Raw genomic sequence first — 57671 nt, 5'->3', positions numbered from 1 at the left:
CAGCGGCGAGATTCTTAACTATGACATGTTGCAGCTCAAGACGGAGGAGGCTTCTGAGAAGAGCCGTACCCGTGGATTGACTTCTACAATGGTTCTTGGCGCTGAATATGCCTTACTGAATGATTGGCTGGTAGTGGGTGCCTTGTATACCGGTCGTTTTGCCAAACCGAAAACTTTGAATGAGCTGACTTTCTCTGCCTGCATCCGTCCGACGAATGCTTTCAATGTAGCTGCCAGCTATTCCGTACTTCAAGGAGCCGGTAAAACCTTCGGTCTGGCACTGAAACTGGGTTCCTTCTTTGCAGGAACAGATTATATGTTCTTTGGTAAGAATACGAAGAATGTCAATGCTTACTTGGGTGTTTCTATTCCTTTGGGAAAACAGAAAACTGCTGAAAATTAATAAATTGGATTTGGATATTATCGCGGATTATCTTTCTATAAAAGAGGATAATCTGCGATTTTGTTTTTACGAAAACGCAAAAAGCTTTATCTTTGCTGGTAAATACCTATAAACAGTACTCATGAGAATTGCAATAACGTTTTTCTTGTCTTTGGTTTTCAGTAGTTTGCTGCAAGCTTCACCCATACCTTTTTCTCCTATAGTGAGGAGCTATTCGGTGTCGGATTATAATGCCGGTATTCAGAATTGGGCCATTGCTCAGGACGAAAGAGGGGTGATGTATTTCGGTAATAACAGTGGGCTGCTGGAATTTGATGGAAGTGCTTGGCGGCTGTATGAATTACCGACAAAAGGAATTGTGCGTGCTATATATATCAGTGAAGATGGAAAAATTTATGTAGGCTCTTACGAAGAATTCGGTTATTTTGTTCATACTCCTTATAATACCCTTGAATATCACTCGCTAAAAGATGAGGTGAAGGACTTTACTTTTCATAACGACGAAATCTGGAACATTGTTTGCGTTCAAGGGGAAATTGTATTTCAATCGTTTGGTTCTCTCTTTTTTTATAATGGAAATTCTGTGGAAGGTATTCGGGTGAAGAGCCTTCCGCTGAACTTATTTCAGGTTGGAAATACTTTTTATTCTCAAAGAATAAATGGTGGACTTTGTGTCTTTTCCGACAGGAAAATGGAAGAACTTATTCCCAGAAAGGTATTTGGAAATAGCGATGTCTTGGCTGGGCTTCCTTATGATGATGCCGTTTTAATGCTTACTCGTAATCAGGGAGGTTTTCTCCTCTATCGAGATGGGAGGGTAGAAAAATGGAAAACCGAATGTGATGATATATTCAGGAAGCATACCATTAATCGTGCGGTGATAACCAAGGACAGTTGTTACGTTGTTGGCACAATATCCGATGGCATATATGCGTTGGATAAAAAGGGAAAGCTGATTTGGAAGGTCAATACGGATAATAAACTACAGAACAATACTGTTTTGAGATTATATTGTGATGATGACAACAATATATGGACAGCTTTGGATGAAGGTATTGCCTATATACACAACAATTCTTTAATCTATTATTATGAACCTCCATTTCGTAAAATAGGCATGGTATATGATGTTCTGGTAAGGGAAAATGAAGCTTATATTGCTTCTAATCAGGGACTTTATTGGCTTAAGGATGGAAAGACTGAATTAGTTCCGGGTTTGGAAGAACAAGCGTGGTTCGTCGATGAATGGGGAAAACAGATTTTTTGCGGGCATAACAAAGGAACTTTCCTTATATCGGGGTTGAAGTCAAAGTTGGTATCTGATGTAAAGGGAGGGATGTGTATGGAAAAGATTGAATCGAAGGAAGAATCTTTTTTATTGGAAGGAACTTATGCGCTTTTAAATCTATATACGGAAGATACTTCGGGAGCATATGGTTTTATCCGGTCTCTGCGTGGATTCAGTCATATGGTCCGTCACATAGAGGTGGACCATCAAGGGAATATCTGGGCGAAACACTTAAGGAATGGTTTGTATCGTTTTCGGATTGATCCGGATATGAAGCAGGTAAAGGATGTACGGAAGTATGAGGGCCTGGGAGAAGTGAAAGGTGGGAGTTTTACTTTGTTCAAAATCAATGGTCGGGTAGTTTTTTCTAATGGGGAATATTTCTATACTTACGAAGATATGACTGATTCGATTGTTCCCTATGAAACAATGAATGAACAATTGATGGAATTGAAGGGAATCAAGACAGTGAGTCGTGCGAACGGAGATTACTATTGGTTTGTGGGTGATAGGATAGTGTATTTAGTGAAGTGTGCGATAAATACTTTCAATATCGAACTCCGGATTCCATATTCTTTGTTTGACGGTCTGACGGTGGAAGAACGGGGAAGCGTGGCTTATGACGTGAGGAATGGCTGTTCCTATCTTTGCCTGAACAATGCCATTGCCCGTATTGAGACGGACAGTTCCTCGTTATATAAATCTCGGGTCAGACGCTCTTTATGGATTTCGGGAATGCGGGTCATTGATGAATTCAGTGGTAAGCGGAAAACATTGGTCGTGCAGCCGGGAGCCAAGGTGGAGCCTGAGTTTAATACGGTGAATTTTACATTGTGTTATCCGGTTTATAGTAATTATACTTATAAGGTAAGGTATCGGTTGGAAGGATATTCTGACCAATGGATGCCGGGTGGACGCTATTTGCAGAAGAAGTATTCTCGGCTCTCCTATGGAAGTTATGTTTTTCAGGCAGAGATATATGATACCGATAGAGTTTTGGCATCGGTAGAGCTTCCTTTTGAGATTTTGCGTCCGTGGTATTTGTCTTATTGGGCTGTGGGAAGTTATATCTTGGCAGGATTGTGTCTGTTGGCTTTATTGCAATATCTGGTCTACCGTTTCGTGAAGAAAAAGAAAGACCGTGTGATTGAACGGCAGCGCGTAGCCCATCAGGCAGAACTCGAGCGGCAAGAGAAGAAGATTGTTGAGTTGGAAAAGGAACAGCTTGAGGCCGATTTGCGTTTTAAAAGCAAGGAGTTGTCCAGTGTGGTAATGACAAATATCGCCCATCAGGAATTTCTGAGTTCCTTGAAAGAAGAGATACAGCGGCAAAAGTTGTTAGGACAGTATAGCCGTAAGAACTTGGATAAGCTGCTCACTTTAGTTAATAGCAATATAGTGTCCGATGAAGAGAATTGGACTATGTTTCAGGCTAATTTTGACCGTATACACGAGAATTTCTTCCGTAATCTGAAACTTCAATATACAGATTTAACTTCAGGAGATTTGCGCTTTTGCGCATTGCTTCGCTTGAATATGCCGACAAAGGAGATAGCGAAGTTGCTCAACATTTCCACGCGTGGGGTTGATGCTGCAAGATACCGGTTGCGCAAGAAATTCAATCTGCTTCCGGAAGAAAGTCTGACTGATTTTCTTATAAACTTTAAATAGCTGCTTTACAGTGAAATATTAATGGGGGAAGTACTAATATTGTACTTCCTCTTTTGTTTTTTAGTGATGGTTGTACTTTTGTTGTAGTACGGGATGTGGAGATTGTCGCATGCTTTTCTTTTATTTGCAGTAAAATAATATTTCTATCAATTAAAAGCATGAAAAACATGAAGCATTTACTTTTCAAGTTACAATTATTTTTAGTCTTGTTGGTGTTTACTGCCGTTAGTGCGTATGCACAGAAATCTCCGGTTGATATGGATCGTTTCATCGACGATTTAATGAAGAAGATGACCCTGGAAGAGAAAATAGGTCAGTTGAATCTGCCGGTTACCGGTGAGATTACGACCGGTCAGGCTAAAAGTAGTAATGTGGCCAAACGTATTCGTGCCGGTGAAGTGGGCGGGCTTTTCAATCTGAAAGGCGTGGAACGTATCCGCGATGTACAGAAGCAGGCGGTTGAAGAAAGTCGTTTGGGTATTCCTCTCTTATTTGGTATGGATGTTATTCATGGATATGAAACGGTGTTTCCCATTCCTTTAGGATTATCGTGTACATGGGATATGAAGGCGGTTGAAGAATCGGCGCGTATTGCAGCCATTGAGTCCAGCGCCGACGGTATTTGCTGGACATTCAGTCCGATGGTGGATATTTGCCGTGATGCCCGTTGGGGGCGTGTGTCCGAGGGCAACGGTGAAGACCCGTTTCTGGGAGCAGCCATTGCGCAAGCCATGGTACGTGGTTATCAGGGAAAGGATATGAGCCGTAATGATGAGATCATGGCTTGTGTAAAGCATTTTGCCTTGTATGGTGCCGGCGAGGCAGGACGTGACTATAATACAGTAGATATGAGTCATCAGCGCATGTTCAATGAATACATGTTGCCCTATCAGGCGGCGGTTGATGCCGGTGTGGGCAGTGCGATGGCTTCTTTCAATGAGGTCGATGGTATTCCAGCTACTGGAAACAAGTGGTTGATGACGGATGTATTGCGTAAGCAGTGGGGGTTTGACGGTTTTGTAGTGACAGATTATACCGGAATTACAGAAATGACCGACCATGGCATGGGCGATACGCAGACTGTTGCCGCGTTGGCGTTGAATGCTGGTGTCGATATGGATATGGTGAGCGATGCATTTGTAGGTACGCTCAAGAAGTCATTGACAGAAGGAAAAGTGACAGAAGAAGCTATTAATGCGGCTTGTCGCCGTATTTTGGAAGCTAAGTACAAGTTAGGCTTGTTCGATAATCCTTATAAATACTGTGATGTGAAGCGTGCCAAGAAGCAAATCTTTACCAAAGAGCATCGTGCCGTTGCGCGTAAGATTGCTTCGGAGAGCTTGGTGTTGCTGAAGAACGAGGGTAATGTGCTTCCGCTGGCCAAGAAGGGCACTATTGCTGTGGTAGGTCCGTTGGCAGACAGCCGCAGTAATATGCCGGGTACTTGGAGTGTGGCTGCCGTATTGAAGAATGCTACTTCTTTGGCTGAAGGTTTGAAGGCGGTAGCAGGCGGTAAAGCCGAAATACTGACTGCGAAAGGCTGTAATTTGATGAGTGATGCCGAATATGAGAAACGTGCCACTATGTTCGGACGTTCTTTACACCGTGACAATCGTTCGGACAAGGAGTTGCTGGACGAGGCTCTTGCCGTGGCTGCCAAATCGGATGTTATTGTGGCTGCGCTCGGTGAGTCTTCGGAAATGAGTGGAGAGAGCAGTTGCCGCACGAATCTTGAAATGACGGACACCCAACGCATACTGTTACAGGAATTATTGAAAACGGGAAAACCTGTGGTACTGGTGCTGTTTACCGGTCGTCCGCTGGTACTGAACTGGGAGCAGGCAAACGTGCCGGCCATTCTGAATGTATGGTTTGCGGGCAGTGAGGCAGGTTTTGCCATCGGCGATGTACTGTTTGGTGATGTGAACCCGAGCGGAAAGCTGACTACGACTTTCCCGAAGAGCGTGGGACAGATTCCTTTGTTCTACAACCACAAGAACACGGGTCGCCCTCTTGCCGACGGTGCATGGTTCCAGAAATTCCGCAGCAACTATATAGACATGGACAATGAACCGCTTTATCCCTTCGGTTTCGGCTTGAGCTATACAACATTCTCTTATAGCGACGTGGCTTTGGACAAGACTAGCATGACGGATAAGGGCGAACTGACTGCTACCGTGACTGTGACCAATACCGGCAAGAGAGACGGTGCCGAAGTGGTCCAGCTTTATATTCGTGACCTTGTGGGAAGTGTAACCCGTCCGGTGAAAGAGTTGAAAGGCTTTGAAAAGATTTTCCTGAAAGCCGGCGAATCTAAAAAAGTATCTTTCAAGATTACTCCCGAATTGCTGAAGTTCTACAACTACAATCTTGATTTTGTATGCGAGCCGGGTGACTTTGAGGTGATGATTGGCAGAAGTAGCCGGGATGTAAAGAAAGCAGCGTTCAAGTTACTCTAACTGATTCCCAAGGCGGCAATATGCAGCATTCGAGCCACTGCGTTGAAATGGCATTGTTGCTGCATATTGTCTGCATTTTCACTGCAAACTATATGCAGTATTCTTGCAGTATTTGCTTGACTTGTGTAAGATAATATGATCTATTGAAAAACATGAAGAAAATATTTTTATTAATATTGTGTCTGTCCACCATGTACCCGGTTGTCAATGCTGGGCGGGTGGTTCAGAGTTTTAATGACGGCTGGTATTATGCCGCATGTGATGACAATCGGTTGCAGGAAGTGCAACGCCATGAAGAAGGTTGGCAGCAGGTACATCTGCCGCATACCTGGAATGCGGATGCCTATTCTACCCGTAACTACCGCAGGGCTTCTTCCTGGTATAAGAAAGAGTTCCGTACGGATGCCGCGCAGATGCGGGATAAACAGCTTTACCTGAAATTTGATGGTGTCAATTCTCTGGCAGATGTGTACCTCAACGGCGAGCTGCTCACTACCCACAAAGGAGGTTACTCTGCCTTTACCGTAGACATTACGGATAAAGTAAGGACCGATGCCCCGAATCTGCTGATGGTGCACGTCAATAATCAGAACGACCGGATACCTCCTTTGTCCGGCGACTTCACCATCTTTGGCGGCATCTACCGCAATGTGTGGCTCATCAGTGCTGCAAAGCAGCACATCAGCCTTACCGACTATGCCTCTACGGGCATTTATGTCGATTTGCCTTCCGTGAGTGAGGATAGGGCAGAAATCAGTGTGCGTGGGACTTTGGTGAACCGTGATGTGCGGCGTGCGGTGTTGAAGTTGGACGTCGAGGTGCTGGATACAGATGGGAAGACCGTAGCCCAATCTTTGCGCAGCGTCCGGATAGATGCCGACGGGGCGTTCGCCTTCGAGGAACGGTTACAGTTGGAAAAGCCACAGTTGTGGTCGCCCGATTCCCCTTATCTGTACAGCGTGAAAGTTTCTTTGAAAGATGTGCGTGGCAAGGTGTTGAAAGATGAGACACGTGTCCCTTTGGGGGTCCGCTGGTTCAGCGTGGATGCGCAGGAAGGCTTCAAGTTGAATGGGGAACCCCTGAAACTTATGGGAGCTTGCCGTCATCAGGACCAGATGCCGATAGGCATAGCGCTTTCGGATGAGATGCACCGCAGGGATATGCAGTTGCTGAAAGACATGGGTGTGAACTTTGTCCGTCTGGCACATTACCCACAGGACGATGCCGTGTTGCGTGCTTGCGACGAACTCGGCATGCTGGTATGGGAGGAGATTCCGGTAGTAGATTTGATAGCTTTGGGTGACGAGTTCCGCGCGAATGCCACAAGCGCCTTGCGCGAAATGATTCGCCAGCATTACAACCATCCGTCCGTCATTATGTGGGGGTATATGAACGAGGCTGTTATCCAGCTGCAGTATCGGGTGAAGAAACAACGGCTCAACGGTTTCTACGAGAATACCTTGGCGCTTGCCCGGCATCTGGAGGAAACTCTGAAGAGGGAAGACCCCTACCGTCTGAGTACGATGGCCTACCACGGCAATCAGATTTACAATAAAATCGGTCTCAGCAATATCACCGACATTTCCGGTTGGAACCTTTATCAGGGCTGGTATGAGAACGACTTCAAGTCTTTCGACCGCTTTGTGGACGAAGAGCATCGTAAATACCCGCACCGTCCGTTAATAATCAGTGAGTTCGGTGCCGGTTCCGACCCGCGCTTGCAGTCGCTCGATCCGCAGATATTCGATTTCTCCATGCAATGGCAGCAGTTGTACCTCGAATACTATCTGCCCGCTATCATGAAGCGACCGTTCATAGTGGGCGCCACGGAGTGGAACTTCATTGATTTCAGTTCTGCCAGTCGCCAGGAGGCTACGCCGCATATCAATAATAAAGGACTGATGTACAATGACCGCCGTCCTAAAGATGTGTTCTATTATTTCCAGGCATTCCTGCGCAAGGATATTCCGGTGCTGCACATTGCTGTGGATGACTGGAAGCATCGGACTGTGGTTTCGGACGGTGAAGCGGTGGAACATCCGGTGAAAGTGTATTCCAATCTGGATAAGGTGGAGTTGTCTGTCAACGGCACGAAGCTCTCCGTGCAAGGCATCGAGAATTGCCATGCAGTGTGGCAAGTGCCTCTCGTTGCGGGGCGAAACACGCTTGTGGCTTCAGGTATCTGCCATGGGAAGAAGGTGGAGCAGGTTTCGGACATTTTTGTGAAGATGCAGCCTCGCCATATCGCGGCAGTCGGCTCCGGACAGCTGGAACTTGCAGTGAACGTGGGCAGCAACTGTTTCTTTACGGATGACAAGAGTGATCTTTGCTGGCTTCCCGACCAAGCTTATACTCCTGGAAGTTGGGGCTACATAGGTGGAGAGATTTTCCGCCGTTCTCCGGGACGTATCGGAACCACTGCCGAGGTGAAAGACACCCGTAATGTTCCTTTGCTCCAGACCAAACGCAAGGACATCAAGGCCTATCGCTTCGACTTGCCCGACGGCGACTATGAAGTGGAACTTCTTTTTGCTGACCTGAACGCACGTTCCGAGCGGGTGACTTACGATTTGGGAGCTGTCGCTACCCTAGACAATGCCGATTTCCGCGGCAGTGTCTTCAATGTTTCTGTCAACAACCGACCTTGGCTGAATCATTTCTCTCCGGCGATAGAAGTAGGCGGGAACCGTTGCATATCCAAGAAATTGCGTATTGCCGTAACCGGTGGAAACCTTACAGTGGACTTTGAGGCGGTGAAGGGAATGACGTTCTTGAATGGGATAAAGATATTCAGGATTCATTGACCTTCTATTTGCAAGGATGTTGTATTAACCGATAAATTGAGTGAAACATGAAACACAAACTTCTCACCGGGTCCCTCTCCTTCACAGTAGGGATGGGATTCAGCGCTTTGCCTGCCGTCGCGCAGCAATCTCCGGCTTCCACTGAGGTCAAGCCCAATGTAATCATTATCAACGTTGATGACTTGGGCTATGGCGACATTGGTTGTTACGGTGCCACCAAGGTCAAGACTCCCAATATAGACCGTCTGGCATCGCAGGGCCGTAGCTTTACGGACGCTCATTCATCCTCGGCTGTTTCCACGCCTTCACGTTATGGACTAATGACTGGTCAATATCCTTGCCGTGAGGATATTTGGGGGGCAATCTTCCTGAATCAGACTCTGCAAATTGATACGGCACGCACCACAATTGCGGATGTGATGAAACGTTCCGGCTATTCCACTGCCATCGTGGGGAAGTGGCATCTTGGATTCCGTACGGACGAAAAGATGGACTGGAACAAGGAACTGGCTCCCGGACCACTTGAATTGGGATTCGATTATTACTTCGGTGTGCCTATTCTCAACAGTCATCCACCTTTTGTTTATGTGGAGAACCATCATGTGGTGGGTTATGATCCCAACGACCCGTTTGTAAGAGGCAAGAGGGCAGAAACGGAGGAGTTCGATGAAAAATTCGGTATCAACTCTATTGGTGGAGCCACGGCTGCGCACCGTTTGTACAAAGACAGGGCTGTAGCCACTACTTTGAAAGACCGGGCCGTGCAGTGGATAAAGGAACATAAGGATTCACCTTTCTTCTTGTATTATGCTACCACCAACATCCATCATCCTTTTACACCGGCCGAACGCTTTGTAGGTACCAGTGAGGCAGGACCTTACGGTGATTCAATCCATGAATTGGACTGGGTGGTAGGCGAGATTATGCGTACCCTCGATGAGGAAGGGCTGGCGGGAAATACTCTGCTCATCTTCACCAGTGACAACGGAGGAATGCTGAATCATGGAGGGCAGAGAGCTTGGAAGGCAGGACACCATATCAACGGCAAGCTTCTTGGTTTCAAGTTCGGAGCTTGGGAAGGCGGGCATCGCATTCCTATGATTGTCCGCTGGCCGGGCAGGATTCCTGCGGGCAGCGTATCCAACCAGTTGATGTCCAATGTTGACATGCTTGCCACTTTGGCTGCCCTCACAGGATATGAATTGCAGGAGCAGGACGGGCCGGACAGTTTCAATATGCTTCCTGCCCTTATCGGAAATCCCGGGAAAATGATTCGGGACCATATTATTATCTGTCCTTCCCAAAAGAGCCATCTTTCCATTCGCAAAGGGAAGTGGGTCTATATTCCGGCGCAAAACAGCGGTGGATTTACCGGAAAGAATGTCGGTGACCATGACTTGGGCGGGGCATCCGCTTTCCAGCTCACCCATCAGGTGAACAGCGATATAGAAAATGCCCGGATAAAGCCGGATGCACCCTCTGTGCAGCTTTATAATTTGGAGGAAGACCCATACCAGACCACAAATGTGTATGAACAGCAGCCCAAAGTGGCACGCAGGCTGGCGCGGATACTGGAGGAGAAGATAAGGAAGTCGGATGCCACAAGAAAGTGACAACCGATAGATTGATGAAAAACATAATTTGAAAAATGAAGAATACCATGATGAAAAAGTTTTTTGTAGGTTTATTCTCCTTTTTGATGGGAGTAGGCAGCGCTTTTGCGCAGACCAATATGTCTAGTGAAATGTATGACCTTGCCAAGATGAAGGAAGGCTTGCGCAACCGCCGTGTCAGCAGTTATGACCGTACGGGCAACAACCGTGACCACCTGAAGGCCATCAAGCCGGGCGAAACGGCTGTCTTGGCCGACATCAAGGGGGCAGGCGTAATCAACCATATCTGGATAACGATGTCTCCGGGACCGCGCCAGCTTTCCCGTAACGACATCATCCTTCGGATGTACTGGGACGGCAGCGACGAGCCTTCTGTCGTGTCCCCCATCGGTCCCTTTTTCGGCCAGGGATGGAACGAACAGTATAACTATGCTTCTTTTGCCCTTTCTTCCGGTCCCAACGGTGGTACGGGTTTGTGCAGCTATTTCGCCATGCCTTTTGCCAAAGGTGCGCGCATTGAGATAGAGAATCAGACGGATGTCAACATCGGCGCCTTCTACTACTACATAGACTATGTGGAGATGAAGGAACTGCCCAAGGACATGGGACGTTTCCATGCGTGGTTTAACCGTGAGATTACCGAAGCGCTTCCCGAAGGGGAGACCGAGTGGGGTTCCGTGGGTAAGCAGACGGAGAATAAGGACGGAGCCGACAATTATGTGTTTGCCGATATCAAGGGAAAGGGCCATTTTGTGGGATTGAACTATTATGTACAGTGCCCTACCCCCATGTGGTATGGTGAAGGCGATGACATGTGGTTCATCGACGGTGAAAAACAGGCTTCCTTGATAGGCACCGGTACGGAAGACTTGTTCAACACCGCCTGGTGCCCGAAAGAGCCCTACCAGCATATCTACTTCGGCTATCCACGTGTGAATAATGATGTCGGATTCTTGGGGCGTACACATGTCTATCGGTTCTTTATTCAAGATCCCGTCTTCTTCGAGAAAGGGCTGAAAGCCACCATCGAGCATGGACACAACAATTGCCTGACGCTCGACCTGGCTACCGTTGCTTACTGGTATCAGGACAAGGCGACGGCTGTCCCGGCCATTCCCGACAAGGCGGGCCGTAAGCTGAAGCCGATGGTAAACAATGTGATGATACACAAATGGCGTCATGAATGGAGAAAGAACAAGGGGAACAAAGCGGACCTTTGGGGGGACGAATAAATAGTTGGAGGACATGAAATGAAAAAAATTAGTTTATTTCCATTATTGGCTGCTACTACGGTTTCTCAAATGATGTTTTCGTCTTGTAGTTCGGAGCAGGAGAAGGAGCAGCCGAATTTTGTATTGATTTTCTGTGATGATATGGGATATGGAGATTTGGGGTGCTATGGAAACCCTACCATACATACCCCGAACATTGACCGTATGGCCTCGGAAGGGATGAAGTTCACACAGTTTTATGTGGGCGCTTCTGTTTCTACGCCTAGCCGCAGTGCACTGATGACCGGCAGGTTACCGGTTCGTAATGGACTGTATGGCGATAAACGGGATGTTCTTTTCCCGGATTCCAAAGCAGGATTGGGACAAGATGAAGTGACTGTTGCCAAACTGTTGCAGCAGAATGGATACGCTACCGCTTGTGTAGGTAAATGGCATTTGGGGCATTTTTCTCCTTATTTGCCTACTGACCATGGTTTTGATGATTTTTTCGGAATACCTTATTCGAACGATATGCGCCCTGCCTCATTGATGCGGGGGGATTCTGTTCTTGAAATCAAGCCTGAGCAGGGAGAATTGACACGGCGTTATACCGAATATGCTGTAGACTATATCAAAAAGAATAAGAATCGTCCATTCTTCCTTTACTTGGCACATACTTTCCCCCATACGCCGTTGCATACGAACGAGCGTTTCGAAGGCAGGAGTAACCGGGGGCTGTATGGCGATGTGGTCGAGGAGCTGGACTGGAGTGTGGGTGAAGTATTGAAAGCCTTGAAGGAAAATGGTCTGGATGAAAACACATTGGTCATTTTTACCAGTGACAACGGACCATGGTTGGTACAGCGCCTGAATGGAGGTTCTGCCGGTGCTTTACGTCAAGGGAAGTCTACCTGTTGGGAAGGAGGTCTCCGCGTTCCGGCTGTTTTCCGTATGCCGGGCCGAATAGCGCCGTGTACGCAGCAAGGCATGATGGCAACAATGGATATTTTGCCGACATTCTTAAATATGGCAGGTATTCCTCTACCTGAGGGAGTGACACTTGACGGAATGGATCAGACTCCCATGTTGTGGGAACAGAGGGAGTCTTCACGTGATGAGATGTATTATTGGCGTGGCAGCCATTTACTGGCAGTTCGTAAAGGTCCTTGGAAGATTCATTTCAGTACCCTTACCGATCCTTATACCCGGCATGCTGTTTGGGAACGCCCGGAAATTCCTTTCTTATATAATGTGGAAGAAGATTTTTCTGAACAATATGAGGTTTCGGAAAAACATCCTGAAATAGTGAAAGAGCTTGTGGAACTTGCAGAGAAGCATAAGGCGGAAATGAAGATTAAAGCTTCTGTATGCGACTTTGGACGTTAAGCTGATAGCAATATGAAAGTTTCATGTACATTAGTGTCTGTTGCTGCATTACTCCCCTTCAGCGGGAGTAATGCAGGCAATGTGCAAAGAGATAAATCCCAACGTCCCAATATTGTGTTGGTCATTGCCGATGATATGGGTTGGGGGGATGTAGGTTATCAGGGGGCGGTAGACGTATCGACACCGAATATTGATGCACTTGCCCGCAGGGGAGTACAATTCAGCCAAGGGTATGTGTCTTGTTCCATAAGTGGACCGTCTCGTGCAGGTATCTTGACGGGAGTTTATCAACAACGCTTTGGTTTCTATAACAATCTGCATCCTTGGGCAAAGATTCCCGAAGGGCAATCTACTTTGGGTGAAATGGTCCGCGATTGTGGCTACGCTACGGGATTTGTCGGAAAATGGCATATGGCTGACTCTCCCGAACAATCTCCTAATCGTAGGGGATTTGACCAATTCTATGGTTTTTGGTCTGATACCCATGATTATTATCGTTCTACAGATAAACCGGGAGTGGAACTTTATGACTTTTGCCCTTTGTATCGGAATGGCGAGATTCAACCCCCTTTGCACGAAAGTGGTGAATATATTACGGACTGTTTTACACGTGAAGCTGTGGAGTTTATAGACAAGCATGCTTCCTCTCCTTTTCTGCTTTGCCTTTCGTATAATGCCGTTCATTCGCCTTGGCAAGTTCCCGAACACTATGTGAATCGGCTTGAGGGGAGGCGATTCCATCATGAAGACCGGAAAGTTTTTGCAGCTATGGTGTTGGCTTTGGATGATGGTATAGGTCGTGTCATGGAAAGTTTGAGAAAAAATGGTTTGGAAGAGAATACTCTTTTTATTCTTATCAGTGATAATGGTTCTCCTCGTGGGCAGGGAATAGAGTGTAGCACCGGTTATGAATATAAAGACAGAGGTAATACGACCATGTCAAGTCCTGGACCTTTCAGAGGATATAAAGCTGATACTTATGAAGGTGGAATTCGAGTTCCTTATATAATGTCGTGGCCCTCGGAGTTGCCTCAAGGTATGGTTTATGATAATCCGGTAATCAGTCTTGATATATTTCCTACAGTTATGCAGGCTGTCGGTGGAACTTCCAGACAGAAATATTCTTTGGATGGAGTCAGCCTTTTACCCTATCTGAAAAGTGAGTGGCCTATAGACAAGCGTCCGCATTCTACGCTTTACTGGCGTAGGGATGAGGATTTTGCCATCCGTAAAGGAGATTGGAAGTTAGTTTATAACGATCAGGGAAGTACAAGAAAAATCCAGCTCTTTGATATGAAGGACGATAAGGAAGAGGTTTATGATTTGAGTGGTGAATATCCGGAGTTGGCAGACAGCCTTTTGGCCGAATTTGATGCTTGGGATGCTGCCTTGCCTCCTTGTACAAATCAGACTACTTGGAACGGACGCGTAGTAGTGGAGCCGAAGGAACCACAGCCTGTCAGCCGTAATTTTAGGTATAAAGAAGGTTATAGGCGTAAAGTGTCCGAGCATAATCGTCGCATTTACGATGCGAAGTATAGGAGGAGCGTTATCGGTGAGAGTTTTAAGTTGCCTTATAAAGGGAAATAGTATAAATGCCATAAATATAAAAAAATGAAAAGAATAGTTCTTATATCAGTCTTGTTTTCGTTTGTTTTTTTGAGCCATGCCCAAATATGGAAAGTGCCTGAAGGCCATGAAACGCGGTGGACAAGTTTTGAAAATCCTACCGGTGCCAAGGGAACGGCAGCTCAAGCCAATAAAGGTGCAAAAGGAAGTGCTTTCGGCAGAATCATGGCGGGAGACAGCTGTGTATTGTTGTCTCAGCAAGGACCCGGGCTCATTAACCGTATTTGGCTGACAGTCAGCAAACGTAACCCTAAGATGCTTCGTGCGTTGCGTATCAAGTTTTATTGGGATAACTCTGTTGTTCCGGCAGTGGATGTCCCTTTGGGAGATTTTTTTGGGAATCCGCTGTCACGTACATCTCGTTTTGAGAACTGTTTCTTTTCTAATCCGGAGAAGCGTTCTTTTAACTGTTGTATTCCGATGCCTTACCGCACCGGTGCCAAAGTGGTGTTTGTGAATACCTCGGATGAGGACCTGACACACTTGTTTTATGATATTAACTTTACTAAATTGCCGGAATGGGATTCGGAGATGAGCTATTTTCATGCTGTCTGGCGTGAAGACAAATCCACCAAGTTGGGAGTGGATTATACTGTTCTTCCCCAACTATCGGGCAGGGGGCGCTTTTTGGGGGTAAGCTTGGGTATCTTTGCCAATAAGGCCTATGAAACTACTTGGTGGGGAGAAGGTGAAATCAAGTTCTACATTGACGGAGATAAGGAATTTCCCACATTGAGTGGTACGGGAGTTGAAGACTATATTGGTACGGCTTGGGGGCAGGGCGAGTATTCCCACCGTTATCAAGGTTGTCCGATTGCAAATGCGGACAGTTGTTGGTGGAGTATGTATCGTTTCCACGTGCAGGACCCGATTTATTTTCATCATGATATAAGAGTTACATTGCAGCAGATTGGAGGTGCTCCATATCAAAAGGTACTCGAACTGTACAAGGCGAAGGTTCCTCTTGTACCGGTTACTATAGATAGAAGCGGTAAACTGAAATTCTATCGTTTATTAGATGAAAATTCAGACCTACATATCACGGATAAAGACTTTCCGCCAGGATTTGTTAATTTCTACCGCCAAGATCATGTAACTTCAACAGCATATTTCTATTTGGATAGGCCTGCAGTCTGAATAATTTTTTAAATAACTTCCTAGTGTATATTATTGGGAATTAGTGTTTTATACAATGCTGTAGTAGTTACGTTGTAGTGCTTGAGTAGGTTGTGGTAATCTTGTGGTAGTTTGTTTTTTGACATACATCAATTGCTCCTATACTTTTGCAAAAGAATTTTAAATCAATACAAAATGAAGAAAAATTTATTAATTACATGTGTGATGTTGCTGTTTGCCGTTGTTTCGATGGCGCAGAACAAAATTACGGTTTCGGGTGTCGTTTCCGACAAGACGGGAATGACTGTTATTGGTGCTACAGTTTCGGTAAAGGGGGCTCCTCAGCAAGGAGTCGTTACTGGACTTGATGGTGATTATAAGATTACCAATGTTCCCAGTAACGCTGTCTTGCTTTATAGCTATATTGGTATGAAAGACCAAGAAATAGCAGTGAATGGTCGTACTACTATTAATGTAGTAATGCAAGAAGACAATATGTTGATCGATGAAGTTGTAGTTGTAGGCTATGGTGTACAGCGTAAATCAGACTTGACCGGTGCTGTTGGTTCTATCAAGAGCGATGATTTGAAAAAGATTTCTACACCTAATGTGGCTAACGCGTTGCAAGGTCGTGTGTCCGGTGTATTTATCTCTGCAAGCGGTGCTCCGGGTAGCTCTCCTGAAGTGCGCATTCGTGGTATCGGTACTACTAATAATAGCAATCCGCTCTATGTGGTTGATGGAATGTTTATGGACGATATATCATTCCTGAGTAACCATGATATTGAGTCCATGGAGGTATTGAAGGATGCTTCTGCTACTGCCATGTATGGTTCTCGCGGTGCTAACGGTGTAATCATTGTTACCACCAAGCAAGGTGCTGAAGGTAAAGCACAGGTGAACATTACTGCCAGTGAAGGATTTCAGTTCCAAAATAGCGGTAAGTTTGAGATGTGTACGGCTTCTGAATATGCTATGCTGCAAAATGAAGCTAACTTGAATATTAATCCAGATGGCGGTCTTGTTTATGATGATCCGGCTTCTTTCGGAAAAGGGACCAATTGGTTCGATGAGATTTTCCGAGTAGCGTCTGTCCGTGATTATCAAGTTGCTGTTAGTGGCGGAACAGAAAAGGTACGTTATAATTTGAGTGCCGGATATTTCCAACAGGATGGTATCATAAAGGAAAATTCTTATGACCGTTTTACTTTGCGTGCCAATAATTCATATAAAATAAACAAACATTTGACTATCGGGCATAACTTATCGGCTTCTTTCAGTCATACAAAAAATGAAAATAAGGGAGTTGTAAAATCTGCTTATAAACTGAGTCCTATCATTACTCCTTATGATGAGAATGGTAATTTCTCCGATCCTCAGGTGGCATCTACTGCTAATCCGCTTGCTACCCTCCATTATATGAATAGTGATAATTGGAAAGATAGAATTGTGGGTAGTGCATTCTTGAATTGGGAAGTTATTAAAGGGTTGAATTTTAAGACCAGCTTGGGCATTGATTATATTAATGGTAGAAGTCGTAATTTTACTCCTAAGTATTATATCTCGGAGTATCAAAAGGTAGATGAGAACAGCTTGTCTAAAACATGGACTAGAGATTTTACTTGGCTGTGGGAGAATATCTTGACTTATGATTGGCAAATCAATGATAAAAATCGTCTGAATCTTTTGGGTGGTATTACTGCTCAAAAATACACTAATGAAAAGTTAGGCGGGTCAGGACGTAATTTCTTCTCAGAAGTGGAAGACTATTGGTATTTGGATCAGTCTTCAAGCGATACACGTGGACTTGAGAATAATGGAAAACATGAAGCCATGATGTCTTACTTGTTCCGTGCCAACTATGCTTTAATGGACAGATATTTGTTGACGGCTTCTATACGTGCCGATGGCTCTTCGAAGTTTGGACCGGATAACCGTTGGGGATATTTTCCGTCAGTAGCTGCCGGATGGAGGATTTCTGAAGAAGCTTTTATTAAAGATAATGTTGAATGGTTGAGTAACTTGAAGATTAGAGGTAGCTGGGGGCAAATTGGTAATGATAAGATTGGTAATGACAAATATTATGCATTGGCTAATGTAGCCCCTACTTATGATGCTGTATTTGGTGGTGATTATTATTCTGGTGGTACTGTAACTTCTCTTTATAATACACAAATCCATTGGGAACGTTCAGAGCAGTTGGATCTTGGTTTTGATTTAGGCTTGTTCAATAATCGCTTTTCTTTAGAGTTTGACTATTACAGAAGAGATACAAAAGAAATGTTGGTAAATGTGGATGTTCCTGCTTCTGTAGGACTTGCCTCTGTAGAAACAAACGTGGGCTCAGTACGTAACTCTGGACTTGATTTTACGGTGAAATGGGAAGACTCGTTTAAGGATTTTCGTTATGGCATCCGCTTGACTGGAACTACAATTAAGAATGAGGTGACTAATTTGGGAGGTAAACGTATCACCAGTGGGGATATAGGTTCCGGAAAAAGTGTTCATATGACAGAAGAAGGAATGCCAATCAAGTATTTTTATGGTTACAAGACTATTGGTATTTTCCAAAGTAATGAGGAGATTGAGCAGTATAATGCGATGGCTGCGGCTGCTTCCGGTGATGCGAAGAAGAAGTATCAGGCAAATGTAGCTCCGGGTGATCTGATTTATGCAGATACGGATGGCAATGGATATATAACTGCTGAAGACCGTACGGATTTAGGCTCTCCTACTCCGAAGTTTATCGGTGGTTTGGGTATAACTGCCGCTTGGAAAGGCTTTGATTTGTCAATTGATTTGCAGGGTAATTTTGGTAATAAGATTTATAATGCCAAACAAGCTGAAAGAAATGCTGGTGTTGATAACTGGGATCGTTCGTTCTTGGATAGATGGACTGAAAACAATAGGAATACTTCCATTCCGCGCATGACATTTGAGGGTAACAATTATTTTGTTTCCGACCGTTATGTTGAGAGTGGCAACTATGTGAAGTTACAGACTGTGGAATTAGGATATACATTCCCAAAAAACTTGATGCAAAAAGTGCATATCCAGAATTTGAGATTGTACTTCTCAGGTAATAACCTGCTTTATTTTACGAATTATAACGGATTTACTCCTGAAATCTTAGGGGGGCTTGACCGTGATATTTATCCGATTACCGCTACCTGCCGTTTTGGCTTGAATCTTACATTCTAATGGAAAATAAAAATAGGAAATGATTATGAAAAAGATATATTCACTTTTATTAGCTTCAGCATTGGTTTTTACCTCTTGTTCTGATTTTTTGGATACAAAGCCGCAAGGGAAATTGACGCAAGATATTTTCTTCGGGGAAGAAGAAGGTGCTTTGATGGGAATTAATGCTATATATTCTCAAATGAAAAGTTGGGACTTGATCGGCTTTTCTTGGTTTGGCATTATGGAGGTGCCGAGTGACAATTCTGATACAGGAAGTTCACCGGCAGATGGTAGTTATGCTCGCGTGAATTCATTGAATGATTTTACTTATGATGTTTATACTTCTGAATTGAACGGCTGGTGGACCGGAAATTATAAAGGAATCGGATTCTGTAACGTAGCATTGGATAACTTGGATGTGTTGAAAGATGAGCAGTTAAAGATTAGAAGCATTGCACAGGCACGTTTTTTCCGTGGTTTCTTTTACTTTAACTTGGTGAGAACTTACGGTGGCGTACCTTTGGTTACTAAAGTTCAGAATCCCGATGAATATGATCAGCCATGCGCTTCTGAAGAAGCTATTTATCAGCAGATTATTGATGACTTATCCTATGCGGCAATGAATTTGCCAACCCGTGATGAATGGGGGATTGCTGAGAGAGGAAGAGTTACGAAAGGAACTGCAGAAGGCTTGTTGGCTAAAGTTTATTTGTTCCGTCAAGATTATGCAAGTGTAAAACAATATGCAGGGCAGGTAATAAGTAGGGGAGAATATAACCTGCATCACAATTACCGTGATTTGTTTAGCCCGGATTCTTATTATTCTGATGAAGTGATGCTGGCCGACCAGTATTTGTGGGGATCAGACAAGACGAGAGATAAGGCTTCCGAATATGTGAAGTGGCAAGGTGTCAGAGGTTTCAAAGGTTGGGGATTCTGTTCTCCGTCAGAATCTTTGGATAAGGCTTATGAATCAGGTGATCCGAGACGGGAGGCTACTATCATTTACGATGGCGAAAATATGGAAGGAGTTGGGGTTATAAACTTCAAGGACGAACCGGGAGTACAACCGCGTGCCAATAAAAAGACAATGTGGCCTACAACTTATTGGAATGCCAATAATTTTGCTAAACAAAATTGCCACTTGTATTTTCTGCGTTATGCGGATGTACTGTTAATGTATGCTGAGGCCTGCAATGAGTTGGCAAATGGTGAAAGCGACCCATTAGTAGATGACGCCCTGGCTAAATTGGAATTGGTCAGAGACCGTGCTCGTAAGTCCGGTGATGATCCCACTGTATTACCTAAAATAACAGAGAGGGATAAGGCAAAGTTGCGTGAAATCATATGGAATGAGCGTCGCATTGAATTAGCAATGGAAGGACACCGTTTCTTTGATTTGATTCGGGCTGATAAAGTTGTTCCCGGATATGCAGAAAAGATGCTGAAGGCCCATGGAAAGACAAACTTCAATATGAGCCAGCATTCCACATTCTACATTCCACAGAAGCAGATTGATATTTCTCAAGGAATATTGAAGCAAAATAAATAAGGTGTGTGAGGAGTAGCCTAAGGCTACTCCTACTTCTTATGTGATTAAAATGTTTAAAATAGGTATTATGAAAAATATATTTCTTTTTTTCTTGTTTTTGGGGGTTTGTTCGTGCTCGGTAAATGCCATAAATCCACCATCTGGTGTGACAGAAAAGCAACTCTCCGATGATGAACTCATGACCCTTGTCCAGAAGCAAACTTTCCGTTACTTTTGGGATTTTGCCCATCCCGAATCAGGATTGGCGCATGAACGGAGCAACGGAGGTGCCGAGACAGCTACCATCGGTGGCTCGGGTTTCGGAGTGATGGCTATCATTGTCGGTATAGAGCGTGGTTTTGTCACTCGCGAACAGGGCGCTGAACGTATGTTGAAGATAGTCCGCTTTCTGAGCGACAAGAATACCGACAGCTATCACGGCATGTGGGCACATTGGATGAACGGTAAAACCGGCAAGACCATTCCTTTCAGTCGTAAGGACGATGGAGCGGATATTGTAGAATCCGCTTTCATGTTCGAAGGCTTGTTGGCTGCCCATCAGTATTTTACAAAGGATAATCCAACGGAAAACCGTATCCGCGGGATAATCAATAATCTGTGGCGTCAAGCAGAATGGAACTTTTTTACTCAGGGACAAGATGTGATGTATTGGCATTGGTCGCCAAACAACGGATGGGCGATGAATCATCAGATTAAAGGTCATAACGAGTGTCACATTGTTTACATTTTGGGCGCGTCTTCCCCTACTTATCCGATTGCCGAGAGCGTTTATCATAAAGGCTGGGCCAATGCGAATACTTTTCTGAACGGTCGGGAGTATTACGGCATCAAGCTTCCTCTTGGAAACAACCACGGAAAGGGAGGTCCTCTCTTCTTCACTCATTATTCTTACATGGGGCTTGACCCACGTGGCTTGAAAGATCGTTATGCCGATTACGAGGAACAGATGAAGGCTCATACCTTGATTAACCGTGCCTACTGCATTGACAATCCGAAGGGTTACAAGGGTTACGGCGAAAAATGTTGGGGATTGACTGCCAGTGACGGTGACAAAGGTTATTCTGCCCATAGTCCCGGTAATGACCGTGGTGTGATTACGCCTACCGCTGCTCTTTCCTCTATTCCATATGCACCTGAATATTCTTTGGAAGCCATGCGTTATTTCTATGAAGAGTTGGGTGACCGTCTTTGGGGTGAATATGGTTTCAAGGATGCGTTCAATTTGACGGAGAATTGGTTTGCACCTTCGTATCTTGCCATTGACCAAGGGCCGATTATTGTGATGATAGAGAACTATCGTACCGGTTTGATTTGGAAACTTTTCATGAGTCATCCCGATGTCCAGAAGGGTTTGAGGAGATTAGGCTTTACTTCTCCTTATTTGAACAAGGTCGATTAGGTTGTTTGATAGGATTCTTTGATTTTGATTAGGTTTTACATAGATTAAAAAGGTTTGTAACCATGAAAAACGTGTTTATCAATAGTGTATTGGTTGTTTTCGCATTGCTTGTCGCCTCGTGCGGCAGGCAACCGGAAGCCAAAGTAGAGGTGATGTCGTTCAACATCCGTCTGGATCATGTGGCGGACAGTATGAACAATTGGAAATACCGCAAGGACCATGCGGCACAAATGATTGCTTATTATGCTCCGGACATTATAGGCATGCAAGAGGTGGTGAAGAACCAACTCGATGACTTGAAGGAGCGTCTTCCGCAATATACCGCTCTCGGTGTAGGTCGTGCAGATGGAGAAGAGAAAGGTGAGTATTGCTCTCTTTTCTATAAGACAGACCGTTTCGAACTATTGAAGAGTGGAAATTTTGGGCTGAGTGAAACTCCTGATTCCATCGGAAAGAAAGGCTGGGATGCGGCTTGCGAGCGTATTGTGACTTGGGCGGTACTGAAAGACAAGGTGAGTGGTAGGGAAATAGCTGCTTTCAATACTCATTTCGATCATGTAGGTAAAGTGGCACGTCGCGAAAGTGCCGTGCTGATACTTGAGAAGATAAAACAAATGGCGGGTGACCTTCCGGTAATTGTTACCGGAGACTTTAATGGAACGGTAGATTCCGAGCCGGTCACTGTATTGACGGAAGGTGGAATGAAGAATGCTTGCGTTACGGCGAAAGTCGCTTACGGACCGACATGGAGTTTCCATGACTTCGGGCGCATCCCGGTAGAGAAACGTAGGTTGATAGATTTTATTTTTATAAAAGGTGCTGTAGAGGTGGAGCGTTACCGAACCATTGATGATAAGCCGGACAACGGCTATCTCTCCGATCATGCTCCCGTAATGGCTATCTTAAAACTATAAAAGCATTTACTATGAAAAAGAAATTATTGATTGGAGCTGCCCTGATACTTTCTGTGGGTATGGCATGTACTTCAGGAGCCGGTGATTGGCAGAGTTACAGCGGTGACAAACGGATAGAAGAGCGTGTCGATTCTGTACTTGCCTTGATGACACTTGAAGAGAAAATAGGTCAGATGACCCAATATTCTGCCAAGAGCGATATTGTGACCGGTCCGCAAGTAAATACGGACATTGAACCTCTATTGAAGAAAGGATACATAGGCAGTCTTTTCCATGCCACTTCTTCTGCCGCCATCCGCAAGACACAAGAGACGGCACTAGCGGAATCCCGGTTGAAGATTCCAGTGCTTTTTGCTTTCGATGTGATACACGGTTTTAAAACGATATTCCCTATTCCTTTGGCCGAGTCGTGTGCCTGGGACGCTGAACTGGCAGAAAGAAGTGCGTCCATTGCCGCTGCCGAAGCTTCGGCAGTGGGTGTTAACTGGACTTTTGCCCCCATGGTGGACATTTCACGTGATGCACGTTGGGGACGGGTAATGGAAGGCTCTGGTGAGGATCCTTATCTGGGTTCATTGCTCTCTGCCGCACGTGTACGCGGTTTCCAGGGTGAGAAGCCCGAAGACTTGATGCGGCTGGACAAGATGCTGGCTTGCGCCAAACACTTCTGTGCATATGGTGCTGCTGAAGCTGGTCGTGATTATAATACGACTGATGTGTCCGAGCGCTCTTTGCGCGATATTTATTTCCCACCTTTCAAGGCTGCCAAAGATGCGGGTGTGGCTACTTTCATGACTGCCTTCAATGAGATTTCCGGTGTGCCTTGCACTTCCAGTAAGTTCCTTTATCAGGATGTGCTTCGCGATGAGTGGAGGTTCAACGGTTTTGTAGTGACGGATTATACGGCTATCAATGAGCTTGTTCCCCACGGCGTGGCACGCGACGAGGCTCATGCCGCCGAGTTGGCTGCCAATGCGGGCATCGAGATGGATATGACCGGAGGTGTGTTTCATGCACATCTGCTGCAAGCCGTGAAAGAGGGCAAGGTGAACGAAGAAACCATTGATAATGCCGTACGCCGCATTCTGGAGATGAAATTCCTTTTAGGCATTATGGACGATCCTTACCGCTATCTGAATGAGGAGCGTGAGAAGGCTACTATCATGAAACCCGAGTTCTTGGAAGCAGCGCGCGATGCTGCTCGTAAGTCGGTAGTATTGTTGAAGAATGAGAATGACTTTTTCCCGATACAACCCTCCGAACGTAAGACTGTAGCTTTGATAGGCCCTATGGTGAAAGAACGTAACAGTGTGAACGGTGGTTGGGGTGGACGGGGAGACCGTCAACGGAGTGTCACTCTTTTTGAAGGGTTGGAAAAAAAGTACGGAAACTCGAACGTACGTTTTCTTTATGCCGAAGGCTGCGATCTTCGTAAGCCTGGAACTGCAGGATTTGCACAAGCTGTGTCCGTGGCTCGTCAGGCAGATGTCATTCTGGTTGCTGCCGGTGAAGACCAGAACTGGAGTGCCGAGGCTGCTTGCCGCACGGACATCACCCTGCCTGCTTCGCAGCGCGACTTGCTGAAGGAACTTAAGAAAACGGGTAAGCCCATCGGATTGGTATTGATGAACGGTCGTCCGCTGGAACTTACTTGGGAGGACGAGAATATGGATGCTATTCTCGAAGCCTGGTATCCGGGCACGATGGGTGGTCATGCCATTGCCGATGTCATCGCAGGCGACTATAATCCTGCCGGAAAGCTGACAATGAGTTTTCCACGTTCGGTGGGGCAGCTCCCGCTTTACTATAACCACAAGAACACCGGACGACCGCTTCCTCCGGACAATCCGAAGATGGATTACAAGTCTTCTTATATTGACTGTCCCAATTCTCCGCTTTATCCTTTTGGATATGGCTTAAGTTATACTAGCTTTGAGGTGGATAACTTGAAGTTGGACAAGGAGGAGCTGAAAAAGGGGGAAACACTTACCGTTACAGTGGATGTAGCCAATATCGGTAAAGTCGGTGGTGAAGAGGTGGTACAGCTTTATATTCGCGACCTTGTGGGAAGTGTGACTCGTCCGGTGAAAGAATTGAAGGGTTTTCAAAAGCTGTATCTCAAGGCTGGCGAGAAGAAGTCGCTGACATTTGTGCTGACTGAAGAAGACCTTGCCTTTTGTGGTGCTGATATGAAGATGCAGGTGGAACCGGGGGAATTCCGGCTCTGGGTAGGAACATCGTCGGCAGATGAGCGGAATGAATCTGTTTTTACGTTGATATGATAAATTGAAAAATCTTATAAATCATTGAAGATGATGAATCATAAACTATCTTTAGGACTTGCCATGCTTCCATTGGTTCCTGCTGTTCAGGCTCAGGAACAAGGCAGGCAAGACGGTGAACGTCCTAACATTATTTTTATCATGAGTGATGACCATGCACAGCAGGCTATGAGTATCTATGGTCATCCTATAGGTAAAGTGGCACCTACTCCTAATATTGACCGTATCGGGCAGGAAGGAGCTGTGTTCTGGAATAATTATTGCTGTAATTCTATTTCAGGCCCCAGTCGCGCCGCGATACTTACTGGCAAGCATAGCCATAAGAACGGCTTCATGAAGAATTGGGCACTAGGTTTCGACGGCTCTCAGCAGACGTTGCCTAAACTGTTGCAACAAGGCGGCTATGAGACTGCCGTCATCGGTAAATGGCATCTTATTTCCAAGCCGACGGGATTTGACCATTGGATGATTCTCAATGACCAAGGCGAATACTGTAACCCACAGTTCATTACCGAGGGGGACACTACTATTCATAAAGGATATGTGACCGACCTCATTACTCAATATTGTGAGGAATGGATGGACAACGGTCGTGACAAGAACAAGCCGTTCTTCTTGATGATGCACCACAAAGCCATTCACCGCAATTGGGTACCTGCCGAACGGCATTATCGTTTGTATGAACACGCCAAGTTCCCGCTTCCCGATAATTATTACGATGCCTATGAGGGACGTTACGCAGCACAGATGCAGAAGATGAATATATACCGTGACATGTACGAAGGTCACGATTTGAAGATGGTTGCGGGTATCGATAGCGACAGCCTGCTCTTTGACCCTTGGCCGCACGCTTTCATGGGAACAATGACACCGGAAGAACGCCGCCGTTTCCTTGATGCTTACCGCGATCGAAATAATGAGTTCTATTCCAAGCCACGTTCATTTAAGGAAGTGGCTGAATGGAAATACCAACGTTACCTGCAAGACTACATGGCTTGTGTAGCAAGTGTGGACGAGAGTGTGGGCGAGATACTGGACTATCTCAAACGTACGGGGTTGGACAAGAATACGATTGTAGTCTATACCACCGATCAAGGCTTCTACTTGGGCGAACATGGCTGGTTTGACAAGCGTTTCATGTACGAAGAGTCTTTTGGTATGCCGATGGTGATGCGCTGGCCGGGACATATCAAACCGGGTACGCAAGTTACAGGTCTGACCCAGAACATCGACTTTGCTCCTACTTTCCTTGATATGTGCGGCATCTCCATTCCGCAGGACATGCAGGGCGTTTCGTTCAAGGAACTGGTGGAAAAAGGCAAGACACCGCGCGACTGGCGTAAGTCCTTGTACTATCACTATTATGAGTTTCCCGGCTTCCACAGCGTGCGTGCCCATTACGGTGTGAAGATGGAACGCTACAAGCTGATGCACTTCTACGTGGATGACAATTGGGAACTTTATGATCTCAAGACAGACCCTGAAGAGATGCACAATCTTTATGGGAAGAAGGGAATGGAGAAGATTACCACCGAACTGAAGGCTGAACTGGCACGCTTGCAAAAAGAATACGATGTGCCGCAGGAGTTATGCCGCTGAAAAGCTACCGGAAGACATATTGAACATTAATAACCTGATAATAAAGATAAAAGATAATGAGAAGACTGATTACTAATCTGCTGCTGGCATTATTATGCTTGGCGTCTCCCCTTTTGGCGCAGGACATGCGCATGGATACTTATTGTAATCCGCTGAATGTAGACTATACCTATATGATATACAATTCTTCGAAAGATATCTCCTACCGCTCGGGTGCCGACCCTGCCGTAGTAGAGTTTCGTGGAGAATATTATATGTTCGTTACCCGTACGCACGGCTACTGGCATTCTACGGATTTGCAAAACTGGAATTTTATCAATCCGGGGGAAAACTGGTATCCACAAGGTTGTAACGCTCCGGCGGCACATAACTACAAGGATTCAGTACTTTATGTCTGTGGCGATCCTTCGGGTGTGATGAGTGTGCTTTATACCGACAACCCCAAGTCGGGTAACTGGAAAGCCACTCCTGCAATCATCACCAACTTGCAAGACCCTGACCTTTTTCTTGATGATGACGGCAGTGCTTACATGTTCTGGGGCTCTTCCAACAAGTGGCCCATTCGCGGCATGAAGCTCAACAAGAACCATCGTTTCATACAAGAAGGCGAGAAGCTGGAACTTTTCAATCTCGACCCAGAGAAACATGGTTGGGAACGTTTTGGAGAAAATCATGCCGATACCGTGCTGGGCGGCTATATCGAAGGACCGTGGTTGACAAAGCACAACGGGAGGTATTACATGCAATATGCCGCTCCGGGCACTCAGTTCAATGTATATGCCGATGGTGTATATGTGGCCGACCATCCGATGGGACCTTATACCTATCAGAAACATAACCCCATTTCCTATAAGCCTGGCGGTTATATCAACGGTGCCGGTCATGGAAGTACGGTGCTCGGACCAGGTAGGCAATATTGGCATTTCGGTTCTATGGCTCTGCCCATTAATATGCACTGGGAACGCCGTCTCTGCATGTTCCCTACTTATTTTGACGAAGACGGCATCATGTATTGTGACACCCGTTTTGGAGATTATCCCCGTTATGCACCTACTGTGCCGGGAAAGAAAGGGGAGTTCCGCGGCTGGATGCTTCTTTCTTACAACAAGCCTGCCAGATGTTCTTCGGCTGTAGAAGGTCATACTGCTGCCGGATTGACGGACGAGAATTGCAAGACTTATTGGCTGGCTTCTTCCAACGATGAAACACAGTGGGTGGAGATAGACCTTCAGGCACCTGCCACTGTAAACGCTATTCAGGTGAATTACAACGATTATAAGAGTGACATGTATGGCCGTTATCCCGGCCTACGCCACCGTTATACCATCGAAGGTTCTGTGGACGGCATCAACTGGACGCGCCTCGTCAACCGCAGCAATAGTTTCAAGGATACTCCGCACGATTACGTGGAATTGGAAACCCCTGCTCGGGTACGTTATGTACGTTACAAAAACATTCATGTTCCTACACCGCACCTTTCCATTTCTGCCATCCGTATTTTCGGTCTGGGCGAAGGTAAGGCGCCTGCTCAAGTGAAGACATTTGACCCTCACCGTCACGAAGATCGTCGTGACATCACGCTGACTTGGAAACCGGTGAAAGGTGCACAAGGATACAACATCCTTTGGGGTATTGCGCCGGACAAGCTTTACAGTTCTTGGATGGTGTATGGTGACGAGTGTAGGCATCTGATGAAATGTCTCTCTACCGACCAGGAATATTATTTTGCTATCGAAGCTTTCAATGAAAGCGGTGTATCTCAAATTTCTGCCGTTAAAGAAGTGAGATAATGTGTTGTAAAATGAGGGTGTGCCATCAACCGTTTTGACACACCCTCATTTGTCGTTTTATGTGTATTTTGTTTATTGTCAGCTTAATAAAACTATGGATAAAAAGTCGTATTGCATCGCTTGGTTGATGTTGTTGTTCGTCGGTTCATTACATGCACAATATCGTACTACTACCTACTGTAACCCTCTTAATCTGGACTATACTTATCCTTTTCACAATTCCCATTTGGGCAAGTCCTATCGTTCGGGTGCCGACCCTGCTGTAGTGGAGTTTCGGGGGGAGTATTATATGTTCGTTACCCGTTCCTGGGGTTACTGGCATTCCAAGGACTTGCTGAATTGGGACTTTATTACTCCCGAAAAATGGTATTTCGAAGGTTGCAATGCTCCTGCTGCCCATAATTATAAAGATTCCGTACTCTATGTTTGTGGGAATCCATCCGGAGCCATGAGCATACTTTATACCGATAATCCCAAACGGGGGGACTGGAAGGCAGTGCCATCGGTACTCCACGACCTTCAGGATCCTGCCCTTTTCATTGATGATGATGAACGTGCTTATATGTATTGGGGGTCTTCCAACCGTTGGCCTATCCGTGGTAAGGAACTTGATATGAAGAATAAATTCCTGCCGATAGCGAAAAAGCCGGATTCACTGCTCTTTCTCCGTCCTGACATTCATGGGTGGGAACGTTTTGGCGAAAATCATACCAGTGACATCAAGCCATTCATCGAGGGTGCGTGGATGACGAAACACAATGGGAAATATTATTTGCAATATGCCGCTCCGGGCACTCAGTTCAATGTGTATGGTGACGGTGTTTATGTAGGAAAATCTCCTTTGGGTCCCTTTCAGTATGCGGCTCATAATCCGTTCTGCTACAAGCCGGGAGGATTTGCTACCGGTGCCGGGCATGGAAGTACGGTTTGTGGTCCGGGAGGAATATACTGGCATTTCGGTACAATCCATCTGTCCATTAATTATAAGTTTGAGCGTAGGTTATGTATGTTTCCTACATTTTTTGATGAAGACGGTGTGATGTACTCTGATACTTACTTCGGTGACTATCCTCACTATTCTCCCGACCAGGTTTCGCGACAGACGACAAGCGGTGGTTTCCGGGGCTGGATGTTGCTTTCTTATGGCAAACCCGTGAAGGCTTCTTCGCAATTGGAAAGTTATCCGGTGGAAAATGTGACGGACGAGAACTTGAAAACCTTCTGGGTGGCCGGAAAAAATGACGATAAGCAATGGGTGGAGATAGACCTTGAAGAAGTGAGTGACGTGTATGCCTTGCAACTGAATTTCTTTGACTATGAGGAAACCGGATTTTGGGGACGTATGCCAAACCTCCGGCAACGCTATCTTGTAGAAGCTTCGGTGGATGGTGCCCGTTGGCGGGTATTGGTGGACTATCGCAACAGTTTCCGTGATGCCCCTCATAATTACATAGAACTGGATCAACCGATAGAAGCACGCTATATTCGTTATCGCCACCATTACGTGCCGGGCAAGAATCTGGCAATGGGGGATATTCGCGTGTTCGGTTTGGGACGTGGGAAAAAACCGGCTACGGTAAAAGGTTTTACGGTAGTGCGTGAAGCGGACGAACGTAATGCCCGCATTTCTTGGAAATCGGTGAAGGGTGCGCAAGGCTATAATGTATTGTGGGGTGTTGCTCCTGATAAATTGTATAGTTCGTGGATGGTATATGGCGATAATTCATTAGACTTACGTGCCCTCACGGTGGGACAAAAATATTATTTTGCCATCGAATCGTTTAATGAAAATGGTATTTCGCAACGTGTCTTTCTTCGAGAGGCGCACTGATTGTATAAAATGAACAGTAATGAAACAGATAATACACTCTTTTTTATATGGTAGTGCCGTTTGGGCTGCTTGTACTGTATCGCAGGAGGTCAAGGCCGGTGGGATCCCTGTCTCTACCACAGAGGATGGAGATGCTGTTAGCCCAAACATTGTTTGTGTGGTATGTGAAGACATCGGTCCTTGGCTGCACTGTTTCGGTGACAGTGTGGCAGTGACTCCGACTATTGACGCCCTTGCGGCAGAGGGTATACGCTATACCAGCATTTATGGGACAGTGGGTGTTAGTGCTCCTTCGCGTGCGGCACTTATTACGGGAATGTATCCCACGCATATCAATGCCAACTATATGCGTACGCAAGGGGGGCAGATTGCACGTCCACCGGCGGTAACCGGTTACGATATTGTGTTACCCGAGGGAATAAAGTGCTATACCGAGCTGTTGCGTGCCGCTGGCTATTATTGTACGAACAACCCGAAAACCGACTATCAGTTTCTACCGCCTTTGACCGCTTGGGACGAATGTGGCAGGCAGGCGCATTGGCGCAACCGTCCTAAAGGGATGCCTTTTTTCGCTATATTCAATACCCTTGCCTCGCATGAGCAAAAGGTGTGGGAAAGTGCGAAGGATACGCTTTACGTCTCTCCCGACGATGTGGTGTTGCCACCCTATTATCCTGAGGACAGCATTGTGCGCCGCGATATTGCTGTCATGTACAGCAATATTTACCGCATGGATTGTTTTGTCCGCCAGATGATTGATGAATTGAGGGCGGCAGGCGAGTGGGATAATACCATTCTTATCTTTTATTCGGATAATGGTGGACCGCTTCCTCGGCAGAAACGTGAAATAACAGAGGTTGGTACCCATATTCCTCTCATTATCCGTTATCCGGACGGACGGTTGGCCGGCAGTATTGATGATGGACTTCGCAGTGTCATTGACATTCCACCAACGATTCTTTCATTGGCGGGTATCAAGCCTCCTGCCTATATGGATGGCAAGGCATTTGCTGGGAAATATGCTTCGCCATCGCGGCGCTATGTTTTTGCCGCACGTGACCGTATGGATAAGTGTTATGACCAGCAGGGGGGCGTACGTGACCGCCGTTATCGTTATATCTGTAATTATACTCCCAATCAGCCCGGCTATCAGCCGGTAGGATTTCGTCTGAACATGCCGATGATGCGCCGTATGCTTCAACTCCATGAAGAAGGCGCGCTCGATGAGAATCAGGAAAGCTGGTTTGTTTGGCCCCGTCCGCGTGAAGAGTTCTATGATTTGGAGAAAGACCCTCATGAGATGTGCAATCTGATTAATGATCCGGCTTACCGGAAATACATTGACCGTTTGCGGAAGGTGTATCGGCAGTGGGAAAGGAAATATTGGCAATGTCGTCCGCTGACAGAACCGGAAATAGTACAAACTATGTGGCCGGACGGTGTACAGCCGCTCGTGTCAGCTCCGCAGATTGTACAAAAGGGGGGGCAGGTTAAGCTGGAGTGTTCCACTCCTGGAGTCTCTTATGCCTATCAGTTGAATGGTCGGGGACGGAATGGAGAGAAACATTGGAATCTATATGTTGAGCCGTTTGTTGTCCATAAGGGAGACCGGGTGGCAGTGCAGGCTTTCCGGGTGGGATATAAGAAGAGTGAGATAGTAGACTTTTTAATTGAACATTAATTTTGTAGGATATGAAGAATACAGTTTGTACAGCCTTGATGCTGTTGATGTCTGTGTGTATGTATGCGCAGGAGTTGTATGGAGAGTATGAAAAGAAAGTGTATGTCTCTTCGCAGGGAGATTCGTTGAAGTACCGTTTGCTGCGTCCCGAAGCAGAAAAGGCAGGGAAGAAATATCCGTTGGTGCTTTTTCTGCATGGTGCGGGCGAACGAGGAGATGATAATCAGAAGCAATTGGTGCATGGTGGGCAGATGTGGCTCAATCCGGTGAACAGAGAGGAATATCCGGCTTTTGTATTGGCTCCCCAGTGTCCTAAGGAAGATTATTGGGCTTATGTGGGTCGTCCCAAGTCGTTTGTACCTGGAGAAATGCCCGAGGTACAGGAGCCTACGCGTATATTCCGCACATTGAAGGAGTTGCTGGATACCTATTTGGCTATGCCCCAGGTGGATAAAGACCGGATTTATGTGATGGGACTTTCCATGGGCGGTATGGGGACGTTTGATTTGGCGATACGTTATCCCGAAGTTTTTGCCGCAGCCGTTCCCATCTGCGGTATTGTGAATCCGGCAAGGCTTTCTGCCGCCAAAGACGTGAAGTTCCGTATTTATCACGGAGATGCCGATAACATTGTTCCGGTAGAAGGTTCGCGTCAGGCTTACAAGGCCTTGAAGGCTGCTGGTGCCGATGTTGAGTATATCGAATTCCCCGGAGTCAATCATGGCAGCTGGACACCGGCGTTCAATGATTCTGAGTTTATGGGTTGGCTGTTTAATCAGAAGAAAAAATGATGAGGATATTGTCTGTTATCGGAGCGCTCTTTTTAGGGGGCGCTTTTTTTACTTCTTGCACCACTTCTGGTAGGGTAAGTACTTTTGTGGTCTTACCGGATACGCAGACTTATCTGGAACAATGTCCGGAGGTCTTTGATTCGCAAGTGGACTGGTTGGTTGCCAACCGTAAGAAAATAGATGCCGTGTTCCAAGTGGGAGATTTGACACAAGATAATTCTCCGGTGGAATGGGCGTATATGCAGAAAGCTTTTCATCGTATCAGCCAAGCGGGAATACCTTATTCTGTCGTGTGGGGAAATCATGATATTGGCAGTAAGCCCGGCAAGTTTTCGGACGTGCATAACACTGCAATGGCCAACAAGTATTTCCCTCTTTCTGACTATAAGCAGAAGAGTTATTGGGGAGGCAGTGCGGATGGAAAGACATTGGATAACTATTACATAAACCTTAGGTCGGGCGATACCGATTGGCTGGTCTTGAATCTGGAATTCGGACCTTCCGATGAGGCTCTGCAATGGGCCGATTCCATAGTGGGTATTCATCCGGATAAGCTTGTCATATTGAATACACACGCCTATTTGTATTGTGACAGTACGTTGCATGACGGGAAAGACTGGTGGCGTCCTCAAGGATATGGCATCGGCAAAGAGCCCGGGCGCACAGTGAACGATGGCGCTGGAATCTGGAAGAAATTGCTTCTCAGACATCGCAATGTGATAGCTGTCTTTTGTGGGCATGTCTTGAAAAGCGGAGTTGGCACGCTGGTCTCTATAGGGAAAGAGGGGAATAAAGTGTATCAGATGCTGGCAAACTATCAGCGTGGTGTGGAAGGCAGTAGATTGGGAGGTGAGGGCTACTTACGCATTGTAACTTTTAACCGGAAGACAAGGGAGATAGATGTGAAGACCTATTCGACTTGGAATAAAGCCTATCACCCCTCCGAACATCATAACTTTAAGTTCAGAGAGGTGGACTTTGACGAATATCTGCGCTGAGACTTAAGTCCTTTCGGGGGCGTAAAATAAACTGTGTCATGCGGCGTTTTTTTCCAAGCTCATCGGTCGGGGATCGGCCAGCGCCAAGGGGGTGCACCAGCACTCCCGACGAGCGTAAAGTTACAACAATTTAAACCTATCTCCAAACTTTATCGCTAATTGTTGTGCGATGGCTGCCCAATTTGCTAATGGCATGGTCCATTTCTTACGTATATTGCGATAAGCGAGATAAACCAACTTTTCAAGGGCGGTGTTGTTAGGGAACACGCCCTTGTTTTTTGTGACTTTACGTATTTGACGATGATATCCCTCGACTGTATTCGTGGTATAAATCATACGTCGTATATCCGGCGTAAACTGGAAGTATTCAGTAAGCCTTTCCCAGTTATCCTGCCAAGACTTGATAACGATAGGGTATTTCTCACCCCATTTTTCTTCCAGATTAAGAAGCTCTGTCTCAGCGGATTCCTTATTTACCGCACCATAGACATGTTTCAGATCTCTCATGAACTCCTTCTGGTGCTTGCTGCCGACATACTTGACGGAGTTACGTATCTGATGGACAATACAGAGCTGGACAATAGTATCAGGAAACACACTTTGGATAGCATCCGGGAAGCCTTTCAATCCGTCAACACAAGCTATGAGTATGTCACAGACACCACGGGTCTGCAAGTCTGTCAATACATTCAGCCAGAAGTTCGCACCCTCATTTTTAGAGATATACATCCCTAACAGATCCTTATGTCCCTCGCTGTCCAGAGCCAGTACATTGTAAATCGCACGGGTTACGGCACAGCCTCTGTCGTCCATTACCTTATAATGAATGGCATCCATCCAGACTATCGGATAAACGCTGTCCAGGCTACGGGAACGCCATGCCTTTATTTCCGGAAGTACACGATCGGTGATGGCACTAATCGTCTCAGCAGACACACGATTACCCAAGTTCTCCTCCATCCAGTCACTTATCTCACGTGTGCTGTTTCCCAAAGCATAAAGTCCGATGATGCGGTCTGCAACACCTTCCGCAAGAATGGTTTCACGCTTTTTTATGAACTGGGGATCAAAGGTGGAGTTACGGTCACGAGGGGTAGATACGGTGACTTCTCCCATCGAAGTCTGTACTTGTTTTTGCATCTTGCCATTACGACGGTTGCCACTCATGCGTTCATCCTCAGAAAGATGAGCGTCCATCTCACCTTCAAGGGCAGCATTTAATATACTCTCCAACAACGGAGCAAAAGCACCGTCCTTACCTAACAAGGGCTTACCAGACTTCAACTGTTCAAGAGCCTTGTTCTTGATACTTTCAAAATCAAATTCTTCACTCATAAAATAAACTGTGTTAGCAAAGTTAATATTTTATTCATTTCCTTAGCTGACACAGTTCAAATTACGGCCTCGTCCTTTCAGCGTAATCTCCGTTACTTTTTATCAGTTCTATCAGCTTTTCTACCGCCTCTTCTTCGGGAATGTTCTTTTCGATGCACTCCTTCTTCTTGTAGAGGCTGATTTTGCCTCGTCCGGCGCCTACATAGCCATAATCAGCATCGGCCATTTCTCCGGGGCCGTTGACAATGCATCCCATGATTCCTATCTTGAGTCCTTTCAGATGGCCGGTGGCTGCCTTGATACGGGCAATGGTACTTTCCAGATCGTAGAGGGTGCGTCCGCAGCCGGGACAAGAGATGTATTCGGTCTTGCTGGTACGTACACGTCCGGCTTGCAGGATACCGAAAGCAGTGGCATCCACTACTTTGCCGCTTATGGTTTCTCCTTGGTTGAAGAGAAGGATACCGTCACACAGACCGTCGAAGATGAGTGCTCCCATGTCTGCAGCCGCTTTGATTTGCAGATTCTCTAATTCATTTTCTGCGTAGTGTTCAAAGAAGACTACCGGATTTTTCAGGCCCTCCTTCATCATCTGGTGTACCAGAGCGCGTTGTTCTCCCAATCGGTTGGGATGATTGCTTTGCGAAACCAATACAACTTCCGGATGATACTTTAGGCAGGCGATGGCTTCGTCATTCAATCCCATATACGTGATGAAGAGGAATTTCAAGGAAGCGCCGCAGCTGCTTAGGAAAGGAAGCTGGTCTCCTTTAAAGGCAGGCCAGGCATTGTCCGGTTCCGTTCTGCCGTTACTGTGCTCCATCCAGACATCGGCATCGATGATACATTGCATGCCTTCCGGAAGTTGTTCGGGGATGGAACGTCCCGTATAGATATAGTCCGGCACGAATTGCGGATTGAAGTCCATGTCCCCGTCCAGGCGTGCGGCAATGACCACGGGCAGATTGTCTCCGCCGATATTGTGTACGGCGGCAGTCTCGCGGCGGGTGGGAGAGAGATAATTGAATTCCGGCACATCTGCTCCGGGGATATAAGGATGGTCGTGGCGCTGCACGATATAGTCCACCAATTTGCGGGCTACGGGGATTTCCGCCTCCGGAGCTTCGCTCAGGGAAACCCGGATGGTGTCACCCAAGCCGTCTGCCAGCAGGGCGCCGATGCCCAAGGCCGATTTGATGCGTCCGTCTTCTCCGTCTCCGGCTTCCGTTACACCGAGATGCAACGGGAATCGCATACCTTCCTGCTCCATGACGGCTGCCAGCAAGCGTACTGTCTTTACCATGACCACTGTATTGGATGCTTTGATGGAAATGACCACATCCGTGAAATTCTCTTGTACGCAGATGCGCAGAAACTCCATACAAGATTCCACCATGCCTTCCGGTGTATCGCCATAGTGCGACATGATGCGGTCGGATAATGAACCGTGGTTTACGCCGATGCGGATGGCAGTATGGTTCTCCTTGCAGATATTAAGGAAGGGTACAAAGCGGTCGTGTATCTTCTGCAACTCCTGGGCATACTCTTCATCGGTATACTCCAAATGTTTGAAAGTACGTGCTGCATCCACATAGTTTCCCGGATTGATGCGGACTTTTTCTACATACTGTGCTGCTACGTCCGCTACCTTCGGATTGAAGTGAATGTCGGCGACAAGCGGCACCATATATCCGTCCTGGCGTAGGCCTATGTTGATATTCATCAGGTTTTCAGCCTCTTTGATGCCTTGGGCCGTGAGGCGTACATACTCTCCTCCGGCGTCGACAATACGTTTGGTTTGCGCCACACTGGCTTCTGTGTCCTGCGTAGCGGTGTTCGTCATACTTTGTATGCGGATAGGATTGGAGCCGCCCATAGGGGTGGCTCCGATGTTTACTTCTGATGTTTCCCGTCGGGAATAGTTGAATAAATCCACGATGATATTTACAGTTAAAGGATTAAAAGATTTACGATTGGATGATTTACGATGTACGATTGAAGATACCAAGAAGTAATTTCAATCGTACATCGTAAATCATCCAATCGTAAATCAATTGGTTTTGTATTCGTACTTCACATCCTTCAAGTCCTCATTTGCCTTGACTATTTTCTTTTTCAGCCCTTCTTTGTAGGTGGCAAATGTTTCGGCCAATGAGGAATCGCCCAATGCCAGCATTTGTACGGCAAGGATGGCAGCGTTCATGGCACCATTAATGGCAACGGTGGCTACCGGTATGCCCGGAGGCATCTGGATGATGGAGTAGAGGGCATCTACGCCATCGAGTACGGACCCTTTTACGGGAACCCCGATTACCGGCAGTGTGGTATTGGCAGCAATGACGCCGGGCAGGGCGGCAGCCATACCGGCAGCGGCAATAATCACTTTAATGCCGCGTTGGCGGGCATTCTTGGCAAATTCCTCCACTGCTTCCGGTGTGCGGTGAGCAGAGAGAGCGTTCATTTCGAACGGTACATGCAGGTCATTGAGCAATTGTGCGGCCTTCTCCATAACGGGGAGGTCGGAAGTGCTGCCCATGATGATGCTAACGATTGGAGACATGAATCTTTAAATTATTAAAGGGTTAATTTTATAAGGGTTAGGGATTAACGATTAGGGGTTAGGGACTGCGCTATCATTCCGTCCGGTGCTAATCGCTAACCCCTAATCCTTTCATTTCATTCGTTTATCAGCGCTTTGTAGGCTTCGGCATCCAGCAGGCTGTCGAAGTCGGCATCAGCGGCGGGTTTGATTTTGATGAGCCAGCCTTCGCCGTATGGGTCCTGGTTTACCAGTTCCGGCTGGTCGGCAAGGGCTTCGTTTTGCTCCAGAATCTCACCGGTTACGGGCAGGAAGAGGTCTGATATGGTTTTTACTACTTCGATGGTACCGAACACTTCGTCGGCAGCCAATGTTTCACCTTCGGTCGGGATGTCGACAAACACAATGTCACCCAGTTGCTCTTGTGCATAATCGGTAATACCTACATAGGCTACATCACCTTCCAGGCGAATCCATTCGTGTTCTTTGGTGTACTTTACATTAGTCGGGAAATTCATGATCATTAGTTTTTAAGGGTTGATACTATGTAAATTAAAAGTTGAAAATTAAAAATTAAACAAGGCTCTTAAAAGAGGAAGATTCGGAACAGTATGTTGCTCAGCGGGTGGAGTACCAGCAACGAGCAGATAAGCCCTACGGCAAAGCCTCCCATAACTTCGCCCAGTGTGTGGTGTCGCAGGATGATGCGGGCGGTGCCCAGCACGCCAGCCACCAGTATAAAGAGGCATAGCCACCATACGGGATTGTAGCTGAACAAGGCGCTGAAAGCTACCAGTCCACCAATTACGGCTCCGGCGCCTGCCATGTGTTCGCTCAGTTTCCATTTTAAGTTGACAATGACGCAGATTATCATCACTACCAGGGCGGAGAGTATGATACCGGTCATATACCACGGGATATTGAGCCGGTGCATCATGAGCAGGCAGAATACATAGGAAGTGATGGTCAGAATAAAGGGAATGTATCTCCTTTTTCGTTCCACCAGTTCTTCCGGACTGAAACCGTTGATTTTGCGGAAGATGAAGATAGTCAGTGTAGGCATCAGGATGGTGAAGCAATACACCACGCCCAATACTATCAACTTGTACTGCAACGGCATGATGCGCAGGTACGAGAATATAAACAGAACCAGAAATGCCAGGAAAGGGATGGAGAACGGTGTGAATACCGCCGAAATCACTTTCGCTGTTCTGATTAAAGTTTTATCTGCTATAATATGCTCTTCCACAACCTAATTTTATTTACGATTTGACTATTTACAATTTACTATTTGAATGCACTAATCTTTAAACCTTAATCCCTAATCGCTCATCCTTTTCTCTCATCTTCTCAGTCTTGCCACGGGGATATTCATCTGTTGGCGATACTTTGCCACCGTGCGGCGGGCTATGGGATAGCCTTTCTCTTTCAGCAGCTCGGTCAGTTCGTCATCGGTCAGAGGCTTTTTCTTGTCCTCGTTGTCAATGCACTCTTTGAGTATCTTGCGTATTTCGCGTACAGACATCTCTTCGCCGTCTTCGGTTGTGTAGCCGTCGTTGAAGAAGAATTTCAGCGGGTAGATGCCGTAGTTGGTCTGTACATACTTGCTGTTGCTCACACGGGAGATGGTCGAGATGTCCAACCCGGTGCGTTCGGCAACATCTTTCAGAATCATGGGGCGGAGCAATGACTCGTCTCCTTCGAGGAAGAAAGGACGTTGCAGGTCTATGATGGCCTGCATGGTAGTCATCAGCGTATTCTGGCGTTGCTTCACGGCATCGATGAAACCTTGTGCGGCATCCATTTTTTGTTTGAGGAACATCATGGCTTCGCGGGATTCCTTAGACTGGTTGGCCCGGTTCTTGGTGTGTTCTTCCACCATCTCGGTGAAGTCGCGGCTCATGCGCAGTTCCGGCACGTTGCGGTTGTTCAGTGTCACGTTGATGGTACCGTCGTCATAAGTGTCTACCAGGAAGTCGGGCACAATCTGCTGCATGTTCTTGCCGATGGCTTCGCCGAGCGAGGCACCGGGACGGGGATTCAGCTTGCAGATTTCCTTAACGGCTTGTTGCAGGGTATCTTCGCTGATACCTAATTTCTGCATAATCTTGTCCCAATGCTTGCGGGTGAACTCTTCGTAGCACTGGGTAAGAATATCTTCTTCTATATAGTATTGTGGAGGCGAGGGCATGGGCCGTTGCGCTTCCTTACGTCGAATCTGGATGAGCAGGCACTCTTGTAGGGTGCGGGCGCCCAGACCGGCGGGGTCGAAGTCTTGTATAATCTTCAATACTTCTTCCAGCTCTTCGGGAGAAGCGTCGATACCGGCGTAGATGGCGAGTTCGTCGCTGATACTGTCCAGCGATTTGCGCAGCAGGCCATCGTCGTCCAGCGAGCCGATGAGATATTCGGCCAGTTCGCGCTGGTGCGGAGTCAAGTCCTGCTCGCCGAGCTGCTGGCGCAAGGTTTCATAGAAAGAGGTGGCGTCGGAGAAAGGAATTTCTTCTGCCTGCTCCCCTTTGCTGCGGTTGTTCTCCTGCAGCTTGTAGTCGGGGATATCGTCTTCGTTCAGATAATCGCTTAAAGAATCATAGCTAGTGTCTCCACCATCTTCTGAGCCGGTTTCCGCATCGGGTGTGTCGGGGTATTCATCGCCGGGAGTATCCTCCTTGCCCTCTTCCAGTGCCGGATTTTCCAGAAGTTCGGCACGTACGCGGTCCTCTAGTTCCACGGCGGGAAGTTCCAGCAGCTTTACCACCAGAATTTGTTGCGGCGACAGCGTTTGTATCTGCTGTTGCGCTTGGGTCTGTACTTGTCGGGAGCCTTGTGCCATATTTTTATAAATTATTCAATGCACTCATTGTGCATCTTCTTTCAGATATTTACCGCAAAAATAGTGAATAGTTCGATAACACGAAACCTCTCTGATGATATTTAACAAGAAAAGAGAAAACAAGCTTTTGCCAATAGCTTGGCAAACTTTTGCCATGCCTATGGCAAGACTTTGCCAACGCGGTGGCAAAACTTTGCCAAAGGCTTGAAAAACGTTGGCAAAATAGTCTTCTGATTATGAACTATATAGATTAATCTCCTTTTTGTATTATCTTCTTTCAAAGATTATCTATATCTTTGTCCTATAACTACTAAAACAAGGAATGTTATGTTTGCTAAAGAAACGTATGTGCAGCGCAGGGCCCAGCTGAAAAAAACGATAGGCTCCGGAGTGTTACTGTTTTTGGGTAACGATGAACAAGGTTTGAACTATGAGGACAATACTTTCCGTTACCGCCAGGATTCCACTTTTCTCTACTATTTTGGCTTGTCGTTTGCCGGGCTGTCAGCTCTCATCGACATAGATGAAGATAAAGAAATCATTTTTGGCGATGAGCTGACCATCGACCATATTGTCTGGATGGGTACCCAGCCCACCCTTCACGAAAAGGCTTCTGCTGTGGGAATTTCCGAAACCCGTCCTTTTGCCGACATCGTCGGTTATCTGCACAAGGCTGTACAGAAGGGACAGACCATCCATTATTTGCCCCCTTATCGTGCCGAGCATAAGTTGAAACTGATGGACTGGCTGGGTGTTCCTCCGGCACGTCAGGAAGGGTCTGTGCCGTTTATCCGTGCGGTGGTGGCACAGCGCAACTACAAGTCGGCAGAAGAAATAGCGGAAATAGAAAAGGCATGCGACGTGACTGCTGACATGCACATCACCGCAATGAAGGTGCTTCGTCCGGGCATGTACGAATACGAGGTTGTGGCCGAAATGAACCGTATCGCCGAGATGAACAACTGCGAGCTGTCTTTTGCCACGATTGCTACTGTCAACGGCCAGACTTTGCATAACCACTATCATGGAAATAAAGTAAAGCCGGGCGACCTCTTCCTGATTGATGCCGGCGCCGAGCTTCCTTCGGGTTACTGTGGCGACATGTCGTCCACCGTGCCTGCGGACAAAACTTTTACTCCACGCCAGCGTGCCGTTTACGAAATCCAGAACGCCATGCATCTGGAGTCTGTTAAAGCGCTTCGCCCGGGCATTCCCTATATGGAGGTATACGAGCTTTCCGCCCAAGTGATGGTGGAGGGGCTGAAAGAGCTGGGGTTGATGAAGGGCAATGCCGAAGATGCCGTGCGCGAAGGGGCGCATGCCTTGTTTTATCCCCATGGACTGGGCCATATGATGGGGTTGGATGTGCACGATATGGAGAACCTGGGTGAGCTCTGGGTAGGCTATGACGGTCAGCCCAAGAGTACGCAGTTCGGCCGCAAGAGCCAGCGTCTTGCCATCCCTCTGGAACCGGGCTTTGTGCATACGGTTGAGCCGGGCATCTACTTCATCCCCGAGCTGATTGACTTATGGAAAGGAGAGAAGAAGTTCATGGACTTCATCAACTACGATAAGGTGGAAGAATACCGCAATTTCGGCGGCATCCGTAATGAGGAGGATTATCTGATTACCGAAACGGGAGCACGTCGCTTGGGCAAGAAAATTCCACTGACACCGGAAGAGGTGGAAGCGTTGCGTTGACAACCACATCCTTAATATACACAGAGAGCCGTTTGTCCCGATAATGCCGGTGGCAAGCGGCTCTCAAATTTAGGGGTCATACAGATTGTATTATGTATGGTTTATGCGTGCAGTTCCAGTACGAACCGTGCTCCCTTGTTGTAGCTGCTGTCTAGTGTCAAGCTGCCGTTCATCTTGGTGGCAATCAGTGAGCAGATGGGGAGTCCCAGGCCGTCGCCTTGCGTCAGGTCTTTCACTTCGGTGAAAGGCTTGAAGATGTTTTCGCGTTGCTCCTCGGGGATACCGCAACCGGTGTCGCTGATGATGAACTGGTGGGTGTGCGCACCACGTTTCTTGAAGTCCAGCCATATTTTTCCTCCAGCAGGGGTGTACTCGGCGGCGTTTTCCAACAAATGCAGCAAGACGCGTTCCAGTTGCTCAGGGTTGATTTTCACATTCAATTTGGGGGCATTCACGGTCAGGGTGACATCTTCTTGTGTCATTCCTTTGATTTTGTCCATGATGCCTTCACAGAAAGTGGAGATATTCTTCTCCTGCACTTCGTAGGGTTCGGACAAGGTGGTTTCCAATTCGGACAGTTCCTGGATATGGTTGGAGAATGCATGCAGGGCTTTTACGCCCGGCAGTGAGGCGTCGAGCGTGTCCAGTGTCGGTTCCATTTGGGCGGAAATGTTCTGGATAAATTTGGTTTTCAGCTCATTGTGCTCATTAGCAATGCTGATGGCCTTCTTCTGTTTACGGGTGAGGATGATGAAACGCAGCAATACGATGGCGCCGAATACCAGTGCGGCGGCAAGGATGGCGGCGAGTATGCAAAGCCCGATGATGATGTACTGCTTGGCGCTTAGGGAATCATCTTTCTCCTGGATAGTGGCCAGGCTTTCATCATATTTCTTCTTCAGGGCGTTCAGTTCCTCTTGGGCGGTAAGCGCCTTTACGGAGTCGGTCCATAGGATGTACTTGTCGTAGGTGCGTGCCACCAGTCCGGCATTGTTTGCTTTGCGGGCGATACTGATAAGAGTCTTGTAGCATTCGTCTACTTTGGCGTAGTTCTTCTGTTCCTTATATTGCCCTATCAGGCGGTTGGTAGCCGCATCACCTTGTGTGTTCATGCCGAAGGTGTAGTAATAGTTGGCCTGCGTATAAAGCAGGTCGTTGCTCAGAGAGTCGTTGTGAGAGGCTTTGGCGGTCTCTTCCAGTTTGGTCAGCTGTTCCTTGGCACGTGCGGGATTTTTCAGGTTGATGTACATCTGCAGGCGTTCCTTGTTGATGCGGAAACGTAGGTTGGGCATGGCCTTGCCCGTTTTCTGTTCGCCGGTTGCCACCACTTGCTCGGCACCGCGCAGCAGTTCAAAAGCTTCTTTATAGTAATTCTCCCGATGGTAGAGGGCGCTGGCATTGACGCCGCATTCCACTGCCTGGGCATACTTGTCTTGCGTGGCAAAGGCATTGTAGGCTTGCAGGAATAGATAGCGGGCTTTGATATATTCTTTTTTCGTAAGATTTTCTTGTGCTTGTTTCATCAATTCGTCTGCACGGTTTTGCGCATGGAGTTGAGTAAAGATGCAGAAAGTCGCTAAGAGAAGTATCGAAATAATTTTTTTCATGTGTACGTTTGTTTTATTTGCTCACAAAGTTAGAATAAAAACTTAGTATTTGAAGCTACTGCCTCCTAAAAATTCTCTCAATAAGGATGTCGGTGGAATTTCTTTGTCCTGCACGGGGGTGAAATATTTGATGAATTTCAGCAACCGGTAGGCTTCTGCGTATTCCGGACAGTTCCGTGGAACACTGGTAAGGATGGGCTCTGCGTGGCAGCGGAGCACGGCGAATTCGAACAAGAGGGCGGAGTTGAACATAACGTCGGCATTTTCCTGGTAGGGGAATATCCATTTGTCCTCGCCGGCACGTACACTGGGCCAGCGTGAAATGGTCTCTTGTGCCGAGTAGCCGCGGTAGTTGAAGTCGCGGATGATGCGGCGCAGCAGGCGGTTGTCCGTGGTGGGAATCCAGTTGTGGTCGTCCAGCGAGATGGTGGTCAGGGCAGATACATAAATCTTGTATTTGCTGGCGGCGGGAATCTGTGGTGTCAGTTCAGGGTTCAGGGCATGGATTCCTTCCAGGATGAGGATGGTATGCTCGTCGATGCGCAGCTTGTCTCCCTTGTACTCTTTCTTCCCGAGGTTGAAGTTGAAGCGGGGCAGCTCCACTTCTTCGCCCCGGAGCAATGCTTGTAATTGGGTGTTGAAGAGCTCAAGGTCGAGGGCATAGAGCGATTCGTAATCGTAATTGCCGTTCTCATCGCGCGGGGTGTCTTCACGGTCTACGAAGTAGTTGTCCAGCGAGATGGGGTAAGGACGCAGGCCGTTGGTCATCAGCTGCACGCTGAGGCGTTTGCTGAAAGTGGTTTTTCCGGAAGACGAGGGGCCGGAGATGAGCACGAGCTTCACCCGGTTTCCGTTTTCGCCGCGGTGGTAGATGTCATCGGCAATCTGGGCTATCTTTTTTTCCTGCAGGGCTTCGGCCACGTTGATGAGGTCGGTGGCATGGCCTTCCTCGCAAGCCATGTTGAAGTCGCCTACGTTGCCCAGTCCCATAATGTAGTTCCAGCGCAGGTGTTCCTTGAATACGTCGAGCATTTTCTCTTGTTTCACCACTTCTTCCAGGACATCGGGGTTTGCCCGGTTGGGGATGCGTAGCAGCAGGCCGTCGTAATACTTCACGATATCGAACAGCCAGATGTATCCGGTACTGGGCAACAGGTTGCCGTAGTAGTAGTCTACGGTGTCGCCCAGTGTGTAGTAATAGGTATATAGCGAGCCGGAAGTTTCCAGCAGCTTCACTTTGTCGTTCATGCCCCGTTCGTTGAAGATGCGTACAGCCTCGGTGGTGTGGCATTCTACACGGTGGTAGGGGATGTTCTCGGCAATGATTTCCTGCATCTGCTTCTTGATGGCTGCCACATCTTCCAGCTCTATGGGGCGGCCGATGCGCAGGTTGCAGAAGTAACCTTTGGATACCGGATGCTCTACGAACAGTTTTCCTTCCGGAAACAGCTCGCTGACAGCTTTGTAAAGAATGAAGCAGAGGGAACGGACATAGGTGCGCATACCTGAGGAGTCGCGTATGTCGAGAAACTCTACATCCTTATTGTTGTATACACGGAAATTCAGCCCTTCGGAACGGTTGTTGACCTTTGCACTGACTACCTGATAGGGGAAATTTAGATTAAAACCGTAATAAATATCCAAAAGTGAGCTCCCTATAGGGAATTCTTTAGAAATATTATTATTTTTGCAACAAATTTGTAACATGTGTTTCATGATGTCTCGTTTTTAGTGGGTTGACACGTTAAATATAGGACATTATAACACGTGAAGGAATGAAACACCTTAAATAATTAAAGATGGAATATTCTTTTTATGATTTTTTAAAGCTACTCGGCTCATTGGCACTGTTTCTTTACGGAATGAAGATTATGAGTGAGGGGCTTCAAAAATTTGCCGGTGACAGACTGCGGAAGATATTGACCGCAATGACAACCAACAGAGTGACCGGTGTGTTAACGGGCGTGCTGATTACAGCACTTGTACAATCTTCTTCTGCAACTACGGTGATGGTTGTGAGTTTTGTCAATGCAGGGTTGTTAACGCTTTCACAGTCCATAGGTGTCATAATGGGTGCCAATATCGGTACGACTGTTACAGCATGGATTATTTCAGCTTTAGGCTTCAAGGTGGACATTGCCGCCTTTGCTCTTCCTCTTCTTGCTTTCGGCATTCCTCTCCTCTTCTCTCAAAAAAGTAACCGCAAGTCTGTCGGTGAATTTATTTTCGGTTTCTCATTCTTGTTCATGGGGCTTTCCTATTTGAAAAACAATGCTCCTGACTTGAGCCAAAATCCTGATATGCTGTCATTTGTGCAGGACTATACCGACATGGGCTTTATCTCCATACTTCTTTTTGTGGGTATCGGTACGGTGTTGACCATGATTGTGCAGGCATCTGCGGCAACTATGGCCATTACGCTTATTATGTGCGCCAACGGCTGGATTAGTTTCGAATTGGGGGCAGCACTGGTTTTGGGAGAGAATATCGGTACAACCATCACGGCAAACCTTGCGGCGCTGACCGGTAATACGCAGGCAAGGCGGGCTGCTTTGGCCCACTTGGTGTTCAATGTGTTTGGTGTGATATGGGTGTTGTGTCTTTTCACCCCCTTTACCGAGGCTGTGTCATGGTTCGTAGAGAACGTGATGGGTACTAAAGATCCGGCTGTGGCCGTATCCTTCAAGCTTTCGGCATTCCATACTTGCTTCAATATCTGCAACGTGCTGATATTGATATGGTTCGTGAAGTTTATCGAACGTACGGTCTGTGCCATTATTCCAATGAAGGAGCAGGACGAGGAATATCGCTTGCGTTTTATCTCGGGCGGTATGCTTTCTACGGCAGAGCTGTCCATCCTGCAGGCAAGCAAGGAAATACATCTTTTTGCCGAACGTACCCGCCGTATGTTCGGAATGGTGCAGGACTTGCTGCATACGGAGAAGGATGATGATTTCAACAAAGTGTTCAGCCGTGTGGAAAAGTACGAGAATATCAGTGACAGCATGGAGCTGGAGATTGCCAATTATCTGAATCAAGTGTCCGAAGGGCGCCTGAGTTCGGAAAGTAAGTTGCAGATACGTGCCATGCTGCGTGAAGTGACGGAGATAGAGAGCATCGGCGACAGCTGCTATAATCTGGCACGTACCATCAACCGCAAGCGCCAGACCAACCAGGATTTCACCGAGAAGCAGTACGAGCATATCCATTTCATGATGAAGCTGACGGATGATGCCTTGGAGCAGATGATTGTCGTGGTGGAACATCCGGAGCATGCAGGCGCGGATGTGAACAAGTCCTTTAATTTGGAGAACGAAATCAATAATTACCGCAATCAGCTGAAGAACCAGAATATCTTGGATGTGAACAACAAGGAATATGATTACCAGATGGGTGTTTACTATATGGACATCATTGCGGAATGTGAAAAGCTGGGCGACTATGTGGTGAATGTAGTGGAGGCCAGCAGCGATATAAAAGAAAAGAAAGCGTCTTAGGACGCTTTCTCAAATTCTTCTTTGCCTACTCCGCACAAGGGGCAAACCCAATCTTCGGGAAGGTCTTCGAAAGATGTTCCCGGTTCTATTCCATTTTCAGGGTCGCCCAATTCAGGGTCATAGACATAATCGCATACAGTGCAAATGTACTTTTCCATAAATTTCTTTTTTTAGGTTTATTCTCTTATAATAACGTTTAAAAGCCCTTTTTGTTCTATTGTTGAACAAAAATAGTTTATTTTTGTTCTCTATTAAAACAACATTTTATGAAAATGACCGACAAGCTGTTCAGGGCGATTATGCGGAATCTGCACGCCTATGTACTGCTGATAAACCGCGACTTCACTGTATTCTACACCAATTACTACGATATTACCGGAGCTGTAAAGCCTGCCGAAACCGGACGGGTAGGAGATATTCTGCGCTGTAACAATGCCTTGTCGGCAGCAGGAGGTTGCGGCACTCACGATTTGTGTGAGCACTGCCCCGTGCGGAATGCCATAGAGAATGCCTTTGTGGTGCAGAAGAACTTCACGGATTTGGCAGCTATTCTGAATCTTAGGGATAGCGAAGGCAGAACTACAGAATGCAATGCTTATGTTTCCGGCGAGTATATGGAGATTGAGGACCGCGACTGCATGGTGATTACCGTGCATGACATTACCCGACTGAAACAAGTGGAAGCTGAATTGAAACTGGCACGTGAGAAGGCAGAGAATGCCGACCGCTCCAAATCGGTGTTCCTGGCGAATATGAGCCATGAAATCCGTACCCCGCTGAACGCAATTGTCGGATTCTCGGAATTGCTGGCCTCTGCATCGACAGACGAGGAGAAGACACAGTTCCTGGAAATTGTGCAAAGTAACAATGAAATGCTGCAACAGCTGATTGCTGATATTCTGGACCTCTCGAAGATAGAAGCCGGAACATTGGAATTTGTGTTCTCGGATGTGGACATCAACCAGATGATGTTCGATTTGGAACAACAGTTCCGTATGCGGGTGGCCGAGTTGGGTAGTGGAGTGCAGATTGTCCGGGAGGCTTCTGAGAAGGAATATACCATGCATACAGACAGAAACCGGCTTGCACAAGTGGTATCCAATTTTATGACGAATGCCCTGAAGTTCACCCAGGAAGGCAGTATTACCCTCGGATTCAGACCCTATGAGGAAGGTCTCTATTTCTACGTAAAAGACACGGGAACCGGTATTCCCCAGGAAAAGTTGCCACATGTTTTTGAACGTTTCGTCAAGCTGAAGCAGGAAAAGAACGGTACCGGACTGGGACTCTCCATTTGCCAGACCATTGTCCGCAAATTGGGGGGCGAAATAGGCGTGGAATCGGAAGAAGGGGCAGGTTCGACTTTCTGGTTCACATTGCCGTGGGAGCCTGCAACCAGACCGAAACTGGTGAGGGAAAAAGAGAATCAATGACAGTCAATTAATCACTAATCATTATATAGGTATTGTTTTCCCGGATTATTATTGTATTTTTGCGTTCCAAAATTAAACCTAAAGACTTGCATGACTGCAATAAAGGATGATTATTATCATGTCGGACTGACCGACGAACAAGTGCGGAAGAGCCGCGACGAACATGGAGTAAATTTATTGACGCCTCCTAAACGGCCTTCCTTATGGAAATTGTATCTGGAGAAGTTTGAGGACCCCGTAGTAAGGGTATTGCTGGTTGCCGCTCTGTTTTCTTTGATTATTTCCATTGTAGAGAATGAATATGCCGAGACTATCGGCATTATAGTAGCCATTCTGCTGGCTACCGGTATCGGTTTCTTCTTTGAGTATGATGCCGGAAAGAAGTTTGACCTGCTGAATGCAGTGAACGAAGAAACTTTGGTGAAAGTAATTCGTAACGGACATGTGCAGGAGATTCCCCGTAAAGATGTAGTGGTGGGTGATATCGTGGTGCTGGAAACCGGTGAAGAGGTTCCGGCGGACGGTGAATTGCTGGAAGCCATTTCCCTGCAAGTGAACGAATCGAATCTGACCGGTGAGCCGGTAGTGACGAAAACTACCGTAGAAGCTGACTTTGACGAAGAGGCTACGTATGCTTCCAACCGCATTTTGCGCGGTACAACGGTGGTGGACGGACATGGCACCATGCGTGTGGAGGCTGTGGGCGATGCTACGGAAATCGGTAAAGTGGCACGTCAAAGTACCGAACAGAATACGGAACCTACTCCGCTGAATATTCAGTTGACCAAATTGGCCAATCTGATTGGAAAGATTGGCTTTTCCGTAGCGGGTCTGGCTTTTCTCATTTTCTTTGTAAAGGATGTGGTACTGGTCTATGATTTTTCTTCATTCCATACCTTCCGTGATTGGCTGCCGGCCTTGCAGGCTACTTTGCAATACTTTATGATGGCAGTTACCCTGATTGTGGTGGCTGTGCCCGAAGGATTGCCGATGAGCGTGACACTCAGTCTGGCGTTGAACATGCGGCGTATGCTCTCCACCAACAATCTGGTGCGCAAGATGCATGCATGCGAGACGATGGGAGCCATTACAGTGATTTGTACCGACAAGACCGGGACATTGACCCAAAATCTGATGCAGGTGCATGAACCCAACTTCTATAGTTTGAAGAATAACGGGCAGCTGGGGAATGATGACCTCAGCAAGCTGGTAATGGAAGGTATCAGTGCTAACTCCACTGCTTTCCTGGAAGAAGAGGTGCCTGGCGAGAAGCCGAAAGGGGTGGGTAACCCCACGGAGGTGGCACTGCTGCTTTGGCTGAACAGCCAAGGATGCGACTATCTGGCGCTGCGTGAGAAAGCTACGGTTATCGACCAGCTGACTTTCTCTACGGAAAGAAAATTCATGGCTACTCTGGTGCAATCTCCCTTGATTGGGAAGAAGGTGCTGTATGTGAAGGGAGCTCCCGAGATTGTTTTGGGTAAATGCAAGGAGGTCATGTTGGACGGCAGGCGTGTGGATGCGGTGGAATACCGTTCTACAGTGGAGGCTCAGTTGCTCAACTACCAGAATATGGCTATGCGTACACTTGGCTTTGCATTCAAGATTGTGGATGATGCGGAAGCGTCTGATTGTGTGTCATTGGTTGCTGAAAATGACTTGTCATTCCTGGGTGTGGTTGCCATCAGTGATCCTATCCGCCCGGATGTGCCTGCGGCCGTTGCCAAATGCCAGTCGGCAGGTATCGGAGTGAAGATTGTGACGGGAGATACACCGGGTACAGCTACCGAGATAGCACGCCAGATTGGTCTGTGGAAACCGGAGGATACGGAAAAGAACCGCATTACGGGAGCTGCATTTGCCGAATTGACGGATGAGGAGGCATTGGACCGTGTGATGGACCTGAAGATAATGTCGCGTGCACGCCCCACAGACAAACAGCGTCTGGTGCAACTGTTGCAGCAGAAAGGTGCGGTAGTGGCTGTGACGGGTGACGGCACGAATGATGCTCCTGCGCTGAACCATGCGCAAGTGGGACTTTCGATGGGTACCGGAACCTCCGTTGCCAAGGAGGCCAGCGACATCACGCTGCTGGATGACTCCTTCAACAGTATAGGCACGGCCGTGATGTGGGGACGTTCTTTATATAAAAATATACAGCGTTTCATTGTTTTTCAGCTGACTATCAATTTTGTGGCTTTGTTTATCGTTCTCCTGGGCTCACTGGTGGGTACGACGCTTCCTTTGACCGTCACGCAGATGTTGTGGGTGAACCTGATTATGGATACGTTTGCGGCCCTGGCCCTGGCGTCCATTCCACCCAGTGAGAGCGTGATGAAGGAAAAGCCACGTAAGAGTACGGATTTCATTATAACCAAGTCCATGAGGTATTACATTCTGGGAATGGGGACTGCCTTCCTGGTGTTACTTATGGGAATGCTCTTCTGGTTTAACAGTGAGGAGGGAGGGATGACTACCTATCGGCTGACTGTGTTCTTCACATTCTTTGTTATGCTTCAGTTCTGGAACTTGTTCAATGCGCGTGTGTTCGGCACTTCGGACTCGGCGTTCAAGGGCATTTCCAAATCTTATGGCATGGAGCTGATTATACTTGCCATTTTGGGCGGACAGATACTGATTGTACAGTTTGGTGGAGCTGTGTTCCGCACAGTGCCGCTCGATTTTATGACTTGGATGACGATTGTCGTTTCTACCTCGTTTGTTTTGTGGATAGGTGAACTGGTTCGCCTTATCCGACGTTTAACACAGAAATAGTGATGAAAAGAAGAGGAATCAAGAACCTTATTATTGATTTTGGCGGAGTTCTGATTGATTTGGACCGCCAGCGCTGTTTAGAGAATTTCAGAAAGCTGGGATTGCCGGACGTGGAAGTCATGTTGGACCTCTATCACCAGCAGGATTTCTTCCAGAAATATGAAAAAGGGTTGATTACCAGTGCGGAGTTCCGGGAAGTGATTCGTGGAAAGATAGGGAAACCGGTGACTGATGCCCAGATAGATGACGCCTGGAACAGTTTCTTGGTGAGTATTCCTACCTTTAAATTGGATTTACTGTTGGAACTGCGCAAAAAATATGTGGTCTATCTGCTGAGCAACACCAATGAAATCCATTGGCAATGGTCGTGCCTGCACGCGTTTCGCTACAAGACTTTCCGTGCGGAGGACTTTTTTGAACATATCTATCTCTCTTATGAGATGAAGATGGCAAAACCGGATGCCGATATATTTCAGAAAGTACTGGATGAGACCGGTATTCTTCCCAACGAGACTCTTTTCATTGACGATTCTGAGGCCAATTGCCGGACAGCGGAGGCGTTGGGTATTTCTACCTATACGCCAAAGGCCCACGAGGATTGGAGACATGCAGTTGTTTTGTGAAACATCGGACATTGGTTCCCGTCCAAGTGTAGCCACTATCGGTTTCTTTGACGGAGTACATCGGGGACACCGCTACCTGATAGAGCAAGTGCGTGCGGTAGCTGCCGGGCGTGGGCTTGCTTCGTCGGTCGTGACTTTTTCGGTACATCCGCGTAAAGTGATGCAGGCCGATTATCATCCGAAGTTATTGACCACCTGTGATGAGAAAGTTTCCCTACTAGCCAAGACTGGGGTGGATTATTGCATGATGCTTGATTTCACTCCTGAAATAGCCCGGCTTTCGGCACGGGAATTCATGTCCATACTGAAGGAACGCTATCAGATACAAGCTTTGGTAGTGGGGTACGACCATCGTTTCGGGCATAACCGCAGCGAGGGTTTTGAAGACTATGTGCACTATGGTCGCGAATTGGGTATGGAGGTGCTTCTTGCGCGCGCGTATTCTTATAGTAAGGAGACATCGGTAACGGAGGTTACTGTCAGCTCCTCGGCTATTCGCGGTCTGTTGCTGGAGGGAAACGTTTCGGAAGCTGCCGAGTATCTGGGATATGATTTCTTTTTGGACGGTACGGTTGTCGGCGGCTATCAGGTGGGGCGTAAGATAGGTTTTCCTACGGCTAATCTCCGTGTTTCCGATTCTGACAAGCTGATTCCCTGCGATGGTGTGTATGCCGTCCGTGTCTGTGTTGAAGGCAAGGAGTACGGCGGTATGCTAAGCATTGGCTACCGACCTACGTTGGAGAACGGCCCCGATCGCAGTATTGAGGTCCATATATTCCGGTTTGATGCTGACATTTATCAGCAGCCGATGCGTCTTTCCTTTGTGCGCCGCACCCGTCCTGAACTGAAATTCGACAGTATAGAAGAACTTATTGCCCAGCTTCACCGTGACGAGGTGGAGATTAAATCCATTCTTGCTTTATAAACATAAGGCAATAAGGTCATTTATCCCCTTGCAGTTCTATGTATTTTCCCGTTTGAAGTGTTTGCTTTCTGTATATTTATCGTAAAACGCGTTTTTTTTATTGTTTTTCGATAAATATTTTCTGTTTTTCTTTGTCATATCAAAAAAAGGTCTTTTATTTGCATATCGAAAAACGATAAATGATTATCGAAAAACAAAATAAAGAACTAATAAAACAATAACGGTATGAAAACTTTAGTAATGACAACAATCTTTGTAGTGACAGTAGTGATAAATGCTTTTGGTGGTAATATCCAGGAAAACTTTGCCTATAATGAAGTGATGAACGGAAATCAGGTGGAGTCCCAGATTGTATATAAAGTAGAGAACGGTAAGTTTCTGCAGAACCATTTGAAATACAATTTCACCTATAATGCCCAAGGGCGTACGATACAGAAGGAGGCGTTGAGATGGAACGAGATTGAGCAGGCGTTTGAACGCTTCTATTGCTTGAACTACAATTATACGGAAGCCGGTACGGATGTGGAATATGCCTTGTGGGACAACAAGACGAATGCCTACTCCGATGTGAAGGAAAAAGCTGTTTATCTGCAGGCGGGAGATGACATCAACTACTTGAGTTACAAATGGAGTAAGAAGGACAACGACTGGAATCTGTTGGTGGAACATGCCACTGCGGAGGAAGACGTATTGCTCCTGGCAGTAAAATAAATGAAGAACAATATAGAAATGAGGGAGGGGTTTAGGTTATGAGAAGAGCATTCATGAGTATTACACTATTGGTATTGTCACTTTCTACAGTGATGGTGCTGCTGATGGGACTTGTTGCCACAGCTTGACGGATTGACAGAGAAAATGTGTATCTTTGCGAACTTTTAGACGAATAGAACAATGAAAACGGCAATAAAACTAGTATTGATTTACTTTTTGATGCAGATTGTAGGAGCACTGTTTGCAGGACCTTTCTGTCTGCTGTATACGTATTTCGCTTATGGAACTTTCGACATGGACAAGGCTGGTCAGATTGCTGTGGCGCCTACCATGCTGCTGGGCTTTGTTTTCATGGGACTGTACTTGTGGCGCAAGAACTACCTGACGGGAGACAAGCATCTGTATTCTCCGATGTCAGTCCCTTATCTGGCATGGAGCCTGCTTGCCGGAATGACTTCCATATGTATAATAGGTCTTCTGATGTCCGAACTTACTTTTTTGCCCAATTTGTTGGACCAGACATTTGATATACTGCAATCCGGTTGGCTGGGTATTCTCTGTATTTCTGTTTTGGGACCCGTACTGGAAGAACTGCTTTTCCGTGGTGCCATTACCAAGGAGCTGCTTCGCAGATATAGCCCGGCAAAGGCTATCTTGTTTTCCGGGTTGATATTTGGTATCTTTCATCTGAATCCGGTTCAGATAATAGGTGCTTGCCTCATCGGTTTCTTGCTTGCCTGGCTTTATTATAAGACACGGAGTCTTATGGCATGTATTCTGATACATATCATGAATAACGGCTTGTCTGTCTATCTGAGCCTGAAACATCCTGAAATGGAGGATGTGACACATCTGCTGAGTAACCCGTATGTACTGGTTTGGGCAGTGGTTTTCATATTGTTGCTTCTACTCTCCTTGAAACAACTGAATAAATATAATATATCTGATACTAATACAACAACTGAATTATGAAAAGAAGATTGAACATTCTCTGCCTGGTGGTAATGCTTGTACTGAGTTACTCGGTATTGGAGCAGGGGTACTATATCTTTCTGGGAGCCAAGATGGGGGCGCAGACCGGACTGGAGCTGGGAAAGAAAGGGAGTGACATTGCTGCCTACAAGGAACTGATGAACCTAAAGGTTGTCAACCTGATACCTTCTTCCATGGAGTCGTTTGATTTCTTCAGGGATTCCGTCTACAATGAGAAAAGCAGGAGTTATGTGCCTGCAGCCTACTCTTCGTTGATGGTCAGCGTAGATTCTCATGATTCTGTCGGGAAAGTGGTGGCAAAGTATTTGCTGATATATCTGCATTTGGGCTTTTCCCTTTGGGCGGTAGTATTGTTTATCCGCTTGATAATCTCTATCAACAAGTCCGACATCTTCAACTGGCGGAATGTACGTCGGCTGCGTCGATTGGGAATGGCACTGGTTGTCAGCTTCTGCTGTACCTTTGCGTCATCATATCTTGATTTTATAGGTATCGATACCGTATTCTCGCTGCATGGTTACGAGCTGAGCCTCTCAGAATTGGTGAGCACTACCACGCTGGTACTTGGGCTTTGTTCGCTGATTGTAGGTGAAGTGTTTGCCATTGGATTGAAAATGAAGGAAGAGCAGGATTTGACGATTTAATAATAAGAAGAACGGACAGAGATATGAATAAAATCAGAGTATGTGCCTTCCTGGCTTTGGTAGTGTTTATTGGTAGTGTTGTAACGGATATGTTTAGTGGATTTATGGACGGCTGGAATGAGGCGGGCGACCAGAAGGATTTTCATGCCTTACCCTCTGTGTCACTTTTGGTGCGGGCAGATGATACGCTGCCTGCTGATACTTTGATTAGTGCGGCACAGGATACGCCCATGTATTGCAATACAAGTGAGGTATCGGTGCAAGGTTTCCGTAGTACGAAGTGGCGGTGGGTATCGTTCTTGCTGTTTCCTGCGGGACTGTTTGCGCTTTACGGGTTCTATAGTGTGGCGCGGCTGGTGCTTACTGCCACGAAAGGCGAGGTGTTTGTGCACAAGAATGTGCGTCGGATGCGCATCTTTGTCTATGCGCTGATTTCGGTGAGTCTTTTATTCGAGTTGCAGCAATGGGGCATCTATCATGACTTGGCTTCTCAAGTGCGGCTGGAGGGATACGAGGTGTTGCCTTATTCTTTCAAGTATGCTTGGTTCAATTATATGCTGTTGGCATTGTTCACCGAGATATTCGCCATCGGCGTGAAGATAAAGGAAGAGCAGGATTTAACGGTTTAATGTGGGGGGAGGATTATGAAAAAGATAAGTATATTGGGTATCCTGGCTATATTGGTCATTGTTGCAGAGTTTACCTATGCGATGATAGCGGGCTGGGTGGATATGAAGAATAGTTTTCTTGAGGGTTACAATAGTGTAAATGTGCATTCGGGAACTCCACAGCCGGAGTATTCCGGTTTATTTGATAAGGTATATGTGGATGTAAGACCTTTGGAAACGACAGCAGTCGATTCCTTGACGAATCGTTTTGCCGATAAGTCAGTACCTTATCAGGTAAAGAGAATAGGCACTGTGATTGTCCCCACTGTCTGGAGTTCCATAGTGAACTTCTTTGCCATGTTTGCCATCATTCCTTTCTTTGTAGGAATCTATTGTCTGATACGTTTGCTGGTATCCATCTCAAAGCGGGAAGTGTTTACTTCGGATAATGTAGCCCGGTTGCGTTTCTTTACTTATTCGTTTGCTGCATTGTACGGCTTGATGACTTTGCACGATTGGCTGAATCATCTTGAAGCAGTGAAGCAAGTGGCTCTGCTGGGCTATGAAGTGGTTGCATCGCATGATACGGATTTCACATCCCTGGTTATTATAATTCTTTTCACCGAGATATTTGCCGCCGGGGTGAAGATAAAGGAAGAACAGGACTTGACTATTTAAAAGTGAGAGGAGGGATTATGACACTTATGAAACAAAAGGAACCAAAGGAACCAAAGAGACGGATAGCGCTTATTATGAATGTGCTGTTTTATTTCTGTGGACTATGTATTGGTGGCGGCATTGTTCGTAATCTGACATTGTGCTATGAGTTGGGAAAGGATGATACTGCTAATTTTATCTGGCACATATTACCCGAATCAGTAACAATGCTGGTGATGACAATATGTGGCTTGTGTATTTTTCTCATTCTCCGCAATGTGAAGAAAGAGGAAGTGTTTGTTTATCAGAATTCATCTTTGATACAAACCATTGGGGTGCTGATAGCATTGAATGGGCTTTTTCAGGTAACTCTCTCCTGGTTTACTCCCGAAGGAGTACCGACTGATACTTCTTATCGGATATTCGTGTTATTGGGAGTTTTCATCATCTTTATGGGCTATCTTTTTAAGATGGGAGTTCGTATGCGTGAGGAACAAGAGTTGACGATTTAAATAAAAGTGAAGAGCGCGATATGAAGAAAAGTGTGAAATATGGTCTGTATTTCGTTGTCGGACTTGTGGCGGTTTTATTGTTGGCAAGTATTGTCTATTTTCTCCTCTTGTTTCCGGCCTTTGACGGGAAGTGGAAAGTCTATATTGTAATGCCGTGGATGTATCTGTGCATATATGGTTATTACCGGTTGACGAAACGGTACACTGACTGGTGGTGTGAGTGGGAAAAGAATAATTGATAAATAGAACACAATTATATGATTATAGTAAACCTTGACATAATGATGGCCCGAAGAAAGATATCTTTGGGCGAACTGGCGGAGAAGATTGATATTACGCCTGCCAATCTCTCTATTCTCAAAACCGGAAAGGCTAAGGCCATCCGTTTCTCTACACTGGAAGCAATCTGTAAGGAACTTGATTGCCAGCCGGGGGATATACTGGAGTTTAAGGAGGGATAAATAGGGAGAAGAAGGCGCAAGTAGAGGTTGAAATGCTTACCGCCTTAAGAAACTCCGTTTACGTACTACAGTAAACACCTTTACATACTACAGTAAACGCCTTTACATACTATGGTAAACGTCGTTACTTCATAATGTAAAAGCCGTTACATTCTGGAGTAATGTCTTTTCCTGATTTAGCTAGACGCTTTTTCTTTTTATAACCGATATCAGTAGA

At 46.6% G+C, this 57671-nt stretch carries 43 protein-coding genes (1 of these 43 running past the window's edge); 34 read left to right on the top strand and 9 right to left on the bottom strand.

What is annotated here, in order from left to right:
- The 20 genes from DXD65_RS12680 to DXD65_RS12585 all read left to right on the top strand — a co-directional run.
- A protein-coding gene (locus DXD65_RS12680; RefSeq protein ID WP_057254077.1) for a DUF5723 family protein crosses the window boundary here: on the top strand, positions 1-403 show its end. It extends 995 nt beyond the left edge of the window; the window shows 403 of its 1398 coding nt (coding positions 996-1398); its start codon lies off the left edge, out of view; its stop codon occupies positions 401-403.
- 121 nt (positions 404-524) lie between these two features.
- A complete protein-coding gene (locus tag DXD65_RS12675) occupies positions 525-3362 on the top strand; it encodes a hypothetical protein (protein WP_117887700.1) in 2838 nt (945 codons plus the stop codon).
- A 167-nt stretch (positions 3363-3529) separates the two neighbouring features.
- Entirely contained in the window at positions 3530-5821 is a 2292-nt protein-coding gene (gene bglX, locus DXD65_RS12670) for a beta-glucosidase BglX (protein ID WP_117887699.1), read from the top strand.
- A 152-nt stretch (positions 5822-5973) separates the two neighbouring features.
- Complete coding sequence (locus DXD65_RS12665) at positions 5974-8625, top strand: glycoside hydrolase family 2 TIM barrel-domain containing protein (protein ID WP_057258865.1); 2652 nt, start codon at positions 5974-5976, stop codon at positions 8623-8625.
- A 47-nt stretch (positions 8626-8672) separates the two neighbouring features.
- Complete coding sequence (locus DXD65_RS12660) at positions 8673-10238, top strand: sulfatase family protein (protein ID WP_081030267.1); 1566 nt, start codon at positions 8673-8675, stop codon at positions 10236-10238.
- Positions 10239-10273: 35 nt separating this feature from the next.
- Positions 10274-11470 carry a glycoside hydrolase family 172 protein gene (locus tag DXD65_RS12655; RefSeq protein ID WP_057258842.1) on the top strand — a complete coding sequence of 399 codons (1197 nt, stop codon included), beginning with the start codon at positions 10274-10276 and terminating at the stop codon, positions 11468-11470.
- A gap of 18 nt (positions 11471-11488) precedes the next feature.
- A complete protein-coding gene (locus DXD65_RS12650) occupies positions 11489-12835 on the top strand; it encodes a sulfatase (RefSeq protein WP_005830600.1) in 1347 nt (448 codons plus the stop codon).
- 12 nt (positions 12836-12847) lie between these two features.
- Complete coding sequence (locus tag DXD65_RS12645; protein ID WP_005830598.1) at positions 12848-14425, top strand: sulfatase-like hydrolase/transferase; 1578 nt, start codon at positions 12848-12850, stop codon at positions 14423-14425.
- 24 nt (positions 14426-14449) lie between these two features.
- Positions 14450-15601 carry a glycoside hydrolase family 172 protein gene (locus tag DXD65_RS12640; protein ID WP_057258840.1) on the top strand — a complete coding sequence of 384 codons (1152 nt, stop codon included), beginning with the start codon at positions 14450-14452 and terminating at the stop codon, positions 15599-15601.
- Between the two features lie 174 nt (positions 15602-15775).
- The gene (locus DXD65_RS12635; RefSeq protein ID WP_005830593.1) at positions 15776-18781 is read left to right on the top strand and encodes a SusC/RagA family TonB-linked outer membrane protein; all 3006 of its coding nucleotides are present in this window, start codon (positions 15776-15778) and stop codon (positions 18779-18781) included.
- A gap of 25 nt (positions 18782-18806) precedes the next feature.
- Positions 18807-20315 carry a RagB/SusD family nutrient uptake outer membrane protein gene (locus tag DXD65_RS12630; RefSeq protein ID WP_227239046.1) on the top strand — a complete coding sequence of 503 codons (1509 nt, stop codon included), beginning with the start codon at positions 18807-18809 and terminating at the stop codon, positions 20313-20315.
- Between the two features lie 67 nt (positions 20316-20382).
- On the top strand, positions 20383-21714 hold the full coding sequence (locus DXD65_RS12625; protein WP_034525916.1) for a glucoamylase family protein: 1332 nt from the start codon (positions 20383-20385) through the stop codon (positions 21712-21714).
- 62 nt (positions 21715-21776) lie between these two features.
- Positions 21777-22628 (top strand): endonuclease/exonuclease/phosphatase family protein, encoded by an 852-nt coding sequence (locus tag DXD65_RS12620; protein WP_008662617.1) that lies wholly within the window; start codon positions 21777-21779, stop codon positions 22626-22628.
- Between the two features lie 11 nt (positions 22629-22639).
- On the top strand, positions 22640-24910 hold the full coding sequence (locus tag DXD65_RS12615; RefSeq protein ID WP_005830586.1) for a glycoside hydrolase family 3 N-terminal domain-containing protein: 2271 nt from the start codon (positions 22640-22642) through the stop codon (positions 24908-24910).
- 33 nt (positions 24911-24943) lie between these two features.
- On the top strand, positions 24944-26509 hold the full coding sequence (locus DXD65_RS12610) for a sulfatase (protein WP_034532747.1): 1566 nt from the start codon (positions 24944-24946) through the stop codon (positions 26507-26509).
- Positions 26510-26565: 56 nt separating this feature from the next.
- On the top strand, positions 26566-28299 hold the full coding sequence (locus DXD65_RS12605) for a family 43 glycosylhydrolase (protein WP_057256700.1): 1734 nt from the start codon (positions 26566-26568) through the stop codon (positions 28297-28299).
- Between the two features lie 94 nt (positions 28300-28393).
- Entirely contained in the window at positions 28394-30130 is a 1737-nt protein-coding gene (locus DXD65_RS12600) for a family 43 glycosylhydrolase (protein ID WP_057256699.1), read from the top strand.
- 19 nt (positions 30131-30149) lie between these two features.
- Positions 30150-31811 (top strand): sulfatase, encoded by a 1662-nt coding sequence (locus tag DXD65_RS12595; protein ID WP_057256698.1) that lies wholly within the window; start codon positions 30150-30152, stop codon positions 31809-31811.
- Between the two features lie 47 nt (positions 31812-31858).
- Positions 31859-32602 (top strand): prolyl oligopeptidase family serine peptidase, encoded by a 744-nt coding sequence (locus DXD65_RS12590; protein ID WP_369738710.1) that lies wholly within the window; start codon positions 31859-31861, stop codon positions 32600-32602.
- Positions 32599-33600 carry a metallophosphoesterase gene (locus DXD65_RS12585; protein ID WP_057259175.1) on the top strand — a complete coding sequence of 334 codons (1002 nt, stop codon included), beginning with the start codon at positions 32599-32601 and terminating at the stop codon, positions 33598-33600. The genes DXD65_RS12590 and DXD65_RS12585 overlap by 4 nt, the downstream gene beginning before the upstream one ends.
- A 120-nt stretch (positions 33601-33720) precedes the next feature.
- On the opposite strand, the gene DXD65_RS12575 is transcribed toward DXD65_RS12585, so the two are convergent.
- The 6 genes from DXD65_RS12575 to rpoN form a co-directional block, all read right to left on the bottom strand.
- Positions 33721-34935, bottom strand: a complete 1215-nt coding sequence (locus DXD65_RS12575; RefSeq protein WP_008666176.1) for an IS256 family transposase — start codon at positions 34933-34935, stop codon at positions 33721-33723.
- A 61-nt stretch (positions 34936-34996) separates the two neighbouring features.
- Entirely contained in the window at positions 34997-36871 is a 1875-nt protein-coding gene (locus DXD65_RS12570) for a 4-hydroxy-3-methylbut-2-en-1-yl diphosphate synthase (RefSeq protein ID WP_117887698.1), read from the bottom strand.
- Positions 36872-36985: 114 nt separating this feature from the next.
- The gene (gene purE, locus DXD65_RS12565) at positions 36986-37495 is read right to left on the bottom strand and encodes a 5-(carboxyamino)imidazole ribonucleotide mutase (RefSeq protein WP_009037672.1); all 510 of its coding nucleotides are present in this window, start codon (positions 37493-37495) and stop codon (positions 36986-36988) included.
- 116 nt (positions 37496-37611) lie between these two features.
- A complete protein-coding gene (gene gcvH / locus DXD65_RS12560) occupies positions 37612-37992 on the bottom strand; it encodes a glycine cleavage system protein GcvH (protein ID WP_005834498.1) in 381 nt (126 codons plus the stop codon).
- A 68-nt stretch (positions 37993-38060) separates the two neighbouring features.
- Entirely contained in the window at positions 38061-38723 is a 663-nt protein-coding gene (locus DXD65_RS12555) for a membrane protein (protein WP_005830565.1), read from the bottom strand.
- A 93-nt stretch (positions 38724-38816) separates the two neighbouring features.
- Complete coding sequence (rpoN, locus tag DXD65_RS12550; protein ID WP_005830563.1) at positions 38817-40307, bottom strand: RNA polymerase factor sigma-54; 1491 nt, start codon at positions 40305-40307, stop codon at positions 38817-38819.
- A 327-nt stretch (positions 40308-40634) separates the two neighbouring features.
- On the opposite strand from rpoN, the gene DXD65_RS12545 reads away from it, so the two are divergent.
- On the top strand, positions 40635-42008 hold the full coding sequence (locus DXD65_RS12545; protein ID WP_057259171.1) for an aminopeptidase P family protein: 1374 nt from the start codon (positions 40635-40637) through the stop codon (positions 42006-42008).
- 101 nt (positions 42009-42109) lie between these two features.
- Here the strand turns inward: DXD65_RS12545 and DXD65_RS12540 are convergent, their stop codons facing one another.
- Both DXD65_RS12540 and DXD65_RS12535 read right to left on the bottom strand, forming a co-directional pair.
- Positions 42110-43615, bottom strand: coding sequence for a sensor histidine kinase (locus DXD65_RS12540; RefSeq protein WP_005830555.1), 1506 nt, complete (start codon positions 43613-43615; stop codon positions 42110-42112).
- A gap of 42 nt (positions 43616-43657) precedes the next feature.
- Positions 43658-45331, bottom strand: coding sequence for a nucleoside kinase (locus tag DXD65_RS12535; RefSeq protein ID WP_117887697.1), 1674 nt, complete (start codon positions 45329-45331; stop codon positions 43658-43660).
- 83 nt (positions 45332-45414) lie between these two features.
- On the opposite strand from DXD65_RS12535, the gene DXD65_RS12530 reads away from it, so the two are divergent.
- Positions 45415-47112 (top strand): Na/Pi cotransporter family protein, encoded by a 1698-nt coding sequence (locus DXD65_RS12530; protein WP_005834507.1) that lies wholly within the window; start codon positions 45415-45417, stop codon positions 47110-47112.
- Here the strand turns inward: DXD65_RS12530 and rd are convergent.
- On the bottom strand, positions 47109-47270 hold the full coding sequence (rd, locus tag DXD65_RS12525) for a rubredoxin (RefSeq protein WP_005830549.1): 162 nt from the start codon (positions 47268-47270) through the stop codon (positions 47109-47111). The two genes, DXD65_RS12530 and rd, sit on opposite strands and share 4 nt — an antisense overlap.
- 108 nt (positions 47271-47378) lie before the next feature.
- Here rd and DXD65_RS12520 point away from each other — a divergent pair, with 108 nt between their 5' ends.
- From DXD65_RS12520 to DXD65_RS12465, 12 genes are all read left to right on the top strand, one after another.
- Entirely contained in the window at positions 47379-48545 is a 1167-nt protein-coding gene (locus DXD65_RS12520) for a sensor histidine kinase (RefSeq protein ID WP_022402160.1), read from the top strand.
- 90 nt (positions 48546-48635) lie between these two features.
- The gene (locus DXD65_RS12515) at positions 48636-51320 is read left to right on the top strand and encodes a calcium-translocating P-type ATPase, PMCA-type (protein WP_057259169.1); all 2685 of its coding nucleotides are present in this window, start codon (positions 48636-48638) and stop codon (positions 51318-51320) included.
- Positions 51321-51322: 2 nt separating this feature from the next.
- Entirely contained in the window at positions 51323-51943 is a 621-nt protein-coding gene (locus tag DXD65_RS12510; protein WP_057259167.1) for an HAD family hydrolase, read from the top strand.
- Complete coding sequence (locus DXD65_RS12505) at positions 51927-52868, top strand: bifunctional riboflavin kinase/FAD synthetase (protein ID WP_057259165.1); 942 nt, start codon at positions 51927-51929, stop codon at positions 52866-52868. Before DXD65_RS12510 ends, DXD65_RS12505 begins: the two co-directional genes overlap by 17 nt.
- Before the next feature lie 225 nt (positions 52869-53093).
- A complete protein-coding gene (locus DXD65_RS12500; RefSeq protein WP_057259163.1) occupies positions 53094-53579 on the top strand; it encodes a DUF3836 domain-containing protein in 486 nt (161 codons plus the stop codon).
- A gap of 180 nt (positions 53580-53759) precedes the next feature.
- On the top strand, positions 53760-54551 hold the full coding sequence (locus tag DXD65_RS12495) for a CPBP family intramembrane glutamic endopeptidase (protein WP_117887696.1): 792 nt from the start codon (positions 53760-53762) through the stop codon (positions 54549-54551).
- The gene (locus tag DXD65_RS12490) at positions 54548-55216 is read left to right on the top strand and encodes a DUF2975 domain-containing protein (protein ID WP_005830532.1); all 669 of its coding nucleotides are present in this window, start codon (positions 54548-54550) and stop codon (positions 55214-55216) included. Before DXD65_RS12495 ends, DXD65_RS12490 begins: the two co-directional genes overlap by 4 nt.
- Positions 55217-55239: 23 nt before the next feature.
- On the top strand, positions 55240-55845 hold the full coding sequence (locus DXD65_RS12485; protein WP_005830530.1) for a DUF2975 domain-containing protein: 606 nt from the start codon (positions 55240-55242) through the stop codon (positions 55843-55845).
- A 15-nt stretch (positions 55846-55860) separates the two neighbouring features.
- Positions 55861-56502 (top strand): DUF2975 domain-containing protein, encoded by a 642-nt coding sequence (locus tag DXD65_RS12480; protein WP_005830526.1) that lies wholly within the window; start codon positions 55861-55863, stop codon positions 56500-56502.
- Between the two features lie 26 nt (positions 56503-56528).
- Entirely contained in the window at positions 56529-56993 is a 465-nt protein-coding gene (locus tag DXD65_RS12475; RefSeq protein WP_034532751.1) for a DUF2975 domain-containing protein, read from the top strand.
- Between the two features lie 20 nt (positions 56994-57013).
- A complete protein-coding gene (locus DXD65_RS12470) occupies positions 57014-57232 on the top strand; it encodes a hypothetical protein (protein ID WP_005830523.1) in 219 nt (72 codons plus the stop codon).
- 18 nt (positions 57233-57250) lie between these two features.
- Positions 57251-57454: a helix-turn-helix domain-containing protein gene (locus tag DXD65_RS12465; protein WP_005830522.1), complete on the top strand. Its 204-nt coding sequence runs from the start codon at positions 57251-57253 to the stop codon at positions 57452-57454.
- Positions 57455-57671: the final 217 nt, after the last annotated feature.

This window comes from Bacteroides sp. 4_1_36, assembly GCF_003466325.1.
GTDB classification, from domain to species: Bacteria; Bacteroidota; Bacteroidia; order Bacteroidales; family Bacteroidaceae; genus Bacteroides; species Bacteroides uniformis.
This window is presented reverse-complemented; position numbering and strand designations above follow the sequence as displayed.

What these genes read in the sequence shown, in the direction of transcription:
- DXD65_RS12645 (WP_005830598.1), top strand. Translation starts at nt 12,848, where the DNA reads ATGAAAGTTTCATGTACATTAGTGTCTGTTGCTGCATTACTCCCCTTC.
- DXD65_RS12510 (WP_057259167.1), top strand. Translation starts at nt 51,323, where the DNA reads ATGAAAAGAAGAGGAATCAAGAACCTTATTATTGATTTTGGCGGAGTT.
- DXD65_RS12595 (WP_057256698.1), top strand. Translation starts at nt 30,150, where the DNA reads ATGAAACAGATAATACACTCTTTTTTATATGGTAGTGCCGTTTGGGCT.
- DXD65_RS12505 (WP_057259165.1), top strand. Translation starts at nt 51,927, where the DNA reads ATGCAGTTGTTTTGTGAAACATCGGACATTGGTTCCCGTCCAAGTGTA.
- DXD65_RS12475 (WP_034532751.1), top strand. Translation starts at nt 56,529, where the DNA reads ATGAAACAAAAGGAACCAAAGGAACCAAAGAGACGGATAGCGCTTATT.
- DXD65_RS12470 (WP_005830523.1), top strand. Translation starts at nt 57,014, where the DNA reads ATGAAGAAAAGTGTGAAATATGGTCTGTATTTCGTTGTCGGACTTGTG.
- DXD65_RS12625 (WP_034525916.1), top strand. Translation starts at nt 20,383, where the DNA reads ATGAAAAATATATTTCTTTTTTTCTTGTTTTTGGGGGTTTGTTCGTGC.
- DXD65_RS12535 (WP_117887697.1), bottom strand. Translation starts at nt 45,331, where the DNA reads ATGAAACACATGTTACAAATTTGTTGCAAAAATAATAATATTTCTAAA.
- DXD65_RS12600 (WP_057256699.1), top strand. Translation starts at nt 28,394, where the DNA reads ATGGATAAAAAGTCGTATTGCATCGCTTGGTTGATGTTGTTGTTCGTC.
- DXD65_RS12635 (WP_005830593.1), top strand. Translation starts at nt 15,776, where the DNA reads ATGAAGAAAAATTTATTAATTACATGTGTGATGTTGCTGTTTGCCGTT.
- DXD65_RS12650 (WP_005830600.1), top strand. Translation starts at nt 11,489, where the DNA reads ATGAAAAAAATTAGTTTATTTCCATTATTGGCTGCTACTACGGTTTCT.
- DXD65_RS12540 (WP_005830555.1), bottom strand. Translation starts at nt 43,615, where the DNA reads ATGAAAAAAATTATTTCGATACTTCTCTTAGCGACTTTCTGCATCTTT.
- DXD65_RS12485 (WP_005830530.1), top strand. Translation starts at nt 55,240, where the DNA reads ATGAATAAAATCAGAGTATGTGCCTTCCTGGCTTTGGTAGTGTTTATT.
- DXD65_RS12500 (WP_057259163.1), top strand. Translation starts at nt 53,094, where the DNA reads ATGAAAACTTTAGTAATGACAACAATCTTTGTAGTGACAGTAGTGATA.
- DXD65_RS12630 (WP_227239046.1), top strand. Translation starts at nt 18,807, where the DNA reads ATGAAAAAGATATATTCACTTTTATTAGCTTCAGCATTGGTTTTTACC.
- DXD65_RS12620 (WP_008662617.1), top strand. Translation starts at nt 21,777, where the DNA reads ATGAAAAACGTGTTTATCAATAGTGTATTGGTTGTTTTCGCATTGCTT.
- DXD65_RS12480 (WP_005830526.1), top strand. Translation starts at nt 55,861, where the DNA reads ATGAAAAAGATAAGTATATTGGGTATCCTGGCTATATTGGTCATTGTT.
- DXD65_RS12490 (WP_005830532.1), top strand. Translation starts at nt 54,548, where the DNA reads ATGAAAAGAAGATTGAACATTCTCTGCCTGGTGGTAATGCTTGTACTG.
- DXD65_RS12655 (WP_057258842.1), top strand. Translation starts at nt 10,274, where the DNA reads ATGAAGAATACCATGATGAAAAAGTTTTTTGTAGGTTTATTCTCCTTT.
- DXD65_RS12530 (WP_005834507.1), top strand. Translation starts at nt 45,415, where the DNA reads ATGGAATATTCTTTTTATGATTTTTTAAAGCTACTCGGCTCATTGGCA.
- DXD65_RS12590 (WP_369738710.1), top strand. Translation starts at nt 31,859, where the DNA reads ATGTCTGTGTGTATGTATGCGCAGGAGTTGTATGGAGAGTATGAAAAG.
- DXD65_RS12660 (WP_081030267.1), top strand. Translation starts at nt 8,673, where the DNA reads ATGAAACACAAACTTCTCACCGGGTCCCTCTCCTTCACAGTAGGGATG.
- DXD65_RS12520 (WP_022402160.1), top strand. Translation starts at nt 47,379, where the DNA reads ATGAAAATGACCGACAAGCTGTTCAGGGCGATTATGCGGAATCTGCAC.
- DXD65_RS12545 (WP_057259171.1), top strand. Translation starts at nt 40,635, where the DNA reads ATGTTTGCTAAAGAAACGTATGTGCAGCGCAGGGCCCAGCTGAAAAAA.
- DXD65_RS12465 (WP_005830522.1), top strand. Translation starts at nt 57,251, where the DNA reads ATGATTATAGTAAACCTTGACATAATGATGGCCCGAAGAAAGATATCT.
- DXD65_RS12585 (WP_057259175.1), top strand. Translation starts at nt 32,599, where the DNA reads ATGATGAGGATATTGTCTGTTATCGGAGCGCTCTTTTTAGGGGGCGCT.
- DXD65_RS12575 (WP_008666176.1), bottom strand. Translation starts at nt 34,935, where the DNA reads ATGAGTGAAGAATTTGATTTTGAAAGTATCAAGAACAAGGCTCTTGAA.
- DXD65_RS12495 (WP_117887696.1), top strand. Translation starts at nt 53,760, where the DNA reads ATGAAAACGGCAATAAAACTAGTATTGATTTACTTTTTGATGCAGATT.
- bglX (WP_117887699.1), top strand. Translation starts at nt 3,530, where the DNA reads ATGAAGCATTTACTTTTCAAGTTACAATTATTTTTAGTCTTGTTGGTG.
- DXD65_RS12610 (WP_034532747.1), top strand. Translation starts at nt 24,944, where the DNA reads ATGAATCATAAACTATCTTTAGGACTTGCCATGCTTCCATTGGTTCCT.
- DXD65_RS12640 (WP_057258840.1), top strand. Translation starts at nt 14,450, where the DNA reads ATGAAAAGAATAGTTCTTATATCAGTCTTGTTTTCGTTTGTTTTTTTG.
- DXD65_RS12665 (WP_057258865.1), top strand. Translation starts at nt 5,974, where the DNA reads ATGAAGAAAATATTTTTATTAATATTGTGTCTGTCCACCATGTACCCG.
- gcvH (WP_005834498.1), bottom strand. Translation starts at nt 37,992, where the DNA reads ATGAATTTCCCGACTAATGTAAAGTACACCAAAGAACACGAATGGATT.
- DXD65_RS12675 (WP_117887700.1), top strand. Translation starts at nt 525, where the DNA reads ATGAGAATTGCAATAACGTTTTTCTTGTCTTTGGTTTTCAGTAGTTTG.
- DXD65_RS12605 (WP_057256700.1), top strand. Translation starts at nt 26,566, where the DNA reads ATGAGAAGACTGATTACTAATCTGCTGCTGGCATTATTATGCTTGGCG.
- DXD65_RS12515 (WP_057259169.1), top strand. Translation starts at nt 48,636, where the DNA reads ATGACTGCAATAAAGGATGATTATTATCATGTCGGACTGACCGACGAA.
- rd (WP_005830549.1), bottom strand. Translation starts at nt 47,270, where the DNA reads ATGGAAAAGTACATTTGCACTGTATGCGATTATGTCTATGACCCTGAA.
- rpoN (WP_005830563.1), bottom strand. Translation starts at nt 40,307, where the DNA reads ATGGCACAAGGCTCCCGACAAGTACAGACCCAAGCGCAACAGCAGATA.
- purE (WP_009037672.1), bottom strand. Translation starts at nt 37,495, where the DNA reads ATGTCTCCAATCGTTAGCATCATCATGGGCAGCACTTCCGACCTCCCC.
- DXD65_RS12615 (WP_005830586.1), top strand. Translation starts at nt 22,640, where the DNA reads ATGAAAAAGAAATTATTGATTGGAGCTGCCCTGATACTTTCTGTGGGT.